General features: G+C 52.3%; 72 protein-coding genes and 1 pseudogene (2 of these 73 cut by a window edge). 13 read left to right on the forward strand and 60 right to left on the reverse strand.

Annotated features, from left to right (window positions below; all coding sequences use genetic code 11):
- A protein-coding gene (locus tag BN3795_RS02585) for a helix-turn-helix transcriptional regulator (RefSeq protein ID WP_110944962.1) crosses the window boundary here: on the reverse strand, positions 1-83 show its beginning. It extends 196 nt beyond the left edge of the window; 83 of the gene's 279 nt are visible here — the first part of the coding sequence; the start codon lies at positions 81-83; its stop codon lies off the left edge, out of view.
- A 169-nt stretch (positions 84-252) separates the two neighbouring features.
- Between BN3795_RS02585 and BN3795_RS02590 the strand changes: the two genes are divergently transcribed.
- From BN3795_RS02590 to BN3795_RS24855, 3 genes are all read left to right on the forward strand, one after another.
- Positions 253-1,077, forward strand: a complete 825-nt coding sequence (locus tag BN3795_RS02590) for a helix-turn-helix domain-containing protein (protein WP_068783189.1) — start codon at positions 253-255, stop codon at positions 1,075-1,077.
- Positions 1,078-1,300: 223 nt separating this feature from the next.
- A complete protein-coding gene (locus BN3795_RS26210) occupies positions 1,301-1,528 on the forward strand; it encodes a helix-turn-helix transcriptional regulator (protein WP_068783190.1) in 228 nt (75 codons plus the stop codon).
- A 218-nt stretch (positions 1,529-1,746) separates the two neighbouring features.
- Positions 1,747-2,415, forward strand: coding sequence for an Ltp family lipoprotein (locus BN3795_RS24855; protein WP_232729835.1), 669 nt, complete (start codon positions 1,747-1,749; stop codon positions 2,413-2,415).
- A 26-nt stretch (positions 2,416-2,441) separates the two neighbouring features.
- Here BN3795_RS24855 and BN3795_RS02605 read toward each other — a convergent pair whose 3' ends face one another.
- Entirely contained in the window at positions 2,442-2,912 is a 471-nt protein-coding gene (locus tag BN3795_RS02605; protein ID WP_068783191.1) for a hypothetical protein, read from the reverse strand.
- 643 nt (positions 2,913-3,555) lie between these two features.
- Between BN3795_RS02605 and BN3795_RS02615 the strand changes: the two genes are divergently transcribed.
- Positions 3,556-3,768: a hypothetical protein gene (locus BN3795_RS02615; protein WP_068783193.1), complete on the forward strand. Its 213-nt coding sequence runs from the start codon at positions 3,556-3,558 to the stop codon at positions 3,766-3,768.
- 22 nt (positions 3,769-3,790) lie between these two features.
- Here BN3795_RS02615 and BN3795_RS25430 read toward each other — a convergent pair whose 3' ends face one another.
- Both BN3795_RS25430 and BN3795_RS02620 read right to left on the reverse strand, forming a co-directional pair.
- Positions 3,791-3,934 (reverse strand): hypothetical protein, encoded by a 144-nt coding sequence (locus tag BN3795_RS25430; protein WP_198524627.1) that lies wholly within the window; start codon positions 3,932-3,934, stop codon positions 3,791-3,793.
- A complete protein-coding gene (locus BN3795_RS02620; protein WP_068783194.1) occupies positions 3,934-4,143 on the reverse strand; it encodes a helix-turn-helix domain-containing protein in 210 nt (69 codons plus the stop codon). The genes BN3795_RS25430 and BN3795_RS02620 overlap by 1 nt, the downstream gene beginning before the upstream one ends.
- A 140-nt stretch (positions 4,144-4,283) precedes the next feature.
- Between BN3795_RS02620 and BN3795_RS02625 the strand changes: the two genes are divergently transcribed.
- From BN3795_RS02625 to BN3795_RS02640, 4 genes are all read left to right on the forward strand, one after another.
- The gene (locus tag BN3795_RS02625; protein WP_068783195.1) at positions 4,284-4,682 is read left to right on the forward strand and encodes a hypothetical protein; all 399 of its coding nucleotides are present in this window, start codon (positions 4,284-4,286) and stop codon (positions 4,680-4,682) included.
- A 95-nt stretch (positions 4,683-4,777) separates the two neighbouring features.
- Entirely contained in the window at positions 4,778-4,987 is a 210-nt protein-coding gene (locus BN3795_RS02630; RefSeq protein WP_068783196.1) for a hypothetical protein, read from the forward strand.
- Positions 4,988-5,081: 94 nt separating this feature from the next.
- Positions 5,082-5,894: a hypothetical protein gene (locus tag BN3795_RS02635; RefSeq protein ID WP_068783197.1), complete on the forward strand. Its 813-nt coding sequence runs from the start codon at positions 5,082-5,084 to the stop codon at positions 5,892-5,894.
- Positions 5,895-5,985: 91 nt separating this feature from the next.
- Entirely contained in the window at positions 5,986-6,261 is a 276-nt protein-coding gene (locus BN3795_RS02640; protein ID WP_068783198.1) for a hypothetical protein, read from the forward strand.
- A gap of 409 nt (positions 6,262-6,670) precedes the next feature.
- On the opposite strand, the gene BN3795_RS02645 is transcribed toward BN3795_RS02640, so the two are convergent.
- From BN3795_RS02645 to BN3795_RS02800, 33 genes are all read right to left on the reverse strand, one after another.
- Positions 6,671-6,940 carry a holin gene (locus BN3795_RS02645; protein ID WP_068783199.1) on the reverse strand — a complete coding sequence of 90 codons (270 nt, stop codon included), beginning with the start codon at positions 6,938-6,940 and terminating at the stop codon, positions 6,671-6,673.
- A gap of 19 nt (positions 6,941-6,959) precedes the next feature.
- Positions 6,960-7,871: a peptidoglycan recognition protein family protein gene (locus BN3795_RS02650; RefSeq protein ID WP_068783200.1), complete on the reverse strand. Its 912-nt coding sequence runs from the start codon at positions 7,869-7,871 to the stop codon at positions 6,960-6,962.
- A gap of 2 nt (positions 7,872-7,873) precedes the next feature.
- Positions 7,874-8,173, reverse strand: a complete 300-nt coding sequence (locus tag BN3795_RS02655; protein ID WP_068783201.1) for a hypothetical protein — start codon at positions 8,171-8,173, stop codon at positions 7,874-7,876.
- Between the two features lie 60 nt (positions 8,174-8,233).
- Positions 8,234-8,548: a hypothetical protein gene (locus BN3795_RS02660; protein WP_068783202.1), complete on the reverse strand. Its 315-nt coding sequence runs from the start codon at positions 8,546-8,548 to the stop codon at positions 8,234-8,236.
- Between the two features lie 23 nt (positions 8,549-8,571).
- Positions 8,572-9,909 carry a tail fiber protein gene (locus BN3795_RS26305; RefSeq protein ID WP_068783203.1) on the reverse strand — a complete coding sequence of 446 codons (1,338 nt, stop codon included), beginning with the start codon at positions 9,907-9,909 and terminating at the stop codon, positions 8,572-8,574.
- A gap of 10 nt (positions 9,910-9,919) precedes the next feature.
- Entirely contained in the window at positions 9,920-10,474 is a 555-nt protein-coding gene (locus BN3795_RS02670) for a phage tail protein I (RefSeq protein ID WP_068783204.1), read from the reverse strand.
- Positions 10,474-11,592, reverse strand: a complete 1,119-nt coding sequence (locus BN3795_RS02675) for a baseplate assembly protein (protein ID WP_068783205.1) — start codon at positions 11,590-11,592, stop codon at positions 10,474-10,476. The genes BN3795_RS02670 and BN3795_RS02675 overlap by 1 nt, the downstream gene beginning before the upstream one ends.
- Positions 11,589-11,897: a GPW/gp25 family protein gene (locus tag BN3795_RS02680; protein ID WP_068783206.1), complete on the reverse strand. Its 309-nt coding sequence runs from the start codon at positions 11,895-11,897 to the stop codon at positions 11,589-11,591. Before BN3795_RS02680 ends, BN3795_RS02675 begins: the two co-directional genes overlap by 4 nt.
- A 2-nt stretch (positions 11,898-11,899) precedes the next feature.
- Positions 11,900-12,475 (reverse strand): phage tail protein, encoded by a 576-nt coding sequence (locus tag BN3795_RS02685; protein WP_068783207.1) that lies wholly within the window; start codon positions 12,473-12,475, stop codon positions 11,900-11,902.
- Positions 12,476-12,477: 2 nt separating this feature from the next.
- Complete coding sequence (locus BN3795_RS02690) at positions 12,478-12,681, reverse strand: hypothetical protein (protein WP_068783208.1); 204 nt, start codon at positions 12,679-12,681, stop codon at positions 12,478-12,480.
- The gene (locus tag BN3795_RS02695) at positions 12,681-13,610 is read right to left on the reverse strand and encodes a phage late control D family protein (protein ID WP_068783209.1); all 930 of its coding nucleotides are present in this window, start codon (positions 13,608-13,610) and stop codon (positions 12,681-12,683) included. The genes BN3795_RS02690 and BN3795_RS02695 overlap by 1 nt, the downstream gene beginning before the upstream one ends.
- Entirely contained in the window at positions 13,611-13,835 is a 225-nt protein-coding gene (locus BN3795_RS02700) for a tail protein X (RefSeq protein ID WP_068783210.1), read from the reverse strand.
- The gene (locus BN3795_RS02705) at positions 13,828-15,588 is read right to left on the reverse strand and encodes a phage tail tape measure protein (RefSeq protein WP_068783211.1); all 1,761 of its coding nucleotides are present in this window, start codon (positions 15,586-15,588) and stop codon (positions 13,828-13,830) included. The genes BN3795_RS02700 and BN3795_RS02705 overlap by 8 nt, the downstream gene beginning before the upstream one ends.
- Positions 15,589-15,717: 129 nt before the next feature.
- Complete coding sequence (locus BN3795_RS02710; RefSeq protein WP_068783212.1) at positions 15,718-16,053, reverse strand: phage tail assembly protein; 336 nt, start codon at positions 16,051-16,053, stop codon at positions 15,718-15,720.
- Positions 16,054-16,086: 33 nt separating this feature from the next.
- On the reverse strand, positions 16,087-16,614 hold the full coding sequence (locus BN3795_RS02715; RefSeq protein ID WP_068783213.1) for a phage major tail tube protein: 528 nt from the start codon (positions 16,612-16,614) through the stop codon (positions 16,087-16,089).
- Complete coding sequence (locus BN3795_RS02720) at positions 16,614-18,053, reverse strand: phage tail sheath protein (RefSeq protein WP_068783214.1); 1,440 nt, start codon at positions 18,051-18,053, stop codon at positions 16,614-16,616. The genes BN3795_RS02715 and BN3795_RS02720 overlap by 1 nt, the downstream gene beginning before the upstream one ends.
- A 17-nt stretch (positions 18,054-18,070) precedes the next feature.
- Positions 18,071-18,616: a hypothetical protein gene (locus BN3795_RS02725; protein ID WP_068783215.1), complete on the reverse strand. Its 546-nt coding sequence runs from the start codon at positions 18,614-18,616 to the stop codon at positions 18,071-18,073.
- The gene (locus BN3795_RS02730; RefSeq protein WP_068783216.1) at positions 18,609-19,187 is read right to left on the reverse strand and encodes a phage tail protein; all 579 of its coding nucleotides are present in this window, start codon (positions 19,185-19,187) and stop codon (positions 18,609-18,611) included. Before BN3795_RS02730 ends, BN3795_RS02725 begins: the two co-directional genes overlap by 8 nt.
- 1 nt (position 19,188) lies before the next feature.
- Positions 19,189-19,506, reverse strand: coding sequence for a hypothetical protein (locus BN3795_RS02735; protein WP_068783217.1), 318 nt, complete (start codon positions 19,504-19,506; stop codon positions 19,189-19,191).
- The gene (locus tag BN3795_RS25435; RefSeq protein WP_198524628.1) at positions 19,503-19,679 is read right to left on the reverse strand and encodes a hypothetical protein; all 177 of its coding nucleotides are present in this window, start codon (positions 19,677-19,679) and stop codon (positions 19,503-19,505) included. The genes BN3795_RS02735 and BN3795_RS25435 overlap by 4 nt, the downstream gene beginning before the upstream one ends.
- 22 nt (positions 19,680-19,701) lie before the next feature.
- Positions 19,702-20,085 (reverse strand): hypothetical protein, encoded by a 384-nt coding sequence (locus BN3795_RS02740; RefSeq protein ID WP_068783218.1) that lies wholly within the window; start codon positions 20,083-20,085, stop codon positions 19,702-19,704.
- An 11-nt stretch (positions 20,086-20,096) separates the two neighbouring features.
- Positions 20,097-21,233 carry a major capsid protein gene (locus BN3795_RS02745; protein ID WP_068783219.1) on the reverse strand — a complete coding sequence of 379 codons (1,137 nt, stop codon included), beginning with the start codon at positions 21,231-21,233 and terminating at the stop codon, positions 20,097-20,099.
- A gap of 22 nt (positions 21,234-21,255) precedes the next feature.
- Positions 21,256-21,627: a head decoration protein gene (locus tag BN3795_RS02750; RefSeq protein WP_068783220.1), complete on the reverse strand. Its 372-nt coding sequence runs from the start codon at positions 21,625-21,627 to the stop codon at positions 21,256-21,258.
- Positions 21,627-22,721 (reverse strand): head maturation protease, ClpP-related, encoded by a 1,095-nt coding sequence (locus tag BN3795_RS24860; RefSeq protein ID WP_110944963.1) that lies wholly within the window; start codon positions 22,719-22,721, stop codon positions 21,627-21,629. The genes BN3795_RS02750 and BN3795_RS24860 overlap by 1 nt, the downstream gene beginning before the upstream one ends.
- Positions 22,705-24,363, reverse strand: a complete 1,659-nt coding sequence (locus BN3795_RS02760) for a phage portal protein (protein WP_068783221.1) — start codon at positions 24,361-24,363, stop codon at positions 22,705-22,707. The genes BN3795_RS24860 and BN3795_RS02760 overlap by 17 nt, the downstream gene beginning before the upstream one ends.
- Before the next feature lie 20 nt (positions 24,364-24,383).
- Positions 24,384-24,635, reverse strand: a complete 252-nt coding sequence (locus BN3795_RS02765) for a DUF6148 family protein (protein ID WP_068783222.1) — start codon at positions 24,633-24,635, stop codon at positions 24,384-24,386.
- Positions 24,636-24,645: 10 nt separating this feature from the next.
- A complete protein-coding gene (locus BN3795_RS02770) occupies positions 24,646-26,478 on the reverse strand; it encodes a phage terminase large subunit family protein (protein ID WP_068783223.1) in 1,833 nt (610 codons plus the stop codon).
- A gap of 5 nt (positions 26,479-26,483) precedes the next feature.
- Entirely contained in the window at positions 26,484-26,981 is a 498-nt protein-coding gene (locus BN3795_RS02775; RefSeq protein WP_068783224.1) for a hypothetical protein, read from the reverse strand.
- Between the two features lie 310 nt (positions 26,982-27,291).
- Entirely contained in the window at positions 27,292-27,531 is a 240-nt protein-coding gene (locus BN3795_RS02780; protein WP_068783225.1) for a hypothetical protein, read from the reverse strand.
- Positions 27,532-27,784: 253 nt separating this feature from the next.
- Positions 27,785-27,928: a hypothetical protein gene (locus BN3795_RS25440; RefSeq protein ID WP_198524629.1), complete on the reverse strand. Its 144-nt coding sequence runs from the start codon at positions 27,926-27,928 to the stop codon at positions 27,785-27,787.
- A 229-nt stretch (positions 27,929-28,157) separates the two neighbouring features.
- A complete protein-coding gene (locus BN3795_RS02790; RefSeq protein WP_068783227.1) occupies positions 28,158-28,451 on the reverse strand; it encodes a helix-turn-helix domain-containing protein in 294 nt (97 codons plus the stop codon).
- A gap of 3 nt (positions 28,452-28,454) precedes the next feature.
- A complete protein-coding gene (locus BN3795_RS02795; protein ID WP_068783228.1) occupies positions 28,455-28,787 on the reverse strand; it encodes a helix-turn-helix domain-containing protein in 333 nt (110 codons plus the stop codon).
- Between the two features lie 91 nt (positions 28,788-28,878).
- Positions 28,879-29,202, reverse strand: coding sequence for a YjcQ family protein (locus BN3795_RS02800; RefSeq protein ID WP_068783229.1), 324 nt, complete (start codon positions 29,200-29,202; stop codon positions 28,879-28,881).
- A 94-nt stretch (positions 29,203-29,296) separates the two neighbouring features.
- Between BN3795_RS02800 and BN3795_RS02805 the strand changes: the two genes are divergently transcribed.
- Positions 29,297-29,515: a DUF2188 domain-containing protein gene (locus BN3795_RS02805; protein ID WP_110944964.1), complete on the forward strand. Its 219-nt coding sequence runs from the start codon at positions 29,297-29,299 to the stop codon at positions 29,513-29,515.
- Between the two features lie 406 nt (positions 29,516-29,921).
- Here the strand turns inward: BN3795_RS02805 and BN3795_RS02810 are convergent.
- The 3 genes and pseudogenes from BN3795_RS02810 to BN3795_RS02820 form a co-directional block, all read right to left on the reverse strand.
- Positions 29,922-30,074 (reverse strand): annotated as a pseudogene (locus BN3795_RS02810) (LuxR C-terminal-related transcriptional regulator); the annotation flags it as partial.
- 117 nt (positions 30,075-30,191) lie between these two features.
- Entirely contained in the window at positions 30,192-31,682 is a 1,491-nt protein-coding gene (gene glpK / locus BN3795_RS02815; protein ID WP_068783232.1) for a glycerol kinase GlpK, read from the reverse strand.
- Positions 31,683-31,841: 159 nt separating this feature from the next.
- Positions 31,842-32,291 carry a MarR family winged helix-turn-helix transcriptional regulator gene (locus BN3795_RS02820; protein ID WP_068783233.1) on the reverse strand — a complete coding sequence of 150 codons (450 nt, stop codon included), beginning with the start codon at positions 32,289-32,291 and terminating at the stop codon, positions 31,842-31,844.
- A gap of 223 nt (positions 32,292-32,514) precedes the next feature.
- Here BN3795_RS02820 and BN3795_RS02825 point away from each other — a divergent pair, with 223 nt between their 5' ends.
- From BN3795_RS02825 to nagA, 3 genes are read left to right on the forward strand one after another with little or no spacing between them, the layout of a single operon-like run.
- Positions 32,515-33,384 (forward strand): MurR/RpiR family transcriptional regulator, encoded by an 870-nt coding sequence (locus tag BN3795_RS02825; RefSeq protein ID WP_068783234.1) that lies wholly within the window; start codon positions 32,515-32,517, stop codon positions 33,382-33,384.
- Positions 33,378-34,106: a glucosamine-6-phosphate deaminase gene (gene nagB, locus BN3795_RS02830; RefSeq protein WP_110944965.1), complete on the forward strand. Its 729-nt coding sequence runs from the start codon at positions 33,378-33,380 to the stop codon at positions 34,104-34,106. Before BN3795_RS02825 ends, nagB begins: the two co-directional genes overlap by 7 nt.
- Positions 34,106-35,296, forward strand: a complete 1,191-nt coding sequence (nagA, locus tag BN3795_RS02835) for an N-acetylglucosamine-6-phosphate deacetylase (protein WP_068783235.1) — start codon at positions 34,106-34,108, stop codon at positions 35,294-35,296. The genes nagB and nagA overlap by 1 nt, the downstream gene beginning before the upstream one ends.
- A gap of 97 nt (positions 35,297-35,393) precedes the next feature.
- Here the strand turns inward: nagA and BN3795_RS02840 are convergent, their stop codons facing one another.
- Complete coding sequence (locus BN3795_RS02840; RefSeq protein ID WP_068783236.1) at positions 35,394-36,479, reverse strand: YhcN/YlaJ family sporulation lipoprotein; 1,086 nt, start codon at positions 36,477-36,479, stop codon at positions 35,394-35,396.
- Between the two features lie 212 nt (positions 36,480-36,691).
- Here BN3795_RS02840 and BN3795_RS02845 point away from each other — a divergent pair, with 212 nt between their 5' ends.
- Positions 36,692-37,765, forward strand: a complete 1,074-nt coding sequence (locus BN3795_RS02845) for a glycosyltransferase family 4 protein (protein WP_068783237.1) — start codon at positions 36,692-36,694, stop codon at positions 37,763-37,765.
- Positions 37,766-37,836: 71 nt separating this feature from the next.
- Here the strand turns inward: BN3795_RS02845 and BN3795_RS02850 are convergent, their stop codons facing one another.
- From BN3795_RS02850 to BN3795_RS02940, 19 genes are all read right to left on the reverse strand, one after another.
- Positions 37,837-38,907, reverse strand: coding sequence for a glycosyltransferase (locus tag BN3795_RS02850; protein ID WP_232729836.1), 1,071 nt, complete (start codon positions 38,905-38,907; stop codon positions 37,837-37,839).
- Between the two features lie 17 nt (positions 38,908-38,924).
- Positions 38,925-39,911 (reverse strand): polysaccharide biosynthesis protein, encoded by a 987-nt coding sequence (locus BN3795_RS02855; RefSeq protein ID WP_068783239.1) that lies wholly within the window; start codon positions 39,909-39,911, stop codon positions 38,925-38,927.
- A gap of 45 nt (positions 39,912-39,956) precedes the next feature.
- A complete protein-coding gene (locus BN3795_RS02860; RefSeq protein ID WP_068783240.1) occupies positions 39,957-41,264 on the reverse strand; it encodes a nucleotide sugar dehydrogenase in 1,308 nt (435 codons plus the stop codon).
- A gap of 67 nt (positions 41,265-41,331) precedes the next feature.
- Entirely contained in the window at positions 41,332-42,261 is a 930-nt protein-coding gene (locus BN3795_RS02865) for a glycosyltransferase family protein (protein ID WP_068783241.1), read from the reverse strand.
- An 89-nt stretch (positions 42,262-42,350) separates the two neighbouring features.
- Complete coding sequence (locus BN3795_RS02870; protein WP_068783242.1) at positions 42,351-42,758, reverse strand: hypothetical protein; 408 nt, start codon at positions 42,756-42,758, stop codon at positions 42,351-42,353.
- Positions 42,759-42,879: 121 nt separating this feature from the next.
- Positions 42,880-43,590, reverse strand: a complete 711-nt coding sequence (locus tag BN3795_RS02875) for a glycosyltransferase family 2 protein (protein ID WP_068783243.1) — start codon at positions 43,588-43,590, stop codon at positions 42,880-42,882.
- On the reverse strand, positions 43,587-44,519 hold the full coding sequence (locus tag BN3795_RS02880; protein ID WP_068783244.1) for an NAD-dependent epimerase/dehydratase family protein: 933 nt from the start codon (positions 44,517-44,519) through the stop codon (positions 43,587-43,589). The genes BN3795_RS02875 and BN3795_RS02880 overlap by 4 nt, the downstream gene beginning before the upstream one ends.
- Positions 44,512-45,342 carry an SDR family oxidoreductase gene (locus BN3795_RS02885; protein WP_068783245.1) on the reverse strand — a complete coding sequence of 277 codons (831 nt, stop codon included), beginning with the start codon at positions 45,340-45,342 and terminating at the stop codon, positions 44,512-44,514. The genes BN3795_RS02880 and BN3795_RS02885 overlap by 8 nt, the downstream gene beginning before the upstream one ends.
- Positions 45,339-46,325, reverse strand: coding sequence for a polysaccharide biosynthesis protein (locus BN3795_RS02890; RefSeq protein ID WP_068783246.1), 987 nt, complete (start codon positions 46,323-46,325; stop codon positions 45,339-45,341). Before BN3795_RS02890 ends, BN3795_RS02885 begins: the two co-directional genes overlap by 4 nt.
- Complete coding sequence (wecB, locus tag BN3795_RS02895; RefSeq protein WP_068783247.1) at positions 46,318-47,409, reverse strand: non-hydrolyzing UDP-N-acetylglucosamine 2-epimerase; 1,092 nt, start codon at positions 47,407-47,409, stop codon at positions 46,318-46,320. Before wecB ends, BN3795_RS02890 begins: the two co-directional genes overlap by 8 nt.
- A 4-nt stretch (positions 47,410-47,413) precedes the next feature.
- Positions 47,414-48,922: a glycosyltransferase family 4 protein gene (locus BN3795_RS02900; RefSeq protein ID WP_232729837.1), complete on the reverse strand. Its 1,509-nt coding sequence runs from the start codon at positions 48,920-48,922 to the stop codon at positions 47,414-47,416.
- 63 nt (positions 48,923-48,985) lie between these two features.
- Entirely contained in the window at positions 48,986-50,110 is a 1,125-nt protein-coding gene (locus BN3795_RS02905; protein ID WP_068783249.1) for a CgeB family protein, read from the reverse strand.
- A 34-nt stretch (positions 50,111-50,144) separates the two neighbouring features.
- Complete coding sequence (locus BN3795_RS02910) at positions 50,145-51,230, reverse strand: CgeB family protein (protein ID WP_068783250.1); 1,086 nt, start codon at positions 51,228-51,230, stop codon at positions 50,145-50,147.
- Positions 51,231-51,415: 185 nt separating this feature from the next.
- Positions 51,416-51,814, reverse strand: a complete 399-nt coding sequence (locus BN3795_RS02915; RefSeq protein ID WP_068783251.1) for a hypothetical protein — start codon at positions 51,812-51,814, stop codon at positions 51,416-51,418.
- Positions 51,778-52,122, reverse strand: coding sequence for a hypothetical protein (locus BN3795_RS02920; protein ID WP_068783252.1), 345 nt, complete (start codon positions 52,120-52,122; stop codon positions 51,778-51,780). Before BN3795_RS02920 ends, BN3795_RS02915 begins: the two co-directional genes overlap by 37 nt.
- Positions 52,119-52,475, reverse strand: a complete 357-nt coding sequence (locus BN3795_RS02925) for a restriction endonuclease subunit S (protein WP_068783253.1) — start codon at positions 52,473-52,475, stop codon at positions 52,119-52,121. The genes BN3795_RS02920 and BN3795_RS02925 overlap by 4 nt, the downstream gene beginning before the upstream one ends.
- A 24-nt stretch (positions 52,476-52,499) precedes the next feature.
- Positions 52,500-52,787: a nucleoside-diphosphate sugar epimerase gene (locus BN3795_RS02930; RefSeq protein WP_110944967.1), complete on the reverse strand. Its 288-nt coding sequence runs from the start codon at positions 52,785-52,787 to the stop codon at positions 52,500-52,502.
- A 127-nt stretch (positions 52,788-52,914) separates the two neighbouring features.
- Positions 52,915-54,225, reverse strand: a complete 1,311-nt coding sequence (locus tag BN3795_RS02935; RefSeq protein WP_068783254.1) for a glycosyltransferase family 2 protein — start codon at positions 54,223-54,225, stop codon at positions 52,915-52,917.
- Positions 54,209-54,422, reverse strand: the 3' portion of a protein-coding gene (locus BN3795_RS02940; protein ID WP_232729838.1) for a GT-D fold domain-containing protein. The gene runs 701 nt beyond the window's last position; the window shows 214 of its 915 coding nt (coding positions 702-915); its start codon lies off the right edge, out of view; its stop codon occupies positions 54,209-54,211. The genes BN3795_RS02935 and BN3795_RS02940 overlap by 17 nt, the downstream gene beginning before the upstream one ends.

Consider the following 54,422-nt stretch of genomic DNA (forward strand, 5'->3'; position numbering starts at 1 on the left):
GATACGCCAACCTTTTCGGCTAGCTCATCTTGTGTCCAATCAAATTCCTGACTTCTTCGCAAATATCTAACTATATTTTTCATATCGTTTGTTCACCTCACTTTCTGTTGTACACAGTTTACATCCGTTTGGCGTCAATGTATAGTCTGTGCAACAACTTTTTTTTATGGTACAATTGACTTTTTGTAAGTTTTGTTTTACATTATTTGTTGTGCTTTGTTTACATTTTGAAAAAGGGGGGTTTTCACTCACATGAGTAATGAACTCGGGAATTTTTTGAGACAACTCAGAGGAAAACGATCTTTAAGAGATATTGCTGATCTGACTGGACTTTCACATACATACATCTCAGATATTGAGAATGGTTACCGGAGAGGTACGAACAAACCGCTTAAGGTTTCCCCTGAAATCCTTAAAAAATTGTCTAAAGCCCTTGACACATCCTATGCTGAACTTATGGTTCTGGCCGGATACTGGGATAAAGACGACCCGGAAAACGAGATGTTATCTGAGATTTATTCTGAAGAACGTAAGATGGAGAAAAAAATAACTGCTTTATTAAAGAAAATTGCTAATGACGAAAACCTCTTCCCATCTCGATACCACGAGGACATTTTCAAAATTTTTGGTGGATATGCTTCAGATAAAGAGGTATACGAACGCTCATCATTTGGGGATATAAATTCTTTTGACAAGTGGTATTCTGATTACTTAAAACGGGATGAAGAAGACAAGTCTGTAGATGAGGAATGGGCTATTGAGGAGTTTAACAAATACTATAATTATCGAACTATTAAGCAAGGTATTGAGTCTTTGGACAGATTCATAATCATAAACAAAACGCTTGATGATTTCTGGGATGAACTTGTAGATTTTTGCCTGCGTCATAACATTGATTATCAGGATGATCAAATAAGAGAAAGCTCCCCTCCATATTTGACTGGAAAAGAGCTTGACGAAATACCTATTGAGGAATTAGCCAATCACAACTTAACAAGAAAAGGCAAACCGCTCACTGAGGAACAGAAGAAGAAACTTGCTCAGTTAATTCAGTCGGCTGCTGATCTTCTTGACTAGAAAGTTCATTCAAAAACTTTTCGGCTTCGGAGACATCAAGACCTCTTTGTTTTAATCGCTCTAAGAGTTCTTCAGTGCGGATAGTATAAATTGGTTTGATAGGTCATACCCCCTAGATGTAATATTTTTCCGAGTGAGATGTTAAGACGAGCATACCACATAATACGAACCGATTCCAGAACAAACGTTCGTAATTTTAACATAGTTTGGAAAGGAGTTTCCAATGGCGTTCCTGCTCGGGGAATGCCTGCTGTTGGACCGATTGAATGAGAAAGGGATTACGCCGGCAGAGTTCGCTCGACACATGAAATGTTCCCGTTCTTACGTAAGCCAGCTGATCTCCGGGAAGTCCAAAATGTCTCTCGAATTCGCAATCAACGCCGCCCACTTTCTCAATTGCCGTGTGACTGATCTTTATGTATTGAAATGGTCCAACGACAGGAAGGAGTAGATTATCTACTCTCCCCCGAGCATATTGTTAAGTAATGCTTAACATCTCGTGATCCTATTTTAAGCCTTCCCTCGACACCTCACTGTCGCAAATCGTCGAATTAACAACTTTTAATTCTAATCTCTCGAAGTTTGTAAAGTATTAGGAGAAAGCCTAGAAATAATTTCCTAGGTCTGGTAGACTAAAACCATAAAATTACCAGGAGGGGTTGTATTACCGTGTGGGCTTTTATTGGTGTATTATCTTTCATTGGCTTCATTGTTTTTATGGTTCTGGGCATCATCTCAGCTGTCAAAAAGAATGGAACCGCAAAGAAGAAATTTATCATTGGGGGAGCATTGTTCGTAGTGTTAATCATCGCCTTTGCTGCCGATCCTAATCCTAGTACGCCAGCAGACAATGTAGCCGATCAGGCCGCTACTGAAACTACCACAAATACGGCCACAGATGATACAGCTAAGGATGATCAGGCTAACAATGAGAACGCAGAGGCTGCAAAGCAAGAAGCGAAGGAACCAGCGAAAGAACAGGATGCAGTACAAGAACCGGCAAAAGAGGAGTCGGAGAAAAAAGAGGAAACTGTGCCAAGGGAGTATAGAGCTGCGTTAACAAAAGCGCAGTTATATGCTGATACTATGCACATGTCAAAGGCAGGCATTTACGATCAGCTGACATCTGAGTATGGCGAACAATTCCCGGCAGATGCTGCTCAATATGCCATTGATAACCTTGAGGTCAATTGGAAAGAAAATGCGCTGAAAAAGGCGCAAGAATATGCGGAACTCATGAGCATGTCCGATGCCGATATTTACGACCAGTTGATATCAGAGCATGGGGAGAAATTTACGAAGGAAGAAGCGCAGTACGCGATTGATAATTTAGAGTAAAGAGTTAAGCCCACCGACTGTATTAGTTAGTGGGCTTTGCTATGTAAAGATCTGAAATAATCAGCGTATCCTTTATATTCCCCCGCCGCGATCAGGGCATCGATCATATGCCACTCCTCTTGCGGCAGAGTAATCATGACCGGTTTTTTAACGCCGAGTGACGGGCGCCCTGATCCAACTCGTTTACCGCCGCGCTTTTCGACCTTTTCGGCTTGCTTGATCTGCTCCTGCAAGTATTTGTCCGGGTCTTTATCAAACTCCATGTAATCGGCGATCAGCTGAGATGCCTGTTTAATTAGTTTATTTGCCTGAGCCCGCAGACTGACGAGTTTCAAATCGCGTCTCTCTTGCAGCATAAAAAGCGCTTCTGCCAGATCATTAGCCCGACTTTCAAATGCCCTCACGCCTTCCCGGGCATCCATCCGTACAGCCGAGAGCAGGCGCTCTACTCGACGTTGATTTTCCCCAATCACGCCCATCAATTCTTTTCGATCCATACTCATCACCTTTGATTTAGATTATCTTATTCAAATTGTATCATAGGCTTTAGGGTTTGAAAAGTATAATCTAAATCAATAAAAAATCCCGGAGTTACCCGGGTTAAGTTATGCCACTATTAATCCATTACCTGTTTAATACTTAGTCCAGTAATCGATATTGCTGCCAGTTGTTGTGGTCGCTATTTTAGGATGTTGCTGTGGTTGGTCCCTATCCCACGCCTCTAGGATGACGATTGTATCCAGCCGTGGATTATCTGGCCAAAAGATGTATCTCTGCTCTACTAGGACACGCAGCCCCGCGTAAATGTCTTGCTTGCTCCTACCCGTTTTTATCTCAAGTTCTTTAAGCGTCGGCATCCGGTGCGTTTGCTTTGAGAAATTAAACAAGACCCGGAGCAGTTTACGCTCCAAATCGTTCAACAATTGATCACCCCATTTTTACGAACGTTTGTTTGTATTATACGCTGAGAAAACGAAAAAGTAAAAGCCCACCCGGAGATGTATCCTGATGGACTTTATGCAAACATGATATACAAAAATATCAACTAATTGATATTTTTATTGACTTATTATATCAATATGTGCTATATTTATATCAGGAAGTTGATAGAAACGACTTCCTGAGGAGGTGAGAAACAACATGGAAAAGAAACTTATGGAAGCTTTTGAAAAGCTCCAAAAACGCGAACACCTCCTGCGGGTAGCACGTCACCAGATGCAGTTGGGACGTATTACCGAGGAGGAGTTCAGAAAACGTGAGGCGCAGATACTTGACCGGTATCGCCTCACTCTCGGAGAACAACGGGCATACAACCTGTACCTCCGAATGAAAGGCAAGCGCAACAGCAAGTAAGCGCGGAAGAGGAGCCGAGGAATTAGGCTCCTCTTTTCTTTTTCTTACGCCGCACTTGCTTAACCCCAATCATAAACCAGTCGTAATTATCCATCAAGCTATCCATATCGACATAGACAAATGGGATCAGCAAATTGCCGTGGGCCTTATACTCGATTTCCCGCATCAGGCCCCCTCCTTTACATGCTCCAGGATGTCGCCGATCCCTACCTCCAAAAAGTCACACAATTTATCAAGCGTCTCTAAGTCCACTCGTTTGACCTTATCATGATACAATCCGGAGACTGTATTGATTGCCAATCCGGTTCCAGCTACTACATCGGATATTTTTAGGCGCTTGCGCCCCATGATCTCACTAAGGTGATTAATGACCATGCTTAACACCTCCTGACAACAACTATACACTAAGAATAATTTTTTATCAACTTGCTAATAATTTTTGTTGACTTTATATATTAACATGCGCTATATTTATATCAGGAAGTTGATAATAAGTCAAACGGAGGTATTAAATTATGAGATACGTAATGGTAAGAGCTTGGGAGATCGCAAGAGACGCTGTTGCAAAGTTTGGTGGAAAGGTTAAAGAATACTTTGCCCAGGCTCTTGCCCAGGCGTGGAAGGAGGTGAAAGCTATAATGCAACGTTACGAGGTCATTCTCGACGCGGACACCAAGAAGTGCCGCACTTGGCTAGCTAAAATCGTAGGTACTCATCCAGTTTACAAACTGGATCGTAAATTCTTGATGCAAGATGGGGAAACCGAGTACGGCCGCAAAGTATTTAAACTCAGCGATGGATACTATGAGTCGTTTAACGGTAAGCGGCGGCAGCTTTTTAAAGTCGTTGACGGTGAGTACTTTGAGATGACCATGCAAGAGATGCAAGTCGCGGTAGCAGATTCGTCATTTTAAAAAAGCCGCCTGATGTTGGAGCATCAAGCGGCCGGGCGGGAAAACTTTCGACGGCCTTCCCGCCCTCCATTATACCAAATTTGGAGGGGTATTGAATGAGAACTTGGGAACGAGATGGTTACTTGGTAAAGGAGATGCCTTTTGATTTTGCACTGCATGAGTTTGCAGTCGTTAAGGATAACGAAACGGTGGCAGTTATAACACCTGGATCGATCGAAGATATGGAGTCCATCATCGCCGATCTCGACGCCGGCCATGACGTAAACGGCTGGGAAGACGGCATGGGGAACACGATCAGCATCTGAAAATGATATAGGGGCTACGGCCCCTCTCAAACCTATTAACTGGCGCGTAAGACCTCACCCATACGGGAGGCAGTGCGAAAGGAGATAATGCATTATGAAATTGTCCAAATTACTCAACGATTGCAACGTTTTATCTTCCGGTTTTCCGGCAATAGCTGCGCTTGGGGAGCACAGCAAGGGTTCTACCCCTGTGGTTCTCTCCTCTCTCCCGGCAGCCGTATTGCATAGCCAAGGCATTACAGAGTACTATAGCCTTGTCCTCCCTCGCGGCACTACGTTTAACACCGCCGAGGACATTATTAAATCCGATCCGGAGGTTAAAAAATACCGGATCGAGACGGTAGATACCGCTGGCATGCCAAAAGCGATTACTACACAGCACCAAGCTACCCTAGACGTGTTGGCCGAGTTGTACCCGGACGCGGAGATTATCTCTCAGCGTAATGCCGACGGTACGACGCGCAATCTTACGCCAGAGGATGTGGCCGGTAAACATGTAATTGGTGTACTACCGCCGTTTTTGGTAGCTGCCGCCGGCGCGTTTACGTCTGCAAGCGTAGCGGGTTACAACGCGGCTACAGATGGCGATTTGTCCGGTGATGCACTTAAACAACGTTTACAGATTGCTGATACGGCGCTTAAAGTAACACAAATTTATAAAGTCGTGATCGGTTACATGGACACGCACGACCCCAGATACGGAAGTGTAACAGAAAAAGAGATGACAAAGAAAGACCTAATCAACTGGATAACGAAAGAGTCCGAGGAATGCGGTAAATGGGGGATGGGAAGCCATGGTATAGCAAGTGTAACAATTGACCGCTACCATCTCAATGGGTCAGATTGGGGATGGTTTTCCAAGGAGGACGACCAAAAATTATTTGATTATGTCAAGAGCCTCGCGTAACCAACTCCAAGAATTTATACTCTACTCCGTGGATTTAAAAATATTTTTTTGATATTGTAGGTGTTAGAATCTAAAAAAGGCGGATGTTAACATGGGGAGATTATCAATTAGCCAACGCTTGCGCAAGGCCAAAGCTCCGGAGGTAAAGCAAAAAATAGCTTTGGATTGGGCTGCGGAATGGCAGGCGGAGTACGAAAAGCATGTACGTAACTTTGAGCGTGCGATCCGAGAGGAGGACTATGACCTGTTGGTGCGTACTCTAGGTTGGCTCAAAGCTGATGGGATAAAACGGTTCGATGCGCTTCCGCGCGTCTTATCATCCGTGGCAGAGTTAAAGACAGCTGATCAAGGAGAGGTTAATAAGTGATTGGTAGCGGGAAATATTTAAAAACATGTCGCTATTGTGGGGTGGAATTTAAAACGGACTGGCAGCATCAAGCCTATTGCACTCCGACGCACAAAACCTATGATTATCGGAGGCGGCGTTTAGCAAAGTCCCCCATAAAAATCTGTCCAAAGTGCGGAAAGCCGTGGAGAGAGCCACGGGCCAGCAATACTGGATCAAAACCTCACTACTGCGCAGCTTGCCAGGACTACTTCGCGAGCCGATATAAAGGACAAAACGCCTGACGGATCACGTCCGCAGGCGTTTTTGTTATGTTTGACATACTTATTATTTTTTCAATCCACGTCCGCTAGACGCGGACGACAAGCGCGTTCGGTGCTTCTGTACCGCGCAATTTGATTATAGGTTATTTGGTGCAATCTGTAAATACCTATTCTTTCGTTCCGCCATCCCGTTTGTTACCCAGTTCAAACAGTCCCGTAGCCGACAGTCCGGCTAGGCCGCCGGCCCATAGACGAAGCACCAAATCCAAGTCCGTAAAGGGGGATGCGGCTGCACCGACCAGGATGCCGATCACCACCCCGATCAGCGGGACGATGTTTTTCGGCAGGTTAATTGTTGTCTTTACCAACTGCACCAACGCCAATACAAACACGGCCAGCACCGAGGCGAAGGCCATTACATTATTCAGTACTTCCATAATTATCAGTTCTCCTCTCTTATTCTTCCGGGATACCCGCGGCCCGGCGCAGGTAATTCGCCAAATTGTTAAAGTGCTGGGCCCGCAGCATGTCCCCCTCGTCCCGTGCCTTAAACCACGCCGGGGAGAGCCAGCGGATGATGATCTCCTGAGCGTTGCTCTTGTGGAGTTTGGTCAATGGCAGCGCAGCTTTGCCCGCTTCTAGCGGGATGCCTGCGGCCATCCGGAGATTGTTGGCCAAGTTGTGGAAATGAGTCTTGCCCACCTGGTCCCCTGCTTTTTGCGATGCAAACCATGCTGGGGAGACGTAGTTGTCGATCAATGCCTGGGCGATCCCGGCCGGCAGCGGAACAAAATCCGGCGGTGCAATCGGCGCGGCCAGCTCTGTGGCGACGTCGGTGATCAGATCCTTGAGCGTCTTACCTCCCGCCTTCAGCGCCTGCTCGCAGTCCGCTTTACGTGCCGGGTCCAACTGCTTATGGCTTGCGATGTGCGTGGATGGATTCTTGCTCCAGCGGTCGCAGCAGTATGCCAGGTACCACACAAACCGCTTGTAGGCTTCCGAAAAGGTGATCCGACCGCCGTAACACAACTCTATCCCAAGCGCCGCGTCGTTGGCATCATAGCCAAATAGGTCGTTGTCGGTCGTGACGTTATACAGCACGTGCCAGGCTTTCTCCGCCGGATCCGCCCCGGTACCTGTCGGGATGATCTCCAGTATCTTTGTGTCGTCAATGAATACATGGGCCGATGCGGAGCGGTCGGTCAGGCTGTTAAAGTATTTGTAATGGTTGTCCGCCGTCGCCCCCGGGTTGCCTGTGTCATGCGCAACAAAAAAGGCCGGCGTTCCGGTTTTGAGCCGGGTACCTGGCCGCGTGTTGGAGCGCTTGGTAATGTACCGGCGCTCGATCGTGTATTTGGTTTTGTCCAAGGTTAGCCCCTCCCATCTTCTTCTAGGCGGTCGATCCGCTTATGTGCTTGTTTTGCCGATTCCTCGACCCGTGTGAGCCGTTCGGAGATTGCTTCAAAACGTTGTCCTTGCAGTTTTTGTTCGACCTTCATGTCGTCCACTCCACGCTTAATGTACTCTAAATCAGCACGCTGTACGGCCGAATTAGCTGACTCCTCTGCTACCTCTTTTTTAACGGTCCTCGCCCGGCCCGCCCACCCCAGTACAATGCCACTAAGCGCGGCTGCGGCTGATATGATTGCTGTAATCACTGTAAGATCCATACGTCCACCCTTTCCTTAATCTCTCCCCCGAATAGGCTCCGAAGGAATAAAAAATACGCCCTACGGCGCTTCTGTGGTTTGTTCGGTTTGATTGGTTTCTTCTTCCGGTTGTTCGGTGACTTCTTCGTAATTTTCGGCCAGATATTCGTAATCACAAACTCCCACGGTGCCGGTGTTGTTCTTGTAAACAAATTGCCCGGGGAGCGCGGTGATCGTTTTTGATCCGTCTTTAAAGGTCACCGATTGCAAATTACCTGTCGGCGTAAAAATAACGGTCACCCCCATGCCCGTAAGTTGGATTATCTCCTGTATCGACGCGAAATCTTTAAGCTCTACTGCTTCGACGTAATCGTTCGATCTAAACATTCTGATCATTGTCAACACCCTTCTTATCTTTTTTATGCGTAGTTTATTGTGCCTATTATTGCCGCAATTGTATCGTCAAAAGGTGTGCCATACTCGTATAAAGCACCTATCCCGAACTCAAGAGGATGATCAATAAACGGAGGTAAATTCGAGGCACGATAAACACCAAGAGTCACGTCCCGAATTATCGCAGTTCTATTTACTAGGTCAAAGGCCATAAACGAAAGATAAAAAACTGTTGCATTTTCGTAGTAACTCCACGTTTCTCCTGTATCTATATTCCGAATGTATACATAAGAGTATCTTGTACCCCCAAGATATCTCATAAAGCTATCCAATAGAGAATTTGCCTTAAAACTAAAAAACCGGCAGCCTGCAGGAATGTTCAAAACCGGCACTCTGCCGGAGTACGGGTTAGGAACAGGTGGCCCTATAGACGCATTCACCGCAGTCGAGCCCGCTAGACTTGGCTTTATCTGCCCAATCTTCCCCGCCAACACCGCAAACGTATCGCTGCCTGATGCCGGTACGCCTTTGCCAGTAATCGCGGCAGCGACCGCATTTTTACCGTTACTGGCAGATGTAAAAAGCTCGTTGATCGCGGCAACCGTATTGCCTTTGGCCGTTGTCTGTAAGCTTGCGAGATTGCCCACGGCGGCATTTACTTTGGCCTGCGCCCCTGACGGTGTTTCTGCTGCATCTGCTTTAGCTTGGGCCGCAGCTGCGGCCAAGTTTGCGGCGTTTGCCGTCGTTTGCGCCGCTACAGCTGCATCATATGCCGATTTGACGGCCTTGGGCGTGGCCGCCCTGTCTTCGGCGGTGCTATTGGTGGCATTGGAGAGCTGGACGATACCTTTTTGTGTCGTGGTGGCATCGTTGATCTGTATTCCGGCAATAGCATCCGCCAACTCCTGCTGCGTGACGTACACCAACGACTCATCGATGTTGGCCGTGATGTTAGCCGCGGATCCAACAAAGACGTTCATGTTGATCGCCTTCTCAATCACCCCATCTCCTTGCGGTGTAATATAGTCGGCCGTCGCCCCGGCGTTGGCGTACATGTATAGTATCTCGCCGTCATCCGGATCGGTGGCAAATATGCCGATCTCCCGCAAATAAAACCCGGTCGTAACGTCCTGGTTGGTCAATGTCGCCCCGATGAGCGCCCGCGTTGCCCCGGCCGGACGTTTGAGGCGGGTAATGTTCAGGTCCTTGACCGGGGCGATCAGCGCGGTCATACTCTCCAAAGATTGCCCGCTCAGCGTACCGCTCCCTACCGCCATCCTTGTATAAACTAGATGAGCGCCAGCCTGCGCTTTTGCCTGCAGTTGACGCCCCTTATTGGTTAATGCATAGCTCCAAGAGCTCATAAAAAATCACCTACCCTATTGTGATAAACTCGCCGATGTGCAACATACCGCCAATGTACATGTCGCGTGCCTCGATGGTTTCCTCCAGGATGACCGCTTCAAGCCATTGGCTTTTACGCTTCACCGATTCGACTGCCTTGGTAAACTGCTGCGCCTTTTCGTTCGTAGCCTCCGGGTTGCTGGTCAGCACCCGGAAATACCCAGGATCGCCGCCATACTCAAACCATTCCTCAACCCGTCCGTCTCCAAAATAGATCTCGACCACGCGCTGCACAGCCGCCGGAGTCCCCCGGATCTTCGCCAGATAGAGGACATCCTTGATCGCCTCTCGTTTGACCTCAATGTCCGCGGTCGCATCATACCAATCCGCCCCAAACTGCCAGGCGAGGATGTCGCAAACTTCACCGGGGAGCCCGTCGATTCGGCTATAAATCAGGGCCTTATCGGTTTCCTCGGCGATTTTCTTGAGTTGATCACCAACCGCCGCCGAGTATCCTACTACCGTCTTGTCCTGACGCATGAACTTCGTTTGGAGCTTCAGCAAATCTAAATTTAGAAGATCCATTAGATCAAGCCCCCATAAACCAGATTGCGCGTCCCAGTCCTTTTAGCGACCTCATTCTCGTCAATCTCCGTATAGACCGGCGCCGTAGTGACTACTCTATAGGCCCCTGCTGCGTAAATACGCGATATGAGATCGTCCGGCGTAATTGCCCTGCCAAGCTCGCTGCACTGCCAAGCTTCATAAGCATCAGCAGCCCCGCCCGCTCCCTCCACAGCCGCGCGTATTGCCGCCTCCTCGGCTGAGCGATCCTTGGAAATGTAATACGTCAGATCGATTGTGTATGTCACCTCCGTCGGTGCCAGGACACTGACAAGGTCATTTAGTGGACGGCGATCTTTCGGACTCACCTCAGCCATGACCTTATCGAGTACGTCCTGATCCGGCAGCTCTCCCCCTCGCATTAGTGGATAAATTTCGATCTCGTTGGGGGCTGGTGAGATAACAGCCACGTCGATGATATTTACATCAGCTGATTTGGCAAAAAAGCGGTAAGCATCCTCCGGACCGGCCACGCTAAAGGAGGCGGGCGCCAGGAGTTGACGCTCTCGGAATGCATCATCGGTTTCCTCATCCGAACCGCCGGAGCTGGTGTCGATGTTTTGCACACTGGATACATAGGGGATTGGATCGACTAGCAAATTGATCTGCCCCGGAGCGTATCCGTTATATTTTTCTCCTCCCTCTGTCGACTCGGCCTCCACATCTACATATAAGCTTCCGGCTGGTATTGTGGCCGGGTCCGTCGTTGCGAAATAGACGTTCCCGTCCGGAGTCACTCGCGTCCCCTGCGGGATAGTGATAGCGTCCACTTGGACATTGGAGAGAATAAACCGGATTGTGGTTTGGGCCGGCTTTGCGGGCAACCTCGTAACACCGACGCGCAAGCCAAGGTAATCGAGCACCTCCTCATATGCAAAAGGCAGCAGGTTAGAATTGCCCGTGAAATTGATATCGTTCCGGAGTCCCACAATAATCGGCAAGAGCTGGAGCAGAAATATGCGCCGCGGATCGCCGGGGTAAAGCTGCTGTCCAGCCGCCTGCTGGAAGGATACGAGCATTTCCTGTTCGATACGCTGCGCATCCGTATCGACAAACTGCACCGGTTTAAAATCTGTCATACGTCAATCACCACCTCAAAAATCAAACTTCCGTCCTCCTCAGACACTCCCAAGAAGTTCACGCTGATAACTTCTGCCCGTGGCTCGAATTCCTCGATTAATGAATAGATCCTGGATATAGTTGCAGGGATAGCTTCATCCAGAGGCATATCCGCCAGATTCCCGGGAAGCCCCATCGTGCGTTCATAAGCAACCTCATAGATGTTGGTATTGAGTAGAGTAAATACATTCTGGACAACTTCATCTACTCCCGTGGCTACCCAGTCAAAATCAGGGGATTCGGAGCTAATTATCGTCACCTGCATGGTTACACCCCCATCGAGTTGAGCCGCGCCTCAACCGTGCTCGTGCGCGCTGTCGTTGCATTGACATTTGAACGCTTAGCCTCGGTTTTATCAATGTAACTGGTCGGCACGATATCGAGATGAACTGGGGTTTTGTCTGAGGTCTTGGCCTTTTTATTTTTCTTGGATGCCTGAGCAGATCCGGCCCGAACGTATTCTTCGAATTCGAGTTTCAGCTTAGCTCGGAGAATGTTACCTTTGCCATCAATCTGTGTATCGCTAACGGCCACGGATTTCAGGAGCCATTTATACTTCCCGAGTGGCTTTTTCCCCAAAATAAAATAATCCGGGGTTGCTTTATCCCGGATCTTTTCCCAATCTTCGATTTGCGCACGAACATCGATATATTTGCCAGCAATGAGCGGGATTTCGAAGCTCATCGTCCCAAGCGTTTGTCCTTTGATGTATGTGCTGGGCTTACTCTTGAGCTTTTCCTGCGCCTCTGTATCGAGTGCTCCGGACCATTCCATGCCTGTTAATGTGTAAATCTTGCTTGCACTCACTGCAAATATTTTATTTTTAAACGTAGCGATTGGCACACTCACACCTCCCTACGGGCTGCTATGATCATGGCATCAACCAGGACGCCCGAAAAAAGGGCAACCACCGCCACAGCGTTGATTTGGGGATTAACATGATCGGCATAAGGAATCTCGGCCGTCACGACGTTATCCCGATCCGTAAACGTGACCCTGGCTTTCCGGGCGGCCTCATCAATGGATGTGATTTTTCCCTTCCGAATCATCAGTATCCCTCCAGTGGCTTCCGTAGCTTCAGCTTTGTGCGGTTGTTGATAAGGTCATGCACCAGCGAGTCGATAAAGTAAACGCCGTCGAACATGCCTGTATCCGCAACCTGTATCGTTGTCCCCGCAGCGTAATTGGTGTTAAGGTTGATGGACATCGTTCCGGTGATCATGTACTTGTTTGTGCTCCGCAAAATGCCCTTCGCCCATCGGTTAGCCTCAGCCTTATTGCTGACGTACAGCCTTCTGACCAATGTTGGGCCTGTGATATCGGCAGCAGTAAACTCGCCTTCGATGTATTCGCTCATCGTCTGCCCGCGCACGATGCACTTACCGTATATGTCCACTGATTTGTTCACAAACTCAAAATTTCCGTTTATTCCGGATTCCTGGATCAATGCTAGTTGCGGATCGGGGGCTGTTTTTTCCTGCTCCGCTTCATCGTAGATCACGACTGATCGGTCATTGATTTTAAGCGCGTAACCTTCGAGACTGCACAGCCCGGCCAGAAAGGCAAAATCCGGCTCCTCGATCTGGTCAACTCGGTCATACAGGTGGTTTGTAACGCCGTATGTTTTCAGCGAGAATCCGTACCTAGCTGCGATCTGTGTCGCGATCTCCATAAATCGGACTGCTTCCCACCCTTGCGAGCGAGCTGTTTTGCTTGCCTGAGGGATGGATAATGCGGCCAGGCCGAAACTCCCGGCTCGCTGGCTGATCTCGTCAATAAACATCACTCCGGAATCGAGCCCCTCCTCTCTGACCTGCAACGTGTCTCCCTTTGCAGGCTTCCATTGGCTCCACAACCCCTCGGTATCTGAAAATTGGAGGACGATGCTGTCTGGCTTGCCTCCTGATTGATCAGATACTATTACTTGAGTAGGGTGGACATAGTCTGTAATGTCGGTGCCATTGTAGATGATCTGCATCTACTCACCACGCTTCCATGGGGGTAATGTAGCCGGTGGTTGATCGTCGATAATCGGGATAAACAAGACTTCTCCGCCGGAAAAAGTGATCACCTTGCGATATTTCAAGTTGGCCTGAATGATTGTGGATGCATACCGTTCGTCGTCATAAAAATCGAGGGAGATGCTATCGAACGTATCCCCGGCCATCGCGGTATATTTATAACCAGTCGTTAACTCAGCCAAAGCTCTCCCTCCGTTTCGATTCCCACCATCGATCGGCGCGGTCAAAGAAGTCGTCCGCAGCTCCTTCCAACTCGCTCATTACACTCGCAGCATCTCCGCCGTGGAGAACCGGAGCAAAGACGAATGTCGGTTTTCCGCCTCCGCTGCCGCCATCTACCCCAAGGATCTGGGCCGTTTTGTTAAGCAAACTTAAACTACGCGGCGTACGCTTCAGGGGGATGGCTGCTTCTGGCCCTGCCTCACCAAAAATAGAGGGCTGATTCGCGAAGCCGCCCTTTGCAAAAGTGGGGATTGTCGGGATATTTATGCCAAACTCCCCGCCTCCTAGAAAATCAGGCAGCTTAAAATGAACGTTGTTTAGGCCGGAAATCATCTTATTTATCCCATTGATGATTAAATTCAAAAAGCCTTGAAAGCCTGATATTGCTCCATCCCAGATGCTATTAAACCACGAGCCAAGTCTATCGAAGAATGGCATTACTTCGTTTTGCCACAGACCCACAATCCAAGAGGATACCTGATCCCAGTTCTTCCACAGGGCCCATATGCCAGCAACCAGCACGCCGATCGCGGCTGCGACTCCAACGACGACCCAAGTCATGGGGTTTGCTAGGACAGCGGCATTCAGCCCCCATTGAGCGATGGCAGCTGCAACAGTACCGGCTCTGATTCCAGCCATGATTCCTTGGTATACTGTCATCCCTATGGTGATTGCTTTCCAGGCAACCATTGCGGCAACAATACCGAGTATCGTCGGTTCAATGATCGACCAGTTATTCTTAATAAATGAGTAAATTCTACCGGCTACATTCATCACTTTTCCCGCGCCGTCAACAATCTTAGGAATAGCGCCGATGACCGTATCGGCAGCCTTGCCGATCACGCTTTGCAGCCGTTCCACCTTCTCAGGGCTACCGGCGAACGAGTCAATAAGCTGATTCCCTTTCTCGTACAGCTTCGTAAACGCCGGTAACGCGGCACTCATGATCTTGCCCGCCAAGTTCTTGAAGCTTTCGCTAAACAGTTTCTGCTGGTTAGCAAAGCTATCTTGCGTTCGCGCAAAGTCCCCCTGAGCATCCTTACTCATTTCCATGAGGTAGTTGTACCGGAGGAGTGTCTGGCTGGCTTGGTCCATTTTGGCGTAGGACGTTTTGATTCCCTTCGAAAGTGCGAAAGCCTCCATGTTTGCGACACTCATATTGATACCAAGGGCTTTAAGCGGCTCGGTTTCACCCGAGATACCTGATTTGATCTTTTCAAAAGCTTCAGCAGGATCAAGGTTGTAGAAGGAAGCGAAATCCCCGGCTAGGGCTGTCAAGTTCTCAGACATCGAAATTAGGTGTTTGCTCGATACACCTGAGCTCTTCATCAGAGCCCCCAATGTTCCGGCAAATTGCTTGGCGGACAACTCAGATAGGCCAAAATTTTTCAGAGCAGATTTGGCGAATTCGTTAATTTGCTCTGCCCCCTGACCAAATGTCACATCAACCACGTTCTGGACCTCTGTCAGATCGGAGGCCAGGTCAATGCCCAGCTTACCGACGTATGCCATCCCGGCACCGAGAGCGACCATGCCGCCAGCGACCGCAGTTTTCATTATCCCGAAGGATTTTTGAGCCACCTTGCCTATCAATCCGGTTTCTTTATTCAGCCTCTCCGTCTTCTGTTGCGCTTCCACCATGGCCTTCCGGAGGCTAGGATCAATTTTCCCGGCCAAGACGATTAGTGCCTCGAGTTCTCGTTTATTTGCCACGGATTCGCTCTACCTCCTTCCTCTGGCGCTCCGCTTCATCTGCCAGAGCCTCGTGAAACTCAATCAGCTCGACGATGCTCATCTCCATGCATTCGGAGCGGGTTGCAAAATGGTTGAAGGTTAATTGAGTTATGCATCCTCTGAGGTATTCGTCTGTGACGATCCCTCCGAATCGAGAAAGAAAAAATCTCGGACCAGCGCCTCCGCCTTTACCGCATCTTTGGCGCTCATCCGAAGCACATCCTCTGGCTCGATCGATGCGTTTTCCTTCTTCACGGCTGCCGCAAATAGGTACAGGTGATAATCGGAGTCCAATTCTTGGACCATCACCATATTGCCGGCCTTTTTAAATGCTCTGGTGGCGTCAGCCTTGTCCTTTGCGGTCATGTCTTCCAAGTTGTATGTCAGCTCATTCACGGACTCACCGTTGATATGGATCGCTTTACTTAGCTTAAAAACTGGCATCTTTAGCCCCCCTCAAAATGAAACAGCCCTCCTTTACTGGAGAGCTGTTCGGATGTTTGCCATGTAGTCCACACCGTTGACCACATATTTAAAATTAAATTTGTCGATCAATAATACTTCTTTCCCGTCAACGATTTTGCGGTAGTAATAGATTTCAAACTCGCTTGATCCATCGGCACCGGAGTTTACCTCGACGTTCCCAGCGTTATACGTTTTGTTAACTCCAGACATAAACACTTTGTGTTGCTTGATGCCAATCTTTGCTCCGGCAGTATCAAACAAATCTACAATCCACACCACTTCAAACTTGATCTCCCCTGGCCGAGAGAGCATTGCATACTGGGCGTTATCCGCCCGATTGTTAACGGTGAAGACCATAGAGCCGATCTGCCCGAAGGTAGGCATATCGATCTCCCCCATGATCCCTGCACCGTTAATGGTGTCAGTCATTTTTTCGATGCTTGGCAGCGTGAGGCTGGCGCTATCGTCGATATTTACGAGGTTGCCAGAAGTGTCCGTCGCCTTCAGCCGATATTGTATGGTCTTGTTATTGATTTGCATTAGCTTTCACCCCCAAAGAGAGTAGATAAGCCCTCTGTTGTGTACCGAACGCGGAAGGTCAGGGACTTGGCAACTGGAGTATTGGTGTTCAGGACATCAAATACAAAATCCCCTTCGACCATCGAACTAACGGGGTTGCTCGTCTCATTGAAATTGATCGAGGCAGAGAGCAAATGCCCATCCGCAACTAACCCATTGAGCCAGACCCCGGCATCATTGAGGATCGTATCGACCTTACTGCGATTCAGCGGGCCATCCACTTCCGCACCATAGCGTCGCTGGAACGTGTTGGTCAGGTATCTTGCCATCCGGATCGATGCGTCAAAGGTATCCTCCGGCTTGACCTCGGTGCCGTATTTGTAGTTCGCGTTATGCGGCCCCCAGAGCACCCAAATGCCGTCGCGGAAATTGAAGGTAGTAATGCCCGCGGCATTCAACTCGTTCGCCTGCAATTCATCGAAAGAAATTTCTGTTCCGTCCCCCATCACTGTTGAAGTGACATCAACCCTCTTATTGGAAGGTGACTCGGAAGGTACGTTATCGTTGGCAAAGTCCGTCTGCTGCATCCGGACGCCCATAATTGTTGACGCCCAGAAGGTATGACCTGCGACACTCGCTTTCGGCCAGCCGACCTTAAGCGGCACATCCGTATACCCGTTAGTTTCCTTCCAACTAATCGCCTGAGCGATTGTCGCAGTTGCGGCACTAACGTCCAGATCAGCAAGGACAACAGCATCCCAGTGCCCATTAATTTTCTGGGCTTTGGTGACCATAGCCTCTTTGATGTCTTTAATTTGAGACCAACCCGGCGCGGCAAGGATGGTAGGGACTTGGTTTAGTTTTTGGTAGATCAGATCGACCACGGCCAGCCCAGTGCGCACTCCATTAGTATTGCCGCCAATAATATCGCTCGTCTGCACCGTAGATACGTCCATCTTGTTGTACGTCACTGACGTTGGGTTATCGAGCGTCTTGCCCGGCAGTGCAGAGATTTTCACCCGGCCACCGCTTACGTATGTTGCCTCATAATCTGTTCCGCGGACTTTGTCCTCGATCTCAATCGACTCCAAAACAACCGGTTCATCGATATATCCGACGCCGTTGACGATTGCTACATTCTTGGTCTCAGGGCTGGAATGTACCGTTGGGTCCATCACGTTAATGACAATAATCGGGCCGATCGGCTGAATCCGGTTTTTAAAATGGGCATACACGACTTCGGATAGGGTGAAGGTTTCCCAGTCGTCGGAGTAACCGATTTTACTTACCGCATCATCATAGTTGTTAAGCGTGATCGGGACATTGACCGCTGCTGCAGGGTTAGCCAACTGCTGCACCGGCGCCGTACCAATGTAGATCGGCAGCGTCCCCACCCCAGAAGGCGGCAGCGAGTCCGTGCTGGGCTCAAGAGTGCCGTAAACACCGTGTTTATACGCCAAAATGCTCACGTCCTTTCTTAATCCAAAAGATTCTCATAATTCATGTATGGCAAAGGAGCGCCCCCAGCCCGGAAGGTCATCCAGCCGACCCAATAACCGACCGGCTGTTGTAGGTACATCCCCCAGCGAAACGGCTTCTGTGCGGCCGTTTTGCCCCCGTCAATGAGGTACTGAGATGATAGTTCCCGCCGGCATATCGTGATCAGGTTGAGCAGGTCCTGATACCCTTTGTAGTTCGGGATGATCACCCCAGGCTCCGGGTACAGGCCTGGGTTATAGACGATGAAGGTCAATCGAATATTAATCCCCGCATCGCTCCCGTCATCCTCACCCTCGTCCATACCGACGACGATCGCTGGGATGGCTTTCTTGACCCCGTCAGGGAGTTGCGCGGGAACGTCTTCCAACTGATTTGGGGGCGGCAGCCAGCCGATGAAGACGTTTGGATGCATCAGACGGTACTCTGTCGCGTCGTCATCATTCGGCGCCATCAGTTTGATTTTCGGGGCAACGTGCTCCTGGCAAAAAGATTGGATCGCCTCAAGGATTACGTTATCAACCATCGCCTTTCACCTTCTTTAGCCGATATTGGATTTCATGTTCAATCCGTTGGCCGAGGTACTCATTCGCCTCTTTCTGGATGGCTTCCATTACCTGCAAGTTTTCAACCATCTGCGTCGGTGATATCGTCCGGAGCAGCTCGATCGGATATCGTTTATCACCTGTCCGCCGGAAAATGTGCGTATTCCCGTCTGAAGACTTCTGGACGAATGCCTGCGGGTTGCCTAACACTGGCTTGCGCCCCGCTGACTTTTTAATCTTGACCCGTGCTTTCTTAGACTTCGATTTGAGCCCTCCTGGCAAAAATCGCCCGAGAGTGTACCGTTTACTACGAATGCGGATAAACGCCCGAGGTCGTCCGTATGACGCTTTGTTTTTCGTCATAGCTTCCTTGATCTCCGACACTTTGACGCTATATTGTTGCGTTACATAGCGCCCCGTGCGGGAATGGACACGGTCAAGCGTCCGGTTTAGTGCGGAGACAAACGCCTTTGGCATTTGCTTCTCCAGATCTTTCAGCCCCCCAACGATATTGTTAAGCTGCGAAGTATCGATTTTGATTTGACTGGTCATGTCATTCACCACGGTTCTGATTCAAAACAATCTCGTATACGCCGCCTGCTTCCTTCACATCGTCGATGTAGTACAGCTTCTTGTTAAAAAACTGCGTTTGTCCCACCTCAGGTTTCTCAGGTAAGGAAGCGACAGGAATAAAATAAAGGAGCATTCCGGTAGTTACACCGAAATACTCCTTTTCAGCACGTTTTTTTAGCTGCTCATCATCAATGGTAACAATTTTCCGTTCGCCGTTAATCAGCACCTCATCAGCAAATTCGTCAGGATTGAAAAAAACTCCATCGATATCAAGTGCTATATAGTCCTTGAAATTCATGACTTAGTTTTTCTCCTTATCGGCTCTTCCCCTTCACCCGGGGCAGCTGCAAGAATGATCCCCTTGCGCAGTTCGGTTTTCACCTCAGCGGGGTCGGCATCAAAAAAGGAGCCCTCCCGATGGATGACCCCGTTCCGGATCGTATAGCCACGAACGACTTTATACCTGGTCATCGCCTTTCACCTGCTTCCCATCTTAAAGCTGGACATTTAGATCATCAGCCGGAAGTTGTTGCGCATACCAGTCCTCGTATTGAACGATGCGCTCCTCCTTGTTTGAACCCGGTTCAAACCCGAGGTCAGCTAAAATGGCCTTTTGCTCCTCCGCCTTCAACTCGGAAAATTCCTCGATAGTAGGCGCTTCGACCATTTCGCTGTCATCACCGTTGCTAATTTGATCACCCGTTTGATTTCCGGAAACAGTAAGTGGAGTGTTTTCCACCGGGTGATAAAGATCCGGTACAACGTATTTTTGAGAAATCAGCCAAGCAACTTCGGATTCTTCCGCATCAAAAACGGAGCCCTTAACATAACGAGCTCCGTTTCTCAGCAAAACGCCCCTTATAACTTTAAATTTCATTTCGGATCACCTCAGTTCCCGGCCATTGTATTGATGACGGACCAAGCCGATACATCAAACGGCTTTGGTACCGGACGGGACTTCATGATGAGTTTCTTTGTGTCCGTCTCGCGATTCACGGTAACTTTCGTGCAGCGCCGGCCGCGTACCGTTGTGAAATCGATCGAGCCCTCCGGAATGATCGTATTTGCTCCGTACAGCATTTCTCCAAGACCAGGAGTACCGACAATAACTGTATCCTCGTTAATATACGGCTTGAGGGATTGGGTCGTATCGTCATAGTACCATGCCATGTAAACGAACAGATCCAGTCCAAGCTCAGTTAGGCGTCCAACATACATATATCCATTCCCATTCTCGATGTTGAGCTGCGGATTGATTTCCCCGAAATATGCATAACGGATATCCATGTATTTAGACATAAAATCCTTGTCGGAGCGCAAGTTTTCCCATGCACGGCTGCCAAGAATCGCGCGGGTAGGATTATATCCGGCCTGTCTTACACGAGTAACAGCTTCGAGAAGGTTCTCGTATTTTTTAGATGTGCTCGTATTCCACTGATCTGTACCTGTGCAGTTGATCACGTTGTCAAAGTCATAGTCAAGCGTGTCTGTCCGGATCTGCGTCGCCGAGTCATCCACGTATCCTTTGATGACCACTTGACCCGTTTGGATCAACTCCGCGACCATAAGCTCCTCACGACGAATGATCATGTCATCCATTTCGTTATAGCCTTCCTGCATATGGTAGAGAGTACGCTGGTCAGGGGATTGGCCACCGAACACCGCCTCTCCAGGGAGGCGAGATTGCAGCATGCTCACGTCATATAGATCGGAGAGATTGATATACGGCGCTTCATACATCTGTGTACGATAGCCGTCCTTTTTGATGTTGATCGGGTTACTACCTTCAATAACAAAAGGGGCTACGCGTTGACGGTTCTTCTTAAAATCCATCAATACGTGCTTGGTCTCAAAAGTCGAGAAGCCGGGAAAGAAGGTGTCCAACAAGAATGTAGTTACGGGCATCCGTTTGTTGTACGCCGGAAACATCGTCTGAGGTTGGTAGATGCTGATATCGCCCCCAGCCACTTGGGATGCCGTTGGCCCATTAAAAAACGATCGAATTGCACTCGCTTTGATCTTCATAAGGTTTCATGCCTCCATTAAATTAATAGTCCTTGCGATAGTGAATGCCTACTTCGCGCAACTCATCCGCATGATTTTCTACTGTGTCGCCTTCGGCCACAGCCAAAATGTCATAATTAAAGATGCCTGTCTTCCACACCAACGCCACAACGTCAGCGCTTGTCGCATCGGCAGGTTCAGCCAATACATACTTTGCTACTTTGCTGCCATCAGTAGCTTCTTTATCAACCAACTTCCCTTTTCCGTCAGCTTCGACCACGCCAATCAATGCACCTACATCAAGTTTTCCTTCACCGGATGCAATGGTGATCGAAGTTGTCAGCGCAGGGATTTCCGTCCCAGCAAAAATCGTTCTTGGCTGCACAGAACCAAACTCCATATCAATATTTGGCATTAGATTCTACCCCCCATCATTGGTTGACGTTGATACCATCTTTGTTCATTTGCTGCATCAAATGCGCGGAAAACCTTGTTGACATCGGATAAATTTGCAAGATCATATTCTGGTTCCGTATTCTGCGGTTGCGGAGCAGCTCCCACCCCCGGGGCACCAGATGCCGCATTTGCCTGAACCGCAGCGCTGAACACGCCAGCTTGGATCATTTTGCCTTCCTGCATCGCCTTGAATGCGAGTTCCTGGGCTGTCATGCGGTTCGTGCCGTACTTGGCTTCGTTAACTAATGCAGGATCGATATTTGCTGCGATGGCGTCGATTTCCTGCAGGCGTTTGCGCTCTTGTTCCGCTTGGTCAGCTCCAAACGCTTGAGGCTGATGCTCAACTGTATTTTGCGGCGCAGGAGTCGGTTGTTGATGGTGATTCTGTGGTTCCGTTTGCAGGTTTTTGTCAATTTTCATTTCTTCTTCACGTCCTTTCAACTTGATTAATTCATTTCGGATTTTATTGACAATTTGAGGCGGTAAGATTCCGGACGCAGACGCTGTCAATTTGAGCGATCCAGTGTCGTCAAACATGATTTCATCAGCAAAGCCTTTTTCAATGGCTTGCTGCGCATTTAACCATGTTTCCTTGTTCATCATCGCCAAAAGCTCGGACTCCGGCAGTCCGCTTTTCAGCGCATAGGCATTGGCGATGGACTTGTTCCAGTTTCTGAGGACGTCCGACTCGTGTGCATGATCCCGATAATCACCAGCGCTCACCGCCGACACATTGTGGATCATGATTTGAGCCGTCGGACTGATCAGCACTTTGTCGCCTGCCATTGCAATGACCGACGCGGCGCTTGCTGCGACCCCCACCACTTTGATGGTGACATTTCCCTTATAGTCATTGAGTAGGGAGTAGATTTCGGATCCGGAAAATACATCGCCACCCGGCGAGTTAATAATGACTTCGAGATCATCACCACTCGCATCATTAAGGGCAGATTCGATAACTTTCGGAGACGTTGCATCCCATTCGAGCCAGTCATAGATCCACTGGTAATCGTTAGGGATAATGTCACCCTTGATATTAATCCTCTTGGCCATTTCTGTTTTCACCTCCTTCGCCGGAAACGTTAGCCGGCTTTGATGATCCACTCGGCAGGTCCTTGGCCGCCTCATATTCACGACGCAGCACTTCAACGTTATTGTCGTAGTCCATTCCCGTCAATTCCATCGTTTCCTTTTCGTGAGTGCTGAATTTGTTGGCGATTCGCATCGCTGCCGCCTGAACCTCCTTAACTGGATCGATTTGCCCCGGGCTCGGGCCGATCCAAAGGGCTTCGCTCCATAGCTTTCTGCGCATCGGGTCCGCAAAAAAACCGGGCGCCTGTATGCGTCCGGTTGCTACGGCTTCAAAGAGCCACGTTTCGTATATGGGCTGACAGAAATCATGCGCGAACCAATCGCGCCGATCGCGGAACGGACGCCATGCCTGCAGGAGCGCCGCCCGGCTGGCGGAATAGGAAGAATTGAATACGCCAAGTAGCATTTCGTAAGGCAGGTCAAGCGACGCACCAACAAGTTGTGCCATCGACTTCATGAACGCGTCAAACCCGGTCACAGGATGCTTCGGCTCACCAAACTTCACATCTTCGCCAGGTCCGAGTACGTTTAACGTGCCCGGCCCCATCTCATAGCTTTTAAGTCGCTCTTCTGGGGTCAAATCGAGTTGCTCATCCTCCTCGATACTCTCGCCCAGCGGGATGTCGTTCTTCACATCTTCAGTTGTAATGAACGCAGTGAAAAAGCTGTTGATGATAGCTGCCGTGATCTCGGCCTCTGTATACCGGGTCATTTGCTTTAACTGCTCAATGACCGGTGTCAGGTAAGGCACGCCGCGATACTGCTCAGCACGCTCCGGATCCATGATAAAAACAACGTTGGGCAATCCTGTGACCGAGTTATACGCATCAACTCGTTGCCATGAGATAGGGGTACGTGCCGGCAGCATGCTGTTTGGGTACCGGTTGCAGATGTGATAGGCGATAACCCGACCCATCGGGTCTGTCTCAACTCCGTTTTGAATACGGCGACCGTCTGGCAGCTCGACATAATCCATCGATAAGGTATCAAAGCCGATGGCGACTTGCGATACCTCCCCAGGCGTACTCAGTCGATCCGCTTCGACCAAATGTAATCGCAAGCGATAAGGATTAAGAATCTCCCCTCGGTCTGCATACTTGATTACAGCCAGAGAGTCGCCATTCATCAGCCATCCCTGCAGCGCGATCCGCTGTGCGTCATAAAAATCATTGAGCCCTGTGTTGTCGATCTTGCTCAACGCCCATAACTGAAACTCCGCTTCGGTCTTAGCTTCCCACTCTTTCGCCTGCTCTGGTGTAAGACCAAGTGCGCGGTGATTAAGCTGTGACTTCAAAGCCAAGCCCGATCCGAGCACGTTGGACTTGTTTTTGTTGATCGCTGATGTCGCGAGTCCGCCGGACATGTACAGGTCCCTGCTGCGCTCCCGCAGTTTTGCAAGGTTATTCCCGATGTCCTCCTGCGGGCTGCGGCTGTCGGATATCCAACCGCGCATGGATTTCTTGGCTGTACTGGCGCCGCTGTGTGAGTAGCCTGAGTTCGTAAATCTTCTGGACACCTCCATCGTAAGCCGGGCCCTCGCTCGTTTCACTGCCCATTGAGGAGCTAGAACTTCAATGGCACGATCAATGTAATTACCAATCATCACAAATCAGATCACCTCCTTCATAAGTCGCGCGGAATCACGCGAAAAGTCGCTCGACGACCAGCGCCGGAGAGCATATTTTCGAGCTCAGCCTTCTTGTTTTCAAGCACACCAATCTCGTCACGCACAGTTGCGAGAGTTGCTCGCGTAATGTTCCGGCTGCCGATCTGGTAGGACTGTGCTCCTGCCAATATCGCAGTTTCCGCCTCATAGTAGAGCTGCAATCTTCGATTGACCTCCTCGAGTCGAGCTCGGATCTTAGCCTTATTCATGAATCATCACCTACCAGATATTTGATCGTTTGACATACTTTCTGATTGTTTTCCTTGGTTGTTTGGGGGCTTCTGCCGGAATCGACGACTTTTCGTCCAAGGTATCCAGTTTCGGATTCAAAATCTCAAGCGCGGCCAGGTTGTACACGCGCAGGTCAAATGGTTCATTCCGCTTGCGTATCTGTACCCATACGTAATAATCGCGGCCTTTCTTCTTTCGGAGTTCTTTCTTTTCCGCGGTTAGTCCGAGGAAATAGCTTTCGTTGTAACCGCGGCCATCGGGAAAATGGCAGTACCCTACTTGCCCGGGCTTAGACTTGAGATAATCAAAAACTTGGTTCTTTCCCTCATCAACGCCCAAAATAAAAAGGACCGCATGCTCGCGCTGCGTCCTTCTGTGTCCATTTAGCAAGGGAATGTATTCCCCGTTTTCGGTACCCTGACCCTTGATAGCAAAAATTCTCCGGGCCTCTCGCTGTCTGCAAAAACGATAAACTTTTGTTGTGAAGTGACCACCAGAATCGATGCAAGTAATTGCTATGGGGAAGTTACGACCTTCCTGATTCGTCCAGGTACGAGACAAATATTCGTCCAACTCATTCCAGATCCGATCTCCCTTCAAGTCTCCATAAATGACATGCTTCTCAATCCCCCATGATTCCTTTCGTATGCCCCAACCCATGACTTCGATCTCAAAACGATCGTCCTGGACGTCGACGGCAGCCGTCAGAATCTTTACTCCATCCGGCACTTCTGCCCCATAATCCTCGCAGCGACTCATCAGAGATTGGGCTTCTAGCTTTTCCCCTTCTTCTTCCCAAGTCTCACCGATTACGGTATTGGTCCAGGTTTTGAGTTTTTCTTTTCCATCGCGATTTGCTTCGAGGAATTTTCTAACAATCTCCGGCCAGGAAGACCACGGCGAGACGAACTGGTTCAAGTGAAACCCTCTGCGCCGGCTATGCGGCTTACGAGCGATCCACTTCCCGCCACCACGCTTCCAATCCCGTTCGCCACTAGAAAACCCGCAATATTCGCATCTATGATTAACCTCTGTAACCACAAACTCATTGCCGCCCATATGGTATTGGAACTTGATGTTTTCAAACGTTATCTGTTGATATTCCCCACAACCAGGACATCGTAAAGCATATACTTCCATCGTGCTGTCATTATACAATTCCTCAATCCGAGATGATCCCTTTATTGTTGGCGTGGAGCAGTAGACGATCTTTCGGTTCCAGAATGTCGTTGTACGCTTTTCAGCGAGGGATACCGGGTCGCCCTCTTTACCGGCTGACGCAGGGTAGCGGTCGATCTCGTCCATCAACAAGACCCGGATCGGGTTGGATGCCAGATCATCCGGCGAGTTAGCCCCGACAATCCGGATATATCCTCCCGGATATTCTTTTAGCTTGATCGTGTTGCCGCTGGCTCGCCCCTTCGCCTTCGTCACGATTTTTCTCAAAGTCGGGGAGGCATCGATCATTTCCTGCACGCGGTTTTTGGAGAAATCTTCTGCAGTATCAATGTCCGGCTGCACATACATGATTGACGTCGGATCATAATCCATATGATAACCGGCAATGTTCAGAAGAAACTCGGTTTTCGACACCTGCGATGAGGCCATTATGACGATTTCCTCTACATTCGGATCGCTCGCACAGTCCATTATCTCGCGCATGTACGGGACCCGATCAGTTCTCCAAAGTCCGGGTTCAGAGCTTGTTTTCGTGGTAAGTACGCGATTTTTATCTGCCCATTCAGATACAGTCAATGGCGGTCGCGGCATCCAATTTTTAAACAGCGACTTTACATATTCCACAGCCCGATCGGATATCATTCGATCTAACTCCCTTGTCCTCCCGGATCGTGATTCGCCATTGAGATTAAAATCGCGTCAACTTCCTCTCGCAAAATCCGTTCGATTTCTTTCCTACTTTCTCCCTCTAACATCGGAGAGGTTCGGACAGGCAAAGCTTGCAGTTTCGCCTTTATCGTTAGGATCATGTTGGTAAACATCATATCTATTTCATCGGCTCGATATAGTTCCCCGCGCATTTTTTCGAGTTCCAGCTGTGCTTTCTCTTTCTGCAGGCGCGTTAATTCCGCTTTCTCATTCACCTGCTTCGCCTTCCCATTATCTTCTTGCGAGCTGGACGTAACGTATTCAATATAGGCGCGGACCGAGGCCCCCAAAATATATTTCCCCCGTTCTACTTTATGCAATATTCCGTTATTATTCAGATTGATTACCCATTGCTTGGTTTTCCCGATGATCTCGGCTAAATCCCCTGTAGAGATGATCATGTCGGCCGGCTTTACTTTCTTATTTTGTTCAACCATCGCCGCATCACCTACTTTCATTCTTTGTACACGACTTTATCCGGGTAAAATCAAGCCCATCATTTGGTAGCGATTTTTCGTTTTCACCACTTTGCCTTAACCCCACAGTGAAAATGAAAGCAATTTTCAAAACATAAAAACTAACCCCTTTTCGGGCTCGCGAGCATCCGCAGTCATCTTCGACCTCCAGAAGGACCCGTGACCGCCAAAATCGCCCTATTTTGCCCTTTTTATACCTCGCATGAAGATTTATATTCCCGAGTCATACAAACGCTCTACGGTGCCATTCTGTGCGTCTGGTGACGTTCTCCTAATCCATCCCATCCAGACACAGCTCTTGCTTTGCTATCTCCAGCAGCCCAATGATCTTCAAACGATCATCCCCGCTGTAGCAAATCGTCATCTCCCCGTCTTTGCCCAAGGTGATGTACAGCACTGCATCAAGGTCTTTATTATTAATGGCCTCATCATACAGGCTCTCGGCCACCATGAAGGGAGTACGGATATCCTTGCGCTTACTGCGTTCTTTGTCCAGATTTACGAGTTTCATAAATGATCCCTCTTTAAGAATGGCAAAGCATTCTCCAATTCATCCGCCAAGCTTCTAAGCGCTGAGGATAATGACTGCGGTGCGACTTGCTCTCGATGTTGCTCTGCATTCAACACAAGCTCTGTCCTTCCCACTGCACTCGGGGGCATCGACATCACAGCTTGCATAGCTCTTCGTTTACATAAGACACACACCTTATCCCTTGTCCCATCATTTGCATTCACAAACCCATGATCACAATCCATTCCTTGGTTCATGGTAGCCGCTCCTTCATCTGCTGTAGCATCTGATCTGCCTCGTAGATCCTGTACATGTCATAAGCCTTTTCGACGATCATCATGACCAACAACAATACGATCAGCGCATATATCACTCGTTCCCAAATTGGAGATTTCATCACAATCAACCCTTTCTATGCAATATAAAAAGGCCACTCTATTATGAGTGACCTAATTTTCATATTGAAGAGATTTGAGCATATCTTTATTGGTTCTTTATAAATAGTTCTTTATCTTAGTTCTTTATATGGTCAACGTGGTTAACCACTGTGGTAAATGTCGTTAACCACCGGTGGTAAACGTGATTAACCACCTAATTCGTGTCACTAGGGTATGTCACTAGGGGGACTAGTGACATAATTTCGACCTCTCGGGGGTGATTATTTTGTAAACATTGCTCTTTGCTCCGCCGGCTCTTTTCTTTTTCTCGATCAAACCCAATGCCTCCAATTCGTCCAGCGTCTTAATGACTTTCGGCCGGCTGATCCCGGTCTTTTTTTCAATCGTCCTTAAGCTAGGGAATGAAGCGGCGTCATTGTTGCCGCAGCGGACTAGATACAAATAGACAATCAACTGATAAGGCCCTAGCCCATAGTCAAAAATATCATTCGGCCCTTTAAAATACCCGTTGGGGAACTCCATAAACTACTCCTCCAACTCATAAGGGTAAGGGCGGTACACCTCGTATGCATTCGACAGGCGAGAACCTTTTTCGTCCGTATTATGTACCTTCCGGACCAGTCTGTTTTTTTCTAGGCTTGCCATCGCTCTTATCGCCGTTCTCCTCGTGATTTGCAGCCTGGAGGCAATTTCATTAAAGCTGATCTCCGCCATGTTCGTCTGGTTGATGTTCTGAATCAGGAGGAAATACAGCGTAAACTCCTTAAACGTAAGGTCGAATCGTTCGATTCCCCAAGGGATGTTCGTATAATCCTCGCCCCCCTTTTCACTGTATGTGATAAGCCTTCTATCGTTCATGGCTCCACCCCTAGTGTCATTTATATCACTAGGATTAGTGTAGCAAATTATGGGGTGGAGATGCAAAAGAAAAAGCACCGGTTAGGGTGCTTTATTTAATCCAATCTCTTATTTCTTTAGCGATTCTATATAACTTTGCTGCGTCTTTATTTTCGTTCATGAAATGTAGGCCCCTTAGGGTAATTTCCGGGGTTATCGCTTTGTACTGGTTGTATTGTGTTTGCAGAGTTGTTACCTTCGCAAAACCATCAATCAAACCTTCCTCAACCATCATACCTATGACCCTGTGCCATCTAGCTTCAGTAATCTCTAATGCTTCCGGTGAAATTGCAGTCATATCAACGACGTCGCCATCCATCGAATTATCAAGGTGTTCCAATATTTGTTGAATAACTTGAAGCGTTTTTGACGCCATACATTACCACCTCCCAGCATCATACTTCGACAACAGGAAGGATTTTCCTCCTGTTATGTAGAACTTTTTACCTATGAAAGGAGGTGGAAGTAACATGCCGAATCAGCATATAGTACCGCACAAAGACGGCTGGGCTGTAAAACCAGAAGGTGGTAACAAGCCGACTAAAGTAACCGATACAAAACAGGAAGCTGTAAAAATTGGGCGAGAAATCGCGAAAAACCAAGGTACCGAACTAGTGATTCATGGTAAAGATGGCAAAATTCAATCTAAAGACAGCCATGGGAGAGACCCATATCCTCCGAGAGGATAATCAACACACTTAAAATAAGCCACGTCTCATCAAGACGTGGCTTTCATTTCTTTTATGGCGGTTATTTATACCGCGCCACCGCCAAGGCGCTGCCTGAAGAAATGGGACACCCTACACCGCCAAATGCAGGTTTTGTTTGCACACAATATACTGCGATTCGGTGCATATGCGGGGTGAGCCTTGATGGAGATCCGGATTGGAGCTTTCACCATTCAAATTGTGTGCCGGGTTGCCGGCTAATGCCCGGCGAATGACCAGGGCGTTCACGCCCCCGTGGTGTCCTCTCTCGATTCTCCATGGTACAAGATTATCACGTTAAAAACGCCGTGACTCACAATGATTTCGCTTTTTTTTCTCAATTTTTTCCTAGAAATCAAAGCAATTTTATTTTGTGTGTTTCAAAATACATTACGTTGGAAATGTGATTACGGACGGTTTTCTCACTAATAAACAGTTGCCCGGCAATGTCGCGCGTCGTTTTATCCTGCACGAGAAGTTCAAAGACCTCCCGTTCACGATGAGTTAACAGAAATTTGCTGTTACGATCGCTGCTCTTCAAAATGCGTCACCCCTCCTTGCTCGGGTTTTGTGGTTTAACAAGGTTCAGGGATACAGTCAACACATCTTATGAAAGAACAGGGTTAATGGTGCGATGCCGTGAAGAAATGGGCGATTCTTACTTAAAGGCCATCGCGGCGCGAATGGCTTTCAGCCAGCCCTGGTAGAGCGATTCCCGCGTAGGCTGCGGCATGGACGGTTCAAACCGGCGCTCCAGCCGCTTGCACTGTGTGATTTCATCCAGATGGTTCCAGTAACCTACGGCCAGCCCTGCCAAAAAAGCCGCCCCCAGCGCCGTCGTTTCGCCGATCGCCGGACGTTCTACGGGTACCCCGAGGATATCGCTTTGGAATTGCATCAGGAAATCGTTGGCCACGGCTCCCCCGTCCACCTGCATGGACCGAACGGCATAGCCGGAGTCCTGCTCCATCGCGCCAAGGACGTCTTTGGTCTGATAAGCCAGCGCCTCCAGCGTGGCCCGGATGAAATGTTCCTTCGTTGTCCCTCGCGTCAAGCCAAACACCGCCCCGCGCACATCGCTGTCCCAGTACGGGCTGCCGAGCCCAACGAAAGCCGGGACGACATAGACGCCTTCCGTCGAAGCGACGCGGGAAGCATACGTTGCGCTGTCCTTGGCGTCACGGAATAGTCGCAGTCCGTCGCGCAGCCACTGGATGGCCGAGCCGGACACAAAGATGCTGCCCTCCAGCGCGTATTCCACCTTGCCGTTGAAGCCCCAGGCCAAGGAGGTGATCAGCCCGTGCTCGGACACGACAGGGGTACTGCCGGTATTCATCAGCATGAAGCAGCCGGTCCCATAGGTCGTCTTGACCATCCCCGGCTGGAAGCAGGCCTGCCCGAACAACGCCGCTTGCTGATCTCCCGCCGCGCCCGCGATCGGTACCTCCTCTCCGAAGAAATGATACGGAATCGTCGTGCCGTATACCTCGGAGGAGGATTTGACTTCAGGCAGCATCGCCTTCGGGATGTCCAGCAGCGCGAGCAGCTCATCATCCCAGGCGAGCTCGTGAATGTTGTACATTAACGTCCGCGACGCGTTGGAGTAATCGGTCACATGCAAGCGTCCGCCGGACAGCTTCCAGATCAGCCAAGTATCGATGGTGCCAAACAGCAATTCTCCGTTTGCGGCCCGCTCCCGCGCCCCTTGGACGTGATCGAGAATCCACTTGACCTTGGTCCCGGAGAAGTACGGGTCGAGCAGCAGGCCGGTTTTGGCCCGAAACAGGGCGTCATGCCCCGCATCGCGCAGCTCATCGCAGATGGAAGCCGTTTGCCGCGATTGCCAGACAATCGCCGGATAGATCGGGCTGCCGCTGTCTTTCTCCCAAACAACGGTCGTTTCCCGCTGGTTCGTAATGCCAATCCCGGCGATTTGTCTCGGCTTGATGCCGGCTTCCGACAAGCAGGAGGCGATGACCGACAGGATCGATCCCCAAATTTCGTTCGGATTTTGCTCTACCCAGCCGGGTTCGGGAAAATATTGCGGAAATTCCCGCTGTGCCGAATGGACGATGTCCCCTTGGCGATTAAATAAAATCGCCCGGGAGCTGGTTGTGCCTTGATCCAAGGCCAAGATGTATTTCTCCATGGTATTTCCCCCGTTTCGGTTGGAGTAATAACGCTTACATTCCTATTCCTAATCTTGCCCCGTCATGCCTCATGCACGCTATCGCTTCGCAAGGCGAGAAGGTAGAAATAAAGAAAGAACCGCGGGAGCTTCCCCTTGGTTCTTTGCTGTCCGCGTCCATTATCCTTCTGGCTTGTAGCTCTTGGACAACTTCTCCAGGATCGTAATGATCATTTCACGCTCCTGCTGGCTGAGTACCGATAAATGCGTTTTCAACACTTCCCGCGATTTCTTCCGGGCTTCCCCGAGCACCTCGGCTCCGCGTTCGGTGACCGACAGCAACACGGCCCGCCGATCCTGCTCGTCGTGTCGGCGCTCCACGTATCCGCTCTGGACGAGGCGATCGATCATTACCGTGATCGCGCTGGGCTTGACCTCCAGCTTGTCGGCCAAGTAGCTGACATTACACGTCTTCTTCCGGGCAATCAAGGTCAGCATATGAAACTGTGGACCGGTCAGCCCCAGCTCATGATGGTGCATGAGTTCGCTTTTCATTTTGCGAAACGAACTGGACCATACGGATTCAATCCGATCTATGTAATTGTCGAGATCAAAGGACAACCCAACCATTCCTCTCTCCGATAGATAACCTACTGACTAGTTTATTATGCGCCTTCCGAAAATTCAAGGAATCTGTCGCCATTTGGCGGGCAAACCTACTTGAAAACGGCTTAGAAATCCTTTATGATGAAACCGGATATCAAAATTATTTTCACGGTTTATAGTTTATGGATAGAAATAATTTTCATTTTCGATGGATTCAATGGCCGCACTACCCAAGGGAGGACTATCGATGACACCCATATTGCATGCCGTGTCCAGCCACCTGGAGACGCTGCCGCCGCAGGAGCGCAAGCTGGGCGAATATATTTTGGAAGCGCCGGCCTCCGTTGTGCATCAAGGGATCACGGAGCTGGCGAACGCTTGCGGAATCAGCCCCTCGACGGTAACGAGGTTCTGCAAGACCTTTCACTTTAAAGGCTTCCCCGATTTCAAAATGAAGCTGGCCTCCGAGCTGGCCCATAAGCCCGCGGAGAACCATTACCAGGACATCATCGCCGGCAACGACCTTCAGAGAATCGTTGAGGCGATGGAAGCGAACCATGTGGCTTCCATTACAGACACCACCCGGCTGCTGGACATGAATCAGCTGTCCCGCGCGGTCGAGGCGTTATGCCGAGCCAAGCGTATCGATCTGTACGGCGTTGCGACCTCCTCGATCGTGGCCCAGGACTTCTATCAGAAGCTGGTGCGCATCGGCAAGAACTGCACCGCCTTCGCCGACTCGCATATGCAGATCACTTCGGCTTCCGCGCTGGGGGAAGGCGACGTAGCGCTGGCGATCTCCTATTCGGGCGAGACGCCGGAAACGATTGACGCTCTGCGCTGCGCCAAGGACAGCGGCGCGATCACGCTATCGCTCACGCAGTACAGCAGCAACTCGCTGGCTTCGCTGGCGGATATTTCATTATTCTCCTCCTCGCTAGAGGAAGGGATGCGCCGGGGGGATATGGCCTCGCGGATTGCGCAGTTGCACGTCATCGATATTTTGTTCACAGGCATGGTCAGCCTGGAATTCCAGGACTTCATTCCGAAGCTGGAAAGCTCGTACCAGAACGTACAAATTTACCGTAAAATCCAAGGAGGGCAACATTCATGCTGAATATGATCAAAACCAGCAGCGAGCAGCAGTTTAATGAAACCGGGGCAGGCATCATCGCCAGCCTTCTTCAGTCCAACCCGCGGGCGATCCTGGGCCTGGCTACAGGCAGTACGCCGGTCGGGGTGTATGAGAAGTTGATCGAGCTCTACAAGAACGGCAGCGTCAGCTTCAAGCAAGCCAGCAGTTACAACCTGGACGAATATATCGGATTGCCAACAGACCATCCGGAGAGCTATCGCCGTTTCATGGATGAGAAGCTGTTTCACCATATCGATATTTTGCCCGAAAATACCCATGTGCCATCCGGCAACGCTGCGGATCCGGAGCAAGCCGCCAAGGACTACGCGAAGCTGCTGGATGAGGCCGGTCAAATCGATTTGCAGTTGCTGGGCCTCGGTCATAACGGGCATATCGGCTTTAACGAACCCGGCGAAGAGCTGACCGGACCGCCGCATGTCGTAAAGTTGGAAGAACGGACCCGGCTGGCGAATGCACGCTTCTTCAATTCCATTGATGAGGTACCTACACATGCGCTGACGATGGGGATTGGGTCGATTCTGCAAGCCAAGCAAATCCTGCTGATGGCCAAAGGCGAAGACAAGGCAGAGATCATCGCCAAAGCCTTGAAGGGGCCGATTACAACCCAATGTCCGGCTTCTTTATTGCAAACCCATTCCAATGTGGTCGTCGTCGTGGACCAGGCGGCAGGGAGATTCCTGTGATGAGCGGAACGGCACGCACGTTCAACATCATTCATGCTGAAGTGGTTACCCCCCACGGGACGCTGCACGACGGCGCCGTTGCGGTAGAGAACGGCGTCATCACTTATGTGGGGTCTACTGCCGGATGGTCGGAAGCTCTTCCTGCGGATGCGGAGACGATTGATGCAGCGGGCAGCTATGTGTTGCCCGGCTTTATCGACGTGCATGTGCACGGCGGAATGCTGGAGGACTTCTCGAAACCTAGCAAGCAAGGGTTAGACGCGATCACCAAGCTTCATTGCAGTCAAGGGACTACCTCGATGCTGGCAACCACCATGACGCTGCCCAAAACCATGATCGAAAATGTGTTGGCAGAAGTCCATCAATACATGTCCGCAGAAATGCCGTACGCGCAATTGGTTGGCGTTCATCTGGAGGGGCCGTTCATCAGCCCCAAATGGCCGGGCGCTCAAAATCCCGAGCACATCGTCCCGCCGAACCGGGAATGGGTTGAAGCCTGGGACCGGCAATATCCGGGATTAATTAAGCAGGTTACCTTTGCACCGGAACGGGAGGGTGCACGTGAGCTGATTCGTTATTTGCGGAAACGGGGAATCGTAGCGGCGGCGGGTCATACCGATGCTACTTATGAAGAAATCATGACCGCTTATGAGGTCGGGTTGAACCACTCCGTGCATATGTTTAATGCGATGACGCCGCTGCATCACCGCAAACCGGGCACGGCAGGAGCCATCCTGAGCACGCCGGGAATCAGCGCGGAAATCATCGCAGACGGCGTTCACGTCCATCATGCGGCGATCCGGCTGCTAGCCAGCGTCAAAACCGGAAGCAACCTGGTCCTCATCACCGACGCGATGTCGGCTGCCGGCCTCGGTGATGGAGACTACATGCTAGGCGACCTGCCGGTTGTCGTGAAAGATAATGTCTGCACGCTGCGCGACAGCGAAGGGACGCTGGCCGGAAGCACCCTGACGATGATCCGCGGTTTCCGCCATCTCGTACGCGAGATCGGGCTGACGGTGGAACGGGCATCGCAAGCCGCCAGCGGGAATCCGGCCAAGCTGATCCGCATCGACCATTTAACCGGCTCGGTAGAGACGGGCAAGCAAGCCGATTTGCTGCTGGTCGATCGGGAGCTGGAACTGCAGCGGGTATGGGTCAAGGGACGTTTCATCCGCGATAACGAATAAACAAAACATGCCAGTCACAAAATAAAGCGCGAGCGGCAGGGATGGATCTACATCCCGCTTCTCGCGCTTATTGGGTATCCTCGCTTTGAGCTGCAGCTTAGCGGGTAGTTCCTCCGGTGAATCCGGCATTCGTACCGCGTGCGCCGGTGCCGGTTGTGCCCATGTTATCCATCCCGTTGCCCATGCCGGCATTTGGACCTGTCGGCGCATAACCGTTAGGACCGGTCATCGTTCCGGTACGACCTGGAAACACTCGATTAATCATCGTTTCGAAATCGCTGATGTAATTGTTCAGCGTTCCGCCGCCGCGGGATTGCGTGCCATAATCACCGATGCGGGAGACAAAGTCGGAGTCGCCGGACACATAGACATTGCGAATATGAGGTGCCGCTTGCTTAACCGCGGCTTCGATCCGGTTTTTGACATCTTGGGAGACGTTATCGGTACCGGCCCCCAAAGCGCCATTCCCGGTGGTGAAGCCTGAAGGGGTATTGTTCATCATTCCGTTATTCGTACCGGTTCCATAAGCCGAAGTCCCTGTACCCGCACCGCGGTTTACACTGGACATGCCCATGTTGCCGCCGGGATTCATCGACCCGAAGCGATTGCCGGTTGTCCCGGTGCCCAGCATCGAACCGTTACCGCTGCGGTTTACGTTATTGTCCGCCCCGAACAAACCGCCGCGCCCGAGATCAAACAGACCGCCCGTGCGGCCGGTACCGCGAGCGAATCCGTTGTCCCCGGCCCCTCGAGTGCCATAATCCGCGCCGTATGGCCCGCCAACATTGGTTGTCCCGAGACCGATGCCGTTCGGGCGCTGCATGCCGTATGCGGTAGTGCGGCCTGCAGTATTATTGCCGTGGAGCGTGACACCAACGTAAGCATCACGGTCGGTAACAACGACATGGGCTGTCTGGACGTCGCGAAGTTGTGCAACCTTATTGCTCAGCGCGGGGCTGTAACGCAGGGAACGGATCCGCTCGTCCTGCCCGTTGCCGGCACTGCGGGTGAACAGACGGTTGCCCTGATTCAGGGAATTGACATCATAGTTGCGGTGATTGCCCCGCAGGCTCTGCGTACGCACATTATTGTTGTGGGTACCGTCACCACAACCCGCCACCAATGCAACCCCGGCAAGCAACGCTGCGGACAACGATAGGTTAACGACTTTCGCTCCTCGCATGTAGTCATCCTCCATCCGTAATAATTAATGTATGAAACAGGACTTATCATGCGCTAAATCCCGTCATCGTCATACAGGTAAACATAACCGCGCGACCCACCTCCCGCCTGAATGACCGTGGTCCGAATCCCGGCCAATCCACCCACACCTCCCATTCCCGTCACGCGTAAACTAATCGTAAGACGCTCAATAACTTCAAGGGGTGCTAGCCCATGAAAGTGCTGTTCACGTTCTATGTTCCGAGCGGAGGGGTGGAGACCTTAAACCGCTTGCGCTGCGCTGCGCTAAAAACCCGGAATATCGAGGGTCATATTATGTATTTGCGCCCCGGTTCCGGATTAATCAACACACAGTTGGCGAACATTCCCGTTATGGTGGGGCCCGGGGATGCCGAATTGGTTCATCGACTGCCGCAATACGATGCGGTTGTAGCTACCTCGGACTACTGGATACCGGGGAGACTGCGCCGGCTCGGATTTCAGAAGCCGATCATATTTGAAATTCAGGGGTTGGGTACGCGGGAACAAGCGGAACAAACGCTGCGGGAAGGAACGGAGGAAGTCCTCCGCAATTGCCAAGCTTCCTTGATGCCGCCGACGCCGCATTTAATGGAACTGGCGGCTGCATGCTATCCGACACTGCCCCGGTTCGTATTTCCGAATCCGCTGGACACGCAGCACTTCCACTATAAGGTTCAACCGAAGAACCCGGTCCCGGTTATCGCTTGGGTCGGACGGCTGGAGCCCAACAAGAACTGGGAACTGTTCCTGGAAATCGCCGCCGCACTGCACCGCCAGCGTCCGCGGACGGAGATATGGATGTTTCTCGATTATCAGCTTCCATCCGAGGAAATCAAAAATGCGTTTTGGCAAAACGTCAGCCGTTTGGGGCTTCAATCCAGCCTGAAGCTGTACCCCAATACGCCAAACCGGGAGATGCCCTATTATTTGTCGCGAGTCGGCGATTCCGGAGGGTTGCTGATCTCCACTTCCATCCTGGAGGGCTTCGGTTATGCCGTCGCCGAGGCGTTGGCTTGCCGCTGTCCCGTCCTCACCACCGATTCGGAAGGGGTCCGTTTGTTTATCAAACATAATGAAACGGGCAAGTTCTTCCCTTATCCTCAGGTCGGCCAAGCGGTTGCCGGGGCGCTGGAGCTGATGGATCATCACGCGCAGCGGGAGAAGATCCGAAGCTTGGGGCAGAAGCATATTCACCAGTGGTTGTCGCCGCAGCAATATGCCGATTCGTTCCGCCAAATGCTGCAGCAATTAGGGGTAAACGGATGAAGATGTCAAAAAAGAACCTCCGGTGATCGGAGGTTCTTTTGCTCGGCAATTTTTTTGTAAAAATACATATACTATTGGGGAAACGCCGTCCCCAAAGCTAACTTCAGTTTTTTCTCGTTTTCGAGAAGCCCGGGGTCGTCCGGCAAATAGCGAAGCGCCTCCCGATTATGCTCGTAAGCTTTGGGCAAATGGCCAAGCCGGGCATAACACAGGCAAAGCCGGCTATGCGGCAGCCAGGTCCGGGACGCGGCGTGAACGATCGCCGTCCAGCTGCCGCCATTTGCGTTCTGCAGAGCCTGAACATACCAATAGGCGGCGATGGCCCACTCCTGCCGGTCTTCCATGCATTTTCCGATGGCACAGCAGATTTCCGGCTGCGGGATATCGAACCGGAGCGATTGCAGCAGAGCTTCCAGCTTCTCCGGTTCGCGCCCCAACTTCTCATAGCAATCGGCTAGCCGGGTGCAGGTGAGTACCAGGTCATCCCGGTTCGCCCTTGAATCGCGGAGAAATTCTGTAAAATGCGCCGCCGCCTCTTCAAACCGCCCGGAATCGGCCAACTCGCACGCCAAATGATAACGCAGGCGCCCTTCCAGCACACCGCCGGCAGCCAAATAATTTTCGATGATCTTCAAATTCCGCCCGGAATGGTCTCCGGCTCCGCGATGGGTAACGGCGATATCCGACAGCAGCTGTCTTCCCTCCGCGACATCCAGATATTCGTGCACGATCCCGATCCAGCGATAGTTTCGGCTTCGCTTGACCAAACGATTTCTCCGGGTGAAGGCCAAGGGGGCTCCGGTTTGCTCCTGCTCGCGAAGCACATAATTCATCAGTACCGCATCGACATCCGAAGTTAATTCTTTCTTCAATTGAAGGAACTTGGCGCGATTCGGCTCGGTGAAAATATCGTCGGCATCCAACCAGAGAATATATTCACAGGTCGCTAAGGAAAAGGCGTAATTTCGCGCGGCCGCAAAGTCGTCGCGCCAGGCAAAATCATAGACTTTGGCCCCGTAAGCCGCCGCGATCTCTGGGGTCCGGTCGGTGGATCCGGTATCGACGACAACGATTTCATCCACCAAATCCGCGACCGATTGGAAGCATACGGGAAGAGTATCCTCTTCATTCTTGACGATCATACATAAGCTGACGGTAATCAGTTTAAGAATCCTCCCTCCTTCAGCAGCTCGGCAACCTCCGTTTTATTGAGCAAAGACGCATTGGAATGATATTCGGAGAACAGCGTGCGCGGCAGACTGGAATAATGGGCGTCAAGCTCCTTGGAGCCGGGAGGAAGGATGACAAAATATTGGTCGCTATATTTCAGCGTACTAGGAGCTTCGTAACGGGAGACCAGCACCTCATGCAGCTTCTCCCCGGGGCGGATGCCGATCTCCTGAACGGGAAGCTGGCGTCCAAGGTAGTGCTCCGACAGCACCTCGGCAATGTCGACGATTCGGCAGGCTTTCATTTTCATGACGAACGTTTCGCCTCCGATCGCCGTCGTGGCCGCCTTGAGCAGCAGGTCGATCGCCTGCGACAAGGTCAGGAAGAACCGGGTCATCTCCCGAACCGTAAGCGTTAATGCTTTTCCCTCGCGCAGCTGGTTGATAAACAGCGGGACGACGCTGCCGTTGGTTCCAAGCACGTTGCCTCCGCGAATACAGGTAAACCGAGTATGCTCGCTTAAATCATTCGCGCGGATCATCAGTTTTTCCCCGATCGCTTTGGTCATGCCGTACGTATTCGTCGGATCTACCGCTTTGTCGGTGGAGACATCGATCACTTTAATGACCTGATGCGCGATGCTGGCCCGGATGATGTTTTCCGTTCCGAGCACGTTGGTCTTGAGCGCTTCTTCCGGCTGAAACTCGCAAACCGGGACATGCTTTAACGCCGCCAGATGAAAGACATAGTCGACTCCCTTGCAGGCCGCTTCTACCGCTGCGTAGTCACGAACATCGCCGATCAGGTACCGCAAGGAGGCATGCCCGGCAAATTCCCGCTGCATCATAACCTGCGCATATTCGTTTCTCGAGAAAATCCGGAGTTCCCGCGGCCCCTCCTGCAGCAGCCTTCTTGTCAGCATTTTCCCCCAGGACCCCGTTCCCCCGGTAATTAAAATCGTCTTGTCTTTGAACATCAATTCAACCTTCCTTTCGTGACTATATTCATCGTGAATTTCCGGTCAGGAGCCGGCTGTTCGCCCTGCGGATCCCGATTTCCCGCCGCCTAGCGCAACGATCCGCGCTTTGCCCTGAATCCCGGCGGCGGCATTTCGCGTATCGAACACGAACGGCGCGTGCTCCAAGACGTCCTCCAGCGGCAACCCGCTGTGATGAACCGCCAGCACCACGCCATCCGAAGAGGCCAATCGCTCCTCTGTCAACTCCACCGAACGCAGCTTGACGCCTCCGATCTCCGCCTCCGGAATCAGCGGGTCGTGATAATCGACCGCCGCGCCTTCGGCCATCAACAGCCGGATCAATTCGATGACGCTCGATTCGCGGATATCGGCAACATTCTCCTTGAACGTAATGCCAAGAATCAGAATTCGCTGGCCTTCAAGAGAGGGGACGTTCAATTCCTCCTGCAGCCGGGAAACGATGTAGGCCGGCATCTCGCGGTTAATCCGCGAGCTGATCTCGATAAACGAGCTGGCCGCCCCCACCTGTTGCGCTTTCCATTGCAGATAGATCGGATCAACCGGGATACAGTGTCCCCCGACGCCGGGGCCGGGGTAGAACGCTTTGAAGCCAAACGGCTTCGACGAGGCCGCCTCCACCACTTCCCAGACATTGATCCCCAAGCGATCGCAGAGCAAGGCAAACTCATTGATGAACGAGATATTGACGAAGCGGAACGTGTTTTCCAGCAATTTGGCCATTTCCGCCGTTTCCGTCGAAGACACCCGGACGACAGTTCGGAATGCCGCGCGATACAGTTCCTCCGTCCGGTCGGTGCAAGCGGGGGTTATCCCGCTGACGACCTTGGGGATGTCCCGCAACGGATAGCGGCGGCTTCCGGGATTCACCCGTTCCGGGGAAAACCCGACAAAGAAATCCGTTCCCGGGTTTAGCCCGTTTTTTTGCAGGAGAGGTAAAATAACTTCCCGGGTTGTCCCGGGGTAAGTAGAGCTTTCCAATGCGACCAACTGCCCGGGCCGAAGATGTTCCCCGATGCTTTCGGCAGCATCGATGAGGTAAGTCATGTCCGGTACATGCTGGTCCGTCAAAGGGGTCGGAACGCATATAATGATCGCTTCGGCGCCCGCGAGCTCCCCGAAGTCTGAAGTTACCGTCAATTGCTGCGCTTCGACATAACGTTGGATCTTCGCTTCCGGAACGTCCGCGATATAACTGCGCCCCATTCGCAGAAGCCGCAACTTATTCTCGTCCTTGTCGAGGCCGATGACGCGAAAGCCTTGGTCCAGGTAAGTTTCGGCCAAAGGCAGACCGACATAGCCCATACCAACGATGGCGATGATACGTGACAAAATCCATCTCCCCTTTCGCTTGATTTTTGACGATGGACGATCCAATCGCTGTTCTTCCGTAACGGAATCAACCAACGATCGAATCTATCATTTGGAGTAGCTGCAGGGTGCGGATGGAGGTCGAATGTTTCTCTCGGACGAACTCATAGCCTTGCCGGCTGATCTTGGCCCGCAGCGATTCGTTGTTCGGATGCAGATAGAAATGGAGTTTGGCCAGAAAATCCCGCTCCGTGACGGCTGCAAAATGCACGCCGGATCTGAAGCCAAGCTCCCGCAGATCGGTGTTGTCGGGAGCGAGCAGCAGCGTGTTGCAGGCGGGCACCTCAAAATATTTGCGCAGCGGATAGCGGTATATCGAGTCGCAGGTCAAGAAAATCTTGGCCCGGTTCACTTCAAGGGCAAACCCGCGCGCCACAGGCGCCTGGGCCTCGGAGCCGAAATTCGCATAGCCGGGGTGGCTATGGCATACGAAGCCGGGATACCCGGACAAAGCCGTCTTCATCTTATGGCGAAGCGGGTATACCTTCGGATTGGATGCGCCCATGAGCAGAACATCGATATTTTTCCGGCGCCGATAATCCCTGAACACACTGGGTTCCACGAAATGGGGGAGCCAGAACAAGCGGCCCCTGAACTCGGGATAACGCTCACCGAACGCTTGCCGATACATCGTAAAGATGTTCGCGGACGGAAACCGGCGCAGAAATTCCCGGCGCTGCTCGGGCTTGGCGTGAAGATCATGCATGATCATGCCCCAAGGCAGTTTCAACTGGGCCAGCCCATGAACTTTAGGGCAATAGGAGGCATGAAACATGTCGTTAAACAGAACGAAATCGGGCTGAAAGGGAATCCTCCGGAGAATCGCCCGCACCTCTCCGCCCTTATAATCCAAAGCCAAATCGGCGTGTTTTCGCAGTTCCAATTGCATATAGTGGAAATTCCGCTCCAAATATTGACTGAAATCCTTCGTCACGAACAAAATTTTAAGCCGCTTCATCCCTTCAAGTCCTTTTCTGTCGGAGATCAAAGATTCGTTTAGCAGAAAACCTGCCCGGGACTCCCCGAGGCAGGTTCTCTGGGCCTAACCTAACCCTGTTGGGCAATGCCTGTAAAAGCTTCGGGACCGTTGCGGACTGCCGTTGTTGCCCCGGAAATAAAGGACGTATATACGGTTTCCGGAGCGGCCGGAGCCAGGAGGTCGGCGGCTATGAAAGACGTGACTTCCGTCGAAGTGGCGTTGCTAACGACGCCATCGAGCGTAAAGATGACATTGGCGGGAGCATACGTCGCACCGCGAACGATTTCGACTGTATACGTATCGCCAACATCCCCCAGAATGCCGATGACCCCTTGCAGTATGACGATCGGATTCGGAACATTTTGCGTCTGCAGGCCGATGATCCCGAACAAAGCGGGAGTATCTGTGAGCGGCGTTCCCGGGAAACCGGGTTGGTTGGAGTTTACGGAGCTTCTGGCATCAAGAAAGACACCCATCTCTTAATCACCACCTTCTTGTAATCTAGTACAGGTTATGATCAGAGAGCGGTTTTGGTATAGACAACTTGCTCAAGATAACCGCTTATTTTAGTGCCTATCGGCAAGATCCACCCGATGGTTAGGAAGTAGCAATAAGGTGAGTCAGCGCGTCCCGGTAGCGGTTCTGGATGAACGCGATTTCCGCCGAAATGGCCGCCTGATGGCGCAGCGTCCCCATCCCTGAATGGCGGCGATAGGAAACCAACGGCACGTGCAAATAAGGAAATGCGGCGCGGGACAGCAGCACCCGGTGCCATAAATCGTAATCGTGAGTATAAGGCAGAGCCTCATCAAACAAACCGACGCGCTCGATCAGGCTGCGGCGAATCATCACGGTGCAGCCGTTAATCGGATTCCCGCTGTACAAAGTATTGGCCAACTCCCGCATCCCGAGAGGTACCATGCCAGCATTATATTGAGTAACCCGGCCGTATTCATCGATATAATGGAAATTGGTATGAGAAATCTCCGCGCCTTGCTGCTGCATAAAATTCAACTGAAGCGCGATTTTCTCGGGCATAAACAGATCGTCCGAGCTGAGCCAGGCGACGTATTCCCCGGACGAATGACGGATTCCGTGGTTTAGCGCGGAGGCCGTTCCGCCGTTGGCCTTGCCCAGATAATAAATATGCCCGCGATAAGGAGCAAGCCGCTCAGCATGAGCGGTCGAGCCGTCGTCAACGACAATGACCTCCGTGTGCGGGTACGTTTGATTCAGCGCGCTTTGCACCGCCTGTTCGATATACGGACAATTGTAAAACGGAATAATGATGCTTACGCGTGGATTCATGACGATGCGGTTCCCTCCTTGCGAAAATAGTCCAGTACCTCCTGCAGGGATCGTTCCCAGGCCACGCCCGCGCGCCATCCCAGAGCCCAGAGCGCCTCGGGAATCGGCGGCTCGGCACTTGGCACCGCCCCGTCCCCAGCCGGAGGGCCGATCTGTATGTTCAAATCCCCGACATCCGTCAGTTGGGCGAAATCCTCAACCAACTCGGCCAAGCTCCGCTCCCGTCCCGAGCAAACCGGATAAACTTCGCCGATCTCCCCTTGGCGCAGCAGGATTTCATAAGCGTCCACCGCATCGCGTACGTCAAGGAAATCTCGCCGGGCGTCCGCCGAACTCAACCGGAAGGGAGGAGAGGCCTCCCCCCGTTCCAAGCGAACGATGTGCCGGGCGAGCAAAGCGCAGATCCCCGTCGACGGCCCCGCGCCGACCAAGTTACCCGGTTCGGCGATCAGGACACCGAGGCGGAACAGCTTCCCCCACGCTAACGCGGCGGCCTCCTGCAGGGATTTGCTGAGCCCGTAAGGGTGGGTCGGACGAAGCGGCCGCTCGAGTCCGAACTTAAGCCGGGAGCCGGCGACGAGAATTCGGGTCTCCCCCAACCCGCAGGACTGCAGGGCATCCAGCAGGTACAGGGTCGTCATGAGATTGCTTTCCATATAGAGCAGCGGCGCAGACCAGGAATCCGGCACCGAGTTTTTGCCGCCGAGGTGCAGAACATACCGCGGCCGGGTCCGGTCGATCGTCCGTCTGACCGCCGCTTTGTCCGTCAAATCGCAGACCATGTACTGGACTCCTTGGATGGCGGGCAGCCCGGCTTCGCTTCGCACCACCGCAAAGACCCGGTACCCCTTGGCGGCGAAACGGCGGCTGGCGTGGCGGCCGGTAAAACCGCCGGCTCCCGTGATAAGGATCGCCGCCCCGTCACCCATGCCGTCTCATCCATTCGGCCATTTCCTCCAGCATCTGCCGGAAGGGGGGAAGAGGAACCGCCGCCTCCGGACGGGTGTTCACCAGGGTCCGATCGAGCGCGGGGCCGTCGTCCTCTTCGACCTCAATGTCGTCTCTCCCCCAGATTTCCCGAAACAGCTGAAGCATCTCGTATTTGCTGACCACTTCCGGATGCGCCAGATGGATCAATCCGGACACCGGACGATCGAGCAATAATTCGATCGTTTTGGCCAGTTGCACCGTAGTCACGCCGTTCCATTTGACCCGGCTGTACCCGGACACCATACCTTTTTGGCTCATGAACCAATGGAACAACCCGATGCCCTGACGGCGAACTTCCGGCCCGATGATCGAGGTGCGGATCGTCAGATGCCCTTCGTCGCGCACTTCCCCGAGCGCCTTGGTTAAGGCGTAGGTCGTGACGCCGTCGGGTTGATCGTCCTCCCGGTAGCCGCCGCGGTCGCCGAGAAAGACGCAATCCGTACTGATGTGAATCAGTCGCGCGTTCATTTTGTCCGCCAAATGCCGCAGCCGGTGGGGGAGAAATCCGTTGATGTGGTAGGCCATGATTTTGTCGCGGTCGGCAAACTGGTTCAGGACCCCAACTGCGTTGATAATCACGTCCGGACGAACGAGCTGTACGGCTTGATCGACGGCAACGATATCGCCGGCATCCAAGATCAGCGAATCGGGATCGCCGGAATCGCGCGACGTATAAAACACCCGATGCCCTCCGTGTTCCCGGAAATGCCGCACCAGGACATCGCCGGCCATGCCGTGGCCTCCGAGGATCAGCATTTTCATGACAGAAATCCCCCTTTATCCAACATGGCCCGAATCTCTTCCTTATTCATCAACTCATGCTCCGAGCTCAGCTCGCCGAAGGTGACGAGCGGCAAATGACCGTAACGCTCCTTCAAACCGGCAATTTCCAGCGCAGGCATAATGACCAGATACTCCTTGTCGTAGACCACGGTCGTCCGGCTTTCGTATTCGCTGAGCAGCAGCTCGTGAATCCGTTCCCCGGGCCGAATCCCCGACTCCACGATCGATACGTTGGATTCTCCCGATTCCTCGATCAGCACCCCTGCCAGATCGACGATCCGGCAGGTCGGCATCAGCATGACGAAGATTTCGCCGCCCACGCTTTCCCGGGACGCCTTGAACAGAAGCTGGATCGCTTCCGGCATCGTCAGGAAGAATCGGGTCATATTCAAATCGGTGATCCGAACCTCCTTCTTCTCGCGAATTTGCTGTTTGAACAGATGGATCACGCTGCCGTTGGTGCCAAGGACATTCCCGCCCCGGATGCAGACAAACCGGGTTTCCTCCTGGAGCAGATTGGCGTATACGACCAGTTTCTCGCCAATAGCTTTGGTCATACCGTAGAAGTTGGACGGGTTGGAGGCTTTGTCGGTAGAGATATAGAGAACTTTCTTGACTTTGTTTTCGATGGCGGCTTCGATGACATTTTGCGTACCGACCACATTCGTCTTCAGCGCCTCGCCGGGCTGTTCCTCGCAGATGGGCACATGCTTCAAGGCGGCCAGATGGTACACGATGTCCACATTCCGACAGGCGGCGGACAACGCTTCCTTGTCGCGGATATCCCCGATGCGGAACGTCAGACGCTCGTCGTTAAAGGTGCGGCTCATCGCGACCTGGGCGGCTTCCCCCCGGGAGTAAACGATGATCTCCTTCGGCTCCAGCGGGAGGAGCTGGCGGACCAGCTCGTATCCCCATGAACCCGTTCCTCCGGTGACCAAAATGACTTGATCTTTAAACATTCAGCTTCCCTCCAAGCACGAATTTGACCACTTTTTGCGAGACCTTCTCCTCCAGATACCCCTCGGGACAAGACCAGGAGCGCTCCATCAAGGCCATCATCTCCGCCGCTTCGGCGATTCTGCGGGCATCTACGCCGGATACGACGTTGCTGCCGCAATCGACCGTCTCCGGCCGCTCCGTCGTACGGCGAATCGTGACCGTCGGCACCTGCAGGATGCAGCATTCCTCCTGTACGGTGCCGCTGTCCGTCAACGCACAGAGGGCATGCTTCTCCAGCTTCACGAAGTCGAAGAAACCAAAGGGTTCATAAAATTCAACCAATGGATGCATTTCCAGCTTCAGATCACGTTCGATCCGCGATCTCGTGCGGGGATGGATACTGCATATCAACCGCTTGGAGGAAGTCTCCGCCACCCGGTTCAACCCTTCCATAATGGCGTGTAAAGAGGCGGGGCGATCGACGTTCTCGGCGCGATGAGCCGTAACCAGATAATACTCTCCCGCCTGAAGCCCCAGCCGCTCCATAATATCGCTGGCATCGATCTGCGGTTCGTAATATTTCATCACTTCATATATCGGATTGCCGGTCAGCACGATGCGCTGGCTCGGTACGCCTTCCGCGAGCAAATGAGCTTTGCTCTGCGGGGTGTACGGCATATTGATGGTCGACACCGCATCGATGACTTTCCGGTTCTTCTCCTCGGGAACCTCCAGATCGTAGCAGCGGTTGCCCGCCTCCATATGGATCGCCGGGTACCCAAGCCGCTCGGCCAGAACAGCGCACAGCGCACTGTTCGTATCGCCCAGCAGCAGCACACGGTCCGGGCGCTCGGCCTCCAGGATCCGCTCCATCTGGCCAAACATGGCTGACAGCTGGCTGCCCAGCGTCGTTTGATGATCCTGAAAGATGTAGTCGGGCTGTCTCAAGCCAAGCTCTTGGAAAAATACATCGCTGAGACTAGCCGTAAAGTTCTGCCCCGTATGCACCAGCACATGTTTGTCAGCCCACCGGTCCAGCAGCGGGATAATCCGGCTGAGCCGGATGATTTCCGGCCGGGTTCCCAAAATGGTCATGATTTTCACGGTCTCATCTCCTTGCAGACTTATGGCGTTTACGTACACGTTTCGTACGGGTTCTTCCTGCTCTTCGACCTGGTTTGCGCCGGTACCGGGCCAGCTTGCGAACGCGGCCGGTTCCGCTTCGTCGGGCGGACGAGCTTCTTCCTCCGCCGGATCTTCTCCTGCGGAGCCGCTTAACCCGTCCCCGTTGGACCCTGCTGCGGCGCCCGGCGGGATTGGCAGGTTCAGCCGGCGGCATCTCAGCCGCGGGCCCCTCGAATTCAAGCCCGCGGGATTCCGCCCCGACAAGGGCGGGATCTCCCGGAACCGGCTCGGGACGAGGCACCGCATAACCTTGAAGCCCCTGCATGCGCTGCACCAACCCCTGCAGCCGCAGCTCATAAGCAGCCGGGCCAAACACGGCCTCTGCCTGGGCTCGATTGTTCTCCCCCAGACTGCGGACCCGTTCTCCCGAGGACAACAGTTCCGCGCATTTCTCTACAATTCCGCCGTTCTCTCTCACCGGCACGAGGTAAGCGCCGCTGCCGACCGCCTCCAAAATTTCACGCAACCCGCCCGAAGCATAGGCGACAACCGGTTTGCCGAAGACCATTGCCTCCAGCGCGGTTAATCCAAATCCCTCCGGCAGGATCCCGGGAACAACTACGATGTCCATTGCGCTAAAAGCGGACTCCACATGGTCTTCAAAGCTGACGAATATAAAGCGGTGTTGATGCAGCGACCCCTGAACCGTTCGCTTTAAGTCCCGGTAATATTCAGGTTGAATCTCCGCGCCAATGACAACGAACTTGGCCTCCGGGAACCGGTCTGCAAGATCCAACGCCGCTGTAATGAAGTGATCGGCCCCCTTCTCGGGAATCAGGTAAGAGGAGATATAGCCGATCAGTACCTCCGAGGGCTTCACCTTCCATTGCGCCCGTTTATGCCACCGCTGTGCCGGCCACATCTCGGGGTGGACATCCTCGGGATTCCAGGAAGGATACAGCAGCGCGGTTTTGTTGGCCGCCTGTGTCCGGAGGAAAGGAAGCAGAACGGAGTCGGAAATCCCGATGATCAGATCGCTGTACCTGTCGATCAAATTCACCGCTTCGAGGGTCGACTCGTTGGTCGCAATCACCTCCGTGATCTGCCAAATGACGGGGATCCCCAGCTGTTTCGCAGCGATCGCCGGCGAGATGTTCACGCTGGTATTCACAAGCACGGCATCCGGCCGTTCCTCATTCAGCAGCTCCACCGTTCGCCGCACCTGCTCGCCCCAGGCGACGGCATGGAACTCGCCGGGCAAGCCGGCATGCGGGGAACACATACTGTAGAGCAATCCGTTCTCGCACAGCAGGGTTCGGATCCCGTAACGTTTGGCCAATACCGACAAACTGCCATGCCGTGGAACCACCAAGGTACAATCGTAATACGCCGAAAGCCGCCTTGCGTTAAACAGCAGTAGCTTCTCAGCACCGGTTACGTTTCTTGAATTGCACACATGGGAGAACAGCAGCAGTTTCTTCTTCTCCGACACGACGGCCCCTCCTTTGCTTGTGCTCTTCCCGGGCGCTCGGACCCATCCGCTGATCTGCAGAAATCACCCGAAAATCACAGACAGCAGCTGATCCAACCGATTGGCATACGTATGCTCCCGCAAGGTTCGATCCAGTGCACGCAGGGCGATCTCCCGTCTTTCTTCCTCATGGGTCAGGTAATAACGCACTTTATCAACCAGCTCCTCGGGGGAGGAGAAGGTGACGATTTCTTCCCCGGGCAGGTAAAACGAAGTTAAGTCGTCGCGCGCATCCACCAATTGAAGCGTGGCGCAAGCCGAGATTTCGAACGTCCGGGGATTCGGCGATGCCGCCGGAATGCCGGCTTTATTGTTGTTGACGTCCTCCTCGAACGGAGAACGGTGCAGATTCAGAACGATTTTCGACCCGCTGTATACTTCTGCGGTCTCCAACGGTCCCATCCACTTGCCCAAATCAATGCGATCCGCATAGGTCGGGAACTCGGGCATCCGATCCCACCAGATGCCGTTGATTAATAAGCCTTGTTCCATCAGTGCGGGAAGAACCGGTTGAAGATAGGCCACCCGATTCCAGTAAGCCGAGCCGATAAAGCTTAAATTACGGCGATGCGGAGAGGGAATCAGCGTTGGACGGTAATGATCCGGATACGCGGCAAACGGCAGATAATGAACCTGGCTGCAGCCGGCTGCGCGATAGAGATCAACACAGTTCCGTTCGAGCGTAAATACATAATCGTAGCTAGAGCTCAGCGGAATCGTCAGATCGGTGTAGTACGGATCATCCGTAAACCAAACGGCAGTCGGAATGCCCATAGCCCGCACGGCATTTAGATGCTCCACGGGGAGCTCCAGCCCGTCGAGTGCGAGCAGCAGGTCGGGCTTATGCTGCACCGCCAAATCCGCAATCGGGTCGCCCGGTACGGCGGCGATCAACTCCGTGGTTAAGGTGCGGAGCGTAGACGTTACCGCTTCGTCAAGCGGAGAATACGGGAATCCTTTCCCTGAACCGACGTACAGCACTTTCAATTTGCGGACCGGAAATACCGGCCGCGGTCGACTCACGATATAGCTGGCTCTCCCCCTCAGGTACCCCTCTGCGTAGCCGTCACGGAGTCCGTTGGTTCTTCCGCTTTCAGCCGGGCCTAAAACGGTTGGAATTGTTTGGTCAGCCGCTTCTTCTGTGAACATAATGTCACTCCTTTTTTTGAGTTGGTTCTTGGAACTAGCTTTCGACGACGGCAGCCAGCAGGCGGCTCAGCCGATCCAAATAGGTGTGAGCAGCCGTCGTCGTCCACAACGAACGCCAAGCGATTAAACGCCGTTCCTCCTCATGCTCCAGGTAATAGCGAATTTTCGCCTCCAGCTCCACTTCATCCCGGAACGTCTCGATATCGTAGCCGGGTTGATAATAGGAGACCAAATCACTGCGAATATCCGTAAGCTGGAAAGCGCCGCATCCGGCAATTTCATAGGTCCGCGGGTTGATGGAGCCTCCCGGCGTATCGCGTCCGTTCCGGTTATCCTGGCCGGCTTGCGTCGGCCGATGGATATTGAGCACGATTTTGGAGGCGTTGTAATAACGAACCGTCTCTTCGACGGGAACCCAACCGGGGCGGATGAACCGCGACAACTGTTCGTAACGGGGCAACCGGTCCCAATGATACCCGGCAATCAGCACCCGCTTATCCTGCAGGAACGAACTTAAGCGGTCGAACAAAGCGACCCGGTTCCAAAAAGCGTTACCGATGAAACACACGTCATAACGATATTCCGGTTGTACCGGAACGGGCCGGAATTGGTGCGGATTGGCGGCAAGCGGAAGATGGTGAACGCTGCGAACGCCGAGGGACCGATAGAGCGGAACACATTCGATTTCGTGCGTGAACACCACGTCGTAGCTTAAAGCCAGCGCGATCGAATCGTCGGTGAAATAAGGGTCATCAACGAACCAGACGGCCGTCCGAATGCCCATTCTCCGAATCTGTTCCATTTGAGCGGCATGATTAGGCGGGAAGATGTGCAGCGAGTTCATGACCAGCACCAGATCCGGACGAAGGCGCTCGGTCTCTCGCAGCATCATTTCCGGAGAAGCAACGGCACACTCGCGCGTCAGCTCCGTCAGCGCCGCCTTAACCCCTTCATCGATCGCATCGAACCCCTGGGGCACATACAACACCCGCAGATCGACCTTCGGCCGGGTAACCGGCGGAATTCGTTCGAGTACGGCCTGGCATCCGCCATACCGGATCCCCTCTTGATATCCGGCCTGATAAGCCTCGCCGTACCGGTTTTCCTTGTCGTTCTCCAAGGTTCTTCATCCTATCTTCGTGGAATTCTAATCTTGCGTTTCCTGGGTCTTAATAAATATATGCTGAGGGGACACGTGCATCATGGACGACTACCCGCCCGCCTGAGAAATTGGCGAATGCCGCCGTCCGCCGCCGAACCTCATACAAAAAAAACCGCTGCCGGTGATCCGGCAGCGGTTTTATGCTAGATTTGATTTTTATAGGCTATTTTATGTCCGTCTTCATACCCCTGAGCAAACCCGTTGTTAAATCCCTCCTGATACGCCGCGTTATACTCCTGGTCGTATACCGCCGCATCTTCGGGCGTAGCCGGCGCAGCGGCGACGGGTTCCGGGGCGCCAACCGGTTCCGGGACCGGCTCGGGAATCGCTGCGGCGGGGATGGGCAGAGCAGCGCGCTTGCGTCTGATGTTTCTTCTGCCGCGGCGTGAACGCAGCTTATGCTGCGCCTTGCGCCGCTTCCGGCGGGCATAGGTCAACTTGCTTCCCCGGCGCAGGGATAACTTCCGTTTCCTGCGGGGCCGAATTTTTCTCAGCGCGCGCGGCTTCACACGGCGGGTGCGCCGAAGTTTGGTTTTTGGCATACTTCTTCCTCCTGTTCTCCTCGGGTAGCGTCGTATGCGGCATAACAAGCTTCGATGATCCACGGCGACGAAGGAGTTCCATTTTTGACGCGATGAAAAGTTAACCCGCAAACCGTGCGGGCCATCGCCTCCTGATATTTCGTTAATCTATCGATATTGCCGGCAATATGCCTGGCGGCGTCGGGGGACAATTCCGTCACATCGGCAAGGCTGCCGAGAATCCGCGCCATCGCCAGCTGACTCTGGCTGATCGCGTCGATCAACCGAAGTTTGGCCTCTTCTCCGGCCTGAAGAGGTAAGATTGTCATTTGCTTGAATCCTCCAGATCAAAATCACCGCCGAACATACCGCTAAAGCTGCCATCCAGGCCGCCGTCTCCGCCGCCTTCTTCCTCGGACGGCAGAATCGTTTTTAAGTTGCTGCACAATCCGTTTTGCAGCTTGGTCAAGCCCTCGATGACCTCTACGAGCTGGTCGTGAACGTCCAGCGGATCTCCCAACTGCTTCTCGTGATCTTCGAAACTGCTCTCCAGCACATGATTCAAAATCCAATTGCGCACCTTCTCGGATTCAACCGCCTTGGCTTCTAAAATCATCGCAACATTCCACTGCATTTTGGCGGCTGCATCCAGGATGTTCAGGTAGGCCTGTTCCCTGCTCATGACATCATACCCCGCTTCATATCCTCACTCTTCCTCATGGCCTTTCAGCTGCTTCATGACAACACCTAAATTTTCCGCCATGGCCTCCTGGAAATCCGCAATGGCATTTAGATAGGAGATCACGCTTTTGTTGATTCGGCCCGAATTCTCCAGAATGCCGGGTGCTCCTTCGAACGCCGGCTCGGCGTCGGGAATCGCATGCACGATCTGCGCCATGCGTACGGCTACCTGGCGTTCCGCATCTATCACCCGCGCCATCTGCTGATGGGAGTGGGCCATGTGTAGGATCATCTCCGAAATTTTTTGCTCCACCCTGACTCCTCCTCAATCAAGGCCGGCATTCCGCGATCAACCAGCGGACACCGGCCCCTTAGGTGCCCTGCAATAACATATGCGGGTACGAATGAGCGTGTTCCTGGGGAAATAGCCCGATCGGAGCCTATAAATCCTCGCTAACCAAACGCGGCGGAGGCAGGATGGGCAGACCCTCGGGATAAGCGGCGGCCGCGTCTTCCGGAAAGGCGGCGTTCAAGGGCGCGAGCCCCCAGGCGCGCAGTGCATACTCGGAGATAATCTCCCGGCGCTGTCCCCGGTCGATTTGATACCACCGCCCGCCGCTGGCGATCACAGTGCCGTCCGAGAATTCGGTCCCGGACGGGGGGCCGACCGGGTGTTCCAGGGCCGGGCCGGCCGGCAGCTGCACCAAATCCAGCACGGAGAGCCTTGCAGACTCCGGCGCTGTGACCGGGGCACCAGCCGAGTGCACACGATAGCGAACTCCATGCTCCAGCCAATGGACGCCCCCGTTGACGTCACGAACCCGCACATGCGTCGGGAAGAAATCCGTAGCCCTTAACGTCCGCTCCCCGCGCCATGCCGGCATCCGCGTATATAACGCTTGCAGATCCCCCCATTTTTCACTGAAAAACTGGTGATTGCGGGTATTGACTTCCTGGAAGCCTTCGGAACCGAGACTTTTCATCGTCATGCTGCCGTAATGATGGACAAAGGTGTCCCTGGCGATCACCAACTTCTTCCCCTGCAGTCGGATCCGGGCGACCCAATCTTCATCCTCAAAATTGCCAATTTCATACCCTTCGTCAAAATAACCAACCTCATCCAGCGTCGATCGCGGAAAAGCCACGCAAAACCCGACCAACCGATCGGTTTCTTGCCATTTCAAGGAATCGGAGTGATTATGCCCGGCGGCGAATGCCGGCATATCCGCTACGTCTTGATAAGGAACCTCGATTTGCTGCTCGCCGCTGATGTAATTCGTGACAGGTCCGGCTGCAGCCGCCCCCGGATACTCCCGCAGGCACATGTGCAGTTGATCCAGCCACCGCTCCGTAACCAGCACATCGTTATTCAACAAGACGATGGTCTTCCCTTTGGCCATCATCAAGCCGGTATTCACGGCGCGGGCGAAACCCAAATTCTGCGGATACACCGCCAGCCTCACCCCTTTGCGCCGCCGGACCGCTTCGGCCGTACCGTCAACCGAACCGTTGTCGACCACGATGACCTCATGCGGAGGGGCCGTATGACGATCAATATGATCCAAGCACTGCATCAGCAGGTCCAAGCGATTGGTTGTCGGTATGATGATGCTCGTAAGCTCCTGGCTGGTTCCAAACGTCCGCAGGCCTTCGCGGACTCCGTACCCATAACCTGAAGCGTAACCTTGTTCGTAAGTTCCCGAAGCGCGCCTCGCTTGCGGGCTATTGCTCCCTTTATCTTCCGTTTGCACCGTTGTGCACCTCCCCGAGCTGCGGCAATACCGCCTCGCCATTTATCAATTTATCAGCCAAATGTCCCAGATCGAGCGCGACCTTGCCCAGCTCCCCGGCCAACCGCGCGCAGATGATCACTGCGGCCACGCCGGACGCGACCAGGGCCAGGTCAAAATCGGGGAATTCCCGGACGCGTTGGATCACCGCGGGAACA

This window comes from Paenibacillus phocaeensis (genome assembly GCF_900021165.1).
GTDB classification, from domain to species: domain Bacteria; phylum Bacillota; class Bacilli; order Paenibacillales; family Paenibacillaceae; genus Fontibacillus; species Fontibacillus phocaensis.

Coding starts and splice junctions, on each gene's coding strand:
- BN3795_RS02710 (WP_068783212.1), bottom strand. CDS start 16,053: ATGCCAGTTTTTAAGCTAAGTAAAGCGATCCATATCAACGGTGAGTCC.
- BN3795_RS02905 (WP_068783249.1), bottom strand. CDS start 50,110: ATGTTCACAGAAGAAGCGGCTGACCAAACAATTCCAACCGTTTTAGGC.
- BN3795_RS02690 (WP_068783208.1), bottom strand. CDS start 12,681: ATGATTCGGAAGGGAAAAATCACATCCATTGATGAGGCCGCCCGGAAA.
- BN3795_RS02800 (WP_068783229.1), bottom strand. CDS start 29,202: ATGGCGTCAAAAACGCTTCAAGTTATTCAACAAATATTGGAACACCTT.
- BN3795_RS02680 (WP_068783206.1), bottom strand. CDS start 11,897: ATGCAGGTGACGATAATTAGCTCCGAATCCCCTGATTTTGACTGGGTA.
- BN3795_RS02925 (WP_068783253.1), bottom strand. CDS start 52,475: ATGAGCAGGGAACAGGCCTACCTGAACATCCTGGATGCAGCCGCCAAA.
- BN3795_RS02725 (WP_068783215.1), bottom strand. CDS start 18,616: ATGGTTGATAACGTAATCCTTGAGGCGATCCAATCTTTTTGCCAGGAG.
- glpK (WP_068783232.1), bottom strand. CDS start 31,682: ATGGAGAAATACATCTTGGCCTTGGATCAAGGCACAACCAGCTCCCGG.
- BN3795_RS02770 (WP_068783223.1), bottom strand. CDS start 26,478: ATGATATCCGATCGGGCTGTGGAATATGTAAAGTCGCTGTTTAAAAAT.
- BN3795_RS02865 (WP_068783241.1), bottom strand. CDS start 42,261: ATGAAGCGGCTTAAAATTTTGTTCGTGACGAAGGATTTCAGTCAATAT.
- BN3795_RS02735 (WP_068783217.1), bottom strand. CDS start 19,506: ATGAATTTCAAGGACTATATAGCACTTGATATCGATGGAGTTTTTTTC.
- nagB (WP_110944965.1), top strand. CDS start 33,378: ATGCTGAATATGATCAAAACCAGCAGCGAGCAGCAGTTTAATGAAACC.
- BN3795_RS02590 (WP_068783189.1), top strand. CDS start 253: ATGAGTAATGAACTCGGGAATTTTTTGAGACAACTCAGAGGAAAACGA.
- BN3795_RS02920 (WP_068783252.1), bottom strand. CDS start 52,122: ATGACAATCTTACCTCTTCAGGCCGGAGAAGAGGCCAAACTTCGGTTG.
- BN3795_RS02850 (WP_232729836.1), bottom strand. CDS start 38,907: ATGATCGTCAAGAATGAAGAGGATACTCTTCCCGTATGCTTCCAATCG.
- BN3795_RS24860 (WP_110944963.1), bottom strand. CDS start 22,721: ATGGCCAAGAGGATTAATATCAAGGGTGACATTATCCCTAACGATTAC.
- BN3795_RS02695 (WP_068783209.1), bottom strand. CDS start 13,610: ATGCAGATCATCTACAATGGCACCGACATTACAGACTATGTCCACCCT.
- BN3795_RS02825 (WP_068783234.1), top strand. CDS start 32,515: ATGACACCCATATTGCATGCCGTGTCCAGCCACCTGGAGACGCTGCCG.
- BN3795_RS02840 (WP_068783236.1), bottom strand. CDS start 36,479: ATGCGAGGAGCGAAAGTCGTTAACCTATCGTTGTCCGCAGCGTTGCTT.
- BN3795_RS02885 (WP_068783245.1), bottom strand. CDS start 45,342: ATGAAAATGCTGATCCTCGGAGGCCACGGCATGGCCGGCGATGTCCTG.
- BN3795_RS02675 (WP_068783205.1), bottom strand. CDS start 11,592: ATGACAGATTTTAAACCGGTGCAGTTTGTCGATACGGATGCGCAGCGT.
- BN3795_RS25435 (WP_198524628.1), bottom strand. CDS start 19,679: ATGACCAGGTATAAAGTCGTTCGTGGCTATACGATCCGGAACGGGGTC.
- BN3795_RS02820 (WP_068783233.1), bottom strand. CDS start 32,291: ATGGTTGGGTTGTCCTTTGATCTCGACAATTACATAGATCGGATTGAA.
- BN3795_RS25440 (WP_198524629.1), bottom strand. CDS start 27,928: ATGAAATCTCCAATTTGGGAACGAGTGATATATGCGCTGATCGTATTG.
- BN3795_RS02640 (WP_068783198.1), top strand. CDS start 5,986: ATGGGGAGATTATCAATTAGCCAACGCTTGCGCAAGGCCAAAGCTCCG.
- BN3795_RS02915 (WP_068783251.1), bottom strand. CDS start 51,814: ATGCCAAAAACCAAACTTCGGCGCACCCGCCGTGTGAAGCCGCGCGCG.
- BN3795_RS02635 (WP_068783197.1), top strand. CDS start 5,082: ATGAAATTGTCCAAATTACTCAACGATTGCAACGTTTTATCTTCCGGT.
- BN3795_RS02715 (WP_068783213.1), bottom strand. CDS start 16,614: ATGCAAATCAATAACAAGACCATACAATATCGGCTGAAGGCGACGGAC.
- BN3795_RS02750 (WP_068783220.1), bottom strand. CDS start 21,627: ATGCCAAATATTGATATGGAGTTTGGTTCTGTGCAGCCAAGAACGATT.
- BN3795_RS02615 (WP_068783193.1), top strand. CDS start 3,556: ATGGAAAAGAAACTTATGGAAGCTTTTGAAAAGCTCCAAAAACGCGAA.
- BN3795_RS02655 (WP_068783201.1), bottom strand. CDS start 8,173: ATGGATCTTACAGTGATTACAGCAATCATATCAGCCGCAGCCGCGCTT.
- BN3795_RS02805 (WP_110944964.1), top strand. CDS start 29,297: ATGCCGAATCAGCATATAGTACCGCACAAAGACGGCTGGGCTGTAAAA.
- BN3795_RS02745 (WP_068783219.1), bottom strand. CDS start 21,233: ATGAAGATCAAAGCGAGTGCAATTCGATCGTTTTTTAATGGGCCAACG.
- BN3795_RS02795 (WP_068783228.1), bottom strand. CDS start 28,787: ATGAACGATAGAAGGCTTATCACATACAGTGAAAAGGGGGGCGAGGAT.
- BN3795_RS02765 (WP_068783222.1), bottom strand. CDS start 24,635: ATGAATAAGGCTAAGATCCGAGCTCGACTCGAGGAGGTCAATCGAAGA.
- BN3795_RS02845 (WP_068783237.1), top strand. CDS start 36,692: ATGAAAGTGCTGTTCACGTTCTATGTTCCGAGCGGAGGGGTGGAGACC.
- BN3795_RS02880 (WP_068783244.1), bottom strand. CDS start 44,519: ATGGGTGACGGGGCGGCGATCCTTATCACGGGAGCCGGCGGTTTTACC.
- BN3795_RS02775 (WP_068783224.1), bottom strand. CDS start 26,981: ATGGTTGAACAAAATAAGAAAGTAAAGCCGGCCGACATGATCATCTCT.
- BN3795_RS02890 (WP_068783246.1), bottom strand. CDS start 46,325: ATGTTTAAAGATCAAGTCATTTTGGTCACCGGAGGAACGGGTTCATGG.
- BN3795_RS02670 (WP_068783204.1), bottom strand. CDS start 10,474: ATGGATCTTCTAAATTTAGATTTGCTGAAGCTCCAAACGAAGTTCATG.
- BN3795_RS02660 (WP_068783202.1), bottom strand. CDS start 8,548: ATGATCAGAATGTTTAGATCGAACGATTACGTCGAAGCAGTAGAGCTT.
- BN3795_RS02855 (WP_068783239.1), bottom strand. CDS start 39,911: ATGTTCAAAGACAAGACGATTTTAATTACCGGGGGAACGGGGTCCTGG.
- BN3795_RS02875 (WP_068783243.1), bottom strand. CDS start 43,590: ATGAATCCACGCGTAAGCATCATTATTCCGTTTTACAATTGTCCGTAT.
- BN3795_RS02780 (WP_068783225.1), bottom strand. CDS start 27,531: ATGAAACTCGTAAATCTGGACAAAGAACGCAGTAAGCGCAAGGATATC.
- BN3795_RS26305 (WP_068783203.1), bottom strand. CDS start 9,909: ATGAGCTCTTGGAGCTATGCATTAACCAATAAGGGGCGTCAACTGCAG.
- BN3795_RS02605 (WP_068783191.1), bottom strand. CDS start 2,912: ATGGATCGAAAAGAATTGATGGGCGTGATTGGGGAAAATCAACGTCGA.
- BN3795_RS25430 (WP_198524627.1), bottom strand. CDS start 3,934: ATGCGGGAAATCGAGTATAAGGCCCACGGCAATTTGCTGATCCCATTT.
- BN3795_RS02760 (WP_068783221.1), bottom strand. CDS start 24,363: ATGATTGGTAATTACATTGATCGTGCCATTGAAGTTCTAGCTCCTCAA.
- BN3795_RS02790 (WP_068783227.1), bottom strand. CDS start 28,451: ATGGAGTTCCCCAACGGGTATTTTAAAGGGCCGAATGATATTTTTGAC.
- BN3795_RS02870 (WP_068783242.1), bottom strand. CDS start 42,758: ATGGGTGTCTTTCTTGATGCCAGAAGCTCCGTAAACTCCAACCAACCC.
- BN3795_RS02730 (WP_068783216.1), bottom strand. CDS start 19,187: ATGACCAGTCAAATCAAAATCGATACTTCGCAGCTTAACAATATCGTT.
- BN3795_RS26210 (WP_068783190.1), top strand. CDS start 1,301: ATGGCGTTCCTGCTCGGGGAATGCCTGCTGTTGGACCGATTGAATGAG.
- BN3795_RS02625 (WP_068783195.1), top strand. CDS start 4,284: ATGAGATACGTAATGGTAAGAGCTTGGGAGATCGCAAGAGACGCTGTT.
- BN3795_RS02740 (WP_068783218.1), bottom strand. CDS start 20,085: ATGAAATTTAAAGTTATAAGGGGCGTTTTGCTGAGAAACGGAGCTCGT.
- BN3795_RS02620 (WP_068783194.1), bottom strand. CDS start 4,143: ATGGTCATTAATCACCTTAGTGAGATCATGGGGCGCAAGCGCCTAAAA.
- BN3795_RS02630 (WP_068783196.1), top strand. CDS start 4,778: ATGAGAACTTGGGAACGAGATGGTTACTTGGTAAAGGAGATGCCTTTT.
- nagA (WP_068783235.1), top strand. CDS start 34,106: ATGAGCGGAACGGCACGCACGTTCAACATCATTCATGCTGAAGTGGTT.
- BN3795_RS02645 (WP_068783199.1), bottom strand. CDS start 6,940: ATGGAAGTACTGAATAATGTAATGGCCTTCGCCTCGGTGCTGGCCGTG.